The following is a 56,464-nucleotide window of genomic DNA, read 5'->3' as shown; positions in this document are numbered from 1 at the left end:
GCGCTGGAGCACAACGTCACGCGGCTCCAGGACGATCACGATAACGCCGCCTGGCTGGCTGCGCAGCTAAAGGCCGCTGGCGTGCAGGTTTCCAGTCAGAACACCAATATGGTGTTTGTGCGTCTGCCGGCACATCAGGCTGAGCCGCTTAAAGCCTGGATGCGTGGCAAAGGCATCGTTTTGCATACCGGTGCCGTGACGCGTTTGGTCACGCATCTGGATGTCGATCGTCCGGCGCTGGAAAAAGTGGTCGCGGAATGGAAAGCGTTTCTGGCCAGCCAGCCGGACTAATCGCCATACTTTTCTAACAGCGCCTCGGCGATAGCCTCGCTTTCCGCGTCCGCCACGCCTGAATAGTCAGCGGGCCGGAAATGCATCTGAAAAGCGGCAATCACCCGCTGTTGCTGCGTGGCCGACATATCAGGCGTCGCTTCATAGCCGTAGCGCGCCAGCAGCGACAGTAGATGCCCGCTGTCCGTCAGCTGGCCAGGCGCTCTTCCCGCCAGGTAATAGCTTACGCGAGCCTCGTCCGGCCAAGCGCCAATGCCCTGTTGATAAAGCCAGCGCCACGGGAACAGCGGGCCGGGATCCTGCTTGCGCTGCGGCGCGATATCGCTGTGTCCGACGACATCCTGCGGGCGAATACCGTAGCGCCGGGTGATATCCCGCGCCAGCGGCATCAGCGCGGCCATCTGCTCGCGGGAAAAAGGATACCAGGCTCGCCCTTGCGGCGTGCGGCGATAGCCCGGATTTTCCAGTTCGATACCGAGCGAGGTATCATTGAGCCGCGTCGCGCCGCGCCAGAAACTGATGCCCGCGTGCCACGCCAGCTCGGATTCCGGCACAAGCCGCAGCACCACCGGTTGCTTTCCATGCTGGAAGGGTTTGGCCGGAATAAGATAGTGCACGCTGACTTCCCGGTCGGTCAGCGTAGCCAGCGAGCGGGGAAAATCCTCAGCGGTATAGTGAATAACCAGCACCTTAATACGCGGACGAGCCCCGTAAGCGGCGTGGCGCGTATCCACTACGTAGCCATTCTGTTTTTCCAGACCGGATGTACAGGCGCTCAGTACGATGGCCGCCGCCAGCGCCGTCAGCAGGCGCATCAACGACGTGTTTTAACCGCGGTGCCGCTGACGCTGACCATCAGCATACTGCTGTCTTTGCCAACGGTTTCGTAATCGATATCAATCCCGACCACGGCGTCCGCGCCCATGGCCTTCGCCTGCTCTTCCAGTTCGGCAAAGGCTATCTGGCGCGCTTTGCGTGACTCTTTCTCATATGCGCCGGAACGGCCGCCGACGATATCGCGAATGCCGGCAAAGAAATCGCGGAAGATATTGGCGCCCAGTATCGCTTCGCCGGTCACGACGCCGCAGTATTCCGTTATGGGCTGGCCTTCCAGCGTTGGGGTAGTGGAAAATTGCATGATTTTCTCCTTAACTTCAATCCAGGGTTTTAGCTCTTATGGCCAGGCAGACCAGCTATACTTTATGCTAAAAAACGCCATCCAGAAACCATAAGGAAATCAAGATGAAGTTACAGCTTGCCGCTCTGGCTCCGCTGGCGCTGCTGCTCAGCGCCTGTACCACGGTACAACCCGTCTTTAAGGATAATGGCAGCCGCACCTCTCCCTGCGTCGAAGGCGGCCCGGATTCTGTTGCCCAGGCGTTTTACGATCTGCGCCTTGAGCAGCCTGCTCAGGGCCTGCCGAACGCCACCCAGCTGGCTAAATATCGTCCTTACCTCAGCGACAGGCTCTATCAGACGCTGCTGAAGGCCGATAGCGATCCGCAAAAAGAAGCGACCCTGCGCGGGGATATCTTCTCAAGCCAGGCGGCGGGCGCCACCTCGGCGAGCGTAGCGGATTCATCGTCAATCCCTAACCACGACGCGCGCAATATTCCGCTGCGGGTTAAGCTCAGCCGCGACGGTGACAAGCCGCAAAGCTGGCAGGATGAAGTGCTGATGATCCATGAGGGCACCTGCTGGGCGGTGGACGACGTGCGCTATCTTGGCCCCGCGCCGCATATTGAAGGCGGCTCCCTCAGCCAGCGCCTGCTGCGATAGTGTTTTCCGCGCACCGCCGACGAGCGGTGCGCCTCTTTCCCCTGCTGCATTTTCATCCAGCCTCCCTCATTTTGTGCTAGCCTTGTAGTTAACTTGCCTGCATAAGCGAATTTTTCGCCGCGCTGATTGCATAACTATGCCGTCAACGTTAAGATTCGCAGAACTAATCGCTATTCACTTTTTGCGCATGAGTATTCAACTAAACGCTGTAAACTGCTTTTATGGCGCCCATCAGGCGCTTTTTGATATTCAGCTGACCTGCCCCGAAGGCGAGACGCTGGTGCTGCTCGGCCCAAGCGGCGCCGGCAAGAGCTCGCTGCTGCGCGTGCTGAACCTGCTGGAGATGCCGCGCTCCGGCACGCTGGGGATCGCCGGTCACCATTTCGACTTCAGCAAAGCGCCGGGCGACGCGGCTATCCGCGAGCTGCGTCAAAACGTCGGCATGGTGTTCCAGCAGTACAATCTCTGGCCGCACCTGACGGTGATGCAGAACCTGATCGAAGCGCCCTGCCGCGTGCTGGGATTAAGCAAGGATCGGGCGCTGGCTCGTGCCGAAAAACTGCTGGAACGCCTGCGCCTGACCAAATTCGCCGACCGTTTTCCTCTGCACCTGTCCGGTGGACAGCAGCAGCGTGTTGCTATCGCCCGCGCATTAATGATGGAACCGGCCGTGCTGCTGTTTGATGAACCAACGGCGGCGCTGGATCCGGAAATCACGGCGCAGATCGTGGCGATTATTCAGGAACTCTCTGAAACCAATATCACTCAGGTGATCGTTACCCATGAGGTCGAAGTGGCGCGCAAAACGGCCAGCCGCGTCGTCTATATGGAGAATGGTTATATCGTGGAACAGGGTGACGCCAGCCGCTTTACACAGCCGCAAACCGAAGCGTTTGCCAATTATCTTTCGCACTGATGCAGGACATAATGATGAAAAAAATCGTACTTGCCGCGCTGTTAGCCGGTGTAAGCCTGAGCGCCAGCGCCGCGCAGACCATCCGTTTTGCTACTGAAGCCTCTTATCCTCCTTTTGAATTTGTCGATTCCGACAACAAAATTCAGGGTTTTGATGTCGATTTAGCGAACGCGCTGTGTAAAGAGATGGACGCGACCTGCACCTTTACCAATCAGGCTTTCGACAGCCTGATCCCAAGCCTGAAGTTCCGTCGCTTCGACGCCGTGATGGCCGGAATGGATATTACGCCCGAGCGTGAAAAACAGGTGCTGTTTACCAAAACCTATTACGATAATTCCGCTTTATTTATCGCGCAGAAAGGCAAAGTTGCTGACGTAGCCGCGCTGAAAGGCAAACGCGTCGGCGTGCAGAACGGCACTACGCACCAGAAATACCTGACCGAGAAACTGACGGAGGTAAAAACCGTGCCTTACGACAGCTATCAGAACGCCATTCTGGATCTGAAAAACGGCCGTATTGATGCCGTATTCGGCGACACGGCGGTGGTTAACGAGTGGCTGAAGCAGAACACCTCGCTGGCCGCGGTTGGTGAGAAGGTCACCGATAAAGACTACTTCGGCACCGGACTGGGTATCGCCCTGCGCCAGGGCAACACCCAGCTTCAGGGCAAATTCAACGCCGCGCTGGATAAAGTGAAAGCCGACGGCACCTATAAAACCATCTACAGCAAATGGTTCCAGCAATAACGGAATGAACGAATTTTATCCTCTTGCAAGCGCCGCCGGGATGACCGTCGGCCTTGCCGTTTCTGCGCTGGCCGCAGGCCTGATTCTGGCGATGATTTTCGCCGTCTGGGAATCCGCCCGCTGGCGGCCGGTCGCCTGGATCGGCACCGCGCTGGTGACGCTGTTTCGCGGGCTGCCGGAAATTCTGGTGGTGCTGTTCGTCTATTTTGGCGCCTCGCAGCTGTTACTGACGCTTTCCGACGGCTTTACGCTGCATCTGGGCTTCGCTTCATTGCCGGTGCAGATGACGATTGAGAATTTCGACGTCAGCCCGTTTCTCTGCGGCGTTATCGCGCTGTCGATCCTTTATTCCTCTTACGCTTCGCAGACGCTGCGCGGCGCGCTGAAGGCGGTGCCTCAGGGACAGTGGGAGTCGGGCCAGGCGCTGGGCATGAAAACGCCGGCGATATTCTTCCGTCTGATCCTGCCGCAGATGTGGCGTCACGCGCTGCCGGGCCTGGGCAACCAGTGGCTGGTGCTGCTGAAGGATACGGCGCTGGTATCGCTGATCAGCGTCAACGATATTATGCTGCAAACCAAAAGCATCGCCTCACGCACGCAGGAGCCTTTTACCTGGTACATGGTGGCGGCGGCGATTTATTTAATTATCACGCTGCTCAGCCAGCAGGTTTTAAAGCGTATCGAAGCGCGTACCACCCGTTTTGAGCAGGGGAATAACGGATGCTGAGCTATTTACCCGAGCTGCTGAAAGGGCTGCATACCAGCCTGACGCTGACGGTGGCCTCACTGCTGCTGGCGCTGCTGCTGGCGTTGCTGTTCACGGTGATCCTGTCGCTGAAGATCCCGGTACTGAGCCAGGTCGTGCGCGGCTATATTACGCTGTTCACCGGCACACCGCTGCTGGTGCAAATCTTTTTGATTTACTATGGGCCGGGACAGTTTCCTTCCATTCAGGCGATCCCGTGGCTATGGAACGGGCTGTCGCAGCCCTGGCTTTGCGCCCTGCTCGCGCTTTCGCTTAACAGCGCGGCCTATACCACCCAGCTGTTTTACGGCGCGGTCAGAGCTATTCCTGCCGGTCAGTGGCAATCCTGTGCCGCGCTGGGGATGAACCGTAAAGATACGCTGCGCATTCTGCTGCCCTACGCGTTTAAACGCGCGCTTTCCTCTTATTCCAACGAGGTGGTGCTGGTATTTAAGAGCACCTCGCTGGCTTATACCATTACGCTAATGGAAGTGATGGGCCAGGGACAGCAGCTTTACGGGCGAACCTACGACGTGACGGTTTTTGCCGCAGCAGGCGTCATTTACCTGTGCGTTAACGGCCTGCTGACGCTGATGATGCGCCTGATAGAACGACGAGCGCTGGCTTTCGAGCGCCGTAGCTGAGCCACCATGCCGGCGGCATCGGTCGTCGGCATTCGTCAAATAACAGCGCTTAACCGTCAGTTAATCCGCGCATAACGCCGCGGCGGCAGCCGTCATACTATCCCGATAATATTCACGCAAGGGCCGGAGACATGCTTAAGGTTTGCGTTTTTCTACTTGTCGGATTTGCTGCCAACGCGCTGGCCAGCGGCCCGCTTCGCTTTGCCACTTCGGCGACCTATCCGCCTTTTGTCTACCTGAATGCCGGGCATCAGCTGGTGGGGTTTGATATCGAGCTGGCAAAAGCCCTGTGCGAAAAAATAGCGCGGCAGTGCCTCTTTACCAATAATGATTTTGACCGCCTGCTGCCTTCGCTAAAATTCAACCGCTATGACGCGGTGATTTCCGGCCTGGATATTACCGAAGAGCGCCGGGAAGAGGCGGATTTCACCCAGCCTTATCTGGAAAGTTCCGGCATGGTGATTGCGGTTAAAGGCCGCTACGCCTCTTTAGCGGAGCTACGCGGCAAGCGCGTTGGCGTCGCCGATGCCACAACCTTACAGGCCTGGCTGCAAAGTTCGTGGCCGGATATCATTCCTGTCGCGTACGACAACTATCAGAATGCGCTTCTGGATATCCGCAGCGCCAGGCTCGACGCCATTTTTGGCGAGACGCCTTCCATGCAGACCATCCTGAGAAGCAATCCCGGCCTGGACGCCGTAGGCAAGCCGATTACGGATAATCGCTATTTTAGTGCAGGCTTGGGTATCGCAGTACGTAAAGGCGATAAGGCGCTGCTGGAGCAGCTGAATGGCGCGCTACAAAGCCTGAGCGATGACGGTACGCTGCACATGCTGAAGCAGCGCTGGCTTGGCCCGACAGCCGATCTGCCCGCCGAGTCAGAGATGCCGTAGCAGCGTCAGCACTTCGCCGTGCGCGGTATGCGGGAACATATCGAACAGCTGGACTTTAACAAGGGTGTATTCGCTCAGGCGGGCGATATCGGTAGCCATGGTCTGCGCGTTGCAGCTGGAATAAAGAATGAACGGCGGCGCCATGCGGCTCAGATACTCGCAGAGCGCGGCGCCAATACCGCGACGCGGCGGATTGACCAGCACCAGATCGGGCGTGCTGCCTTCGCCGGTAGCAAACGCCGTAGAGTCCAGCGCGGCGAAGCTGACTTTCTCCAGCCCCATCTTTTCCGCTGACCGTTTAGCGCAGGCGATGGCCTCCGCGCTGATTTCAATACCGGTCAGCGACATCTCTGGCGTGGCGCAATGCAGGCCGAAGCCGCCTACGCCGCAGAACAGATCCCACATGCTTTTGACGCCCAGCTCGCTTACCCATGCTCTTGCCGTAGCATACAGCGAGGCGGCTACCGCCGGGTTGGTCTGAAAAAAACTCTGCGGCCGGATCCACAGCGGCACGTCGTTCAGCTGGTCGGCCAGCGCCTGATTTTCCGTTAGCGGGATCTCTTCTTCGCCTTCCAGAATCGCCATATGCACCGGCTGAATATTGGCTGAAATCACGCTCAGCTGCGGCAGCTGCGCCTGCAGGGCGGGCAGCGCGTTAGTGAGCTGGGTCAGCTTCTCTTTGGATCGCAGCACAAAGCGCAGCATCAGCTCGCCGCTGCGGCTGCTTTCCGTCAGCAGGATAAACTTCAGCTCGCCGCGCCTGCGCGCCACGTTATACGGCGTCAGACCCGCGCGGGCGATAAAGGGTTTCAGCTGCGCAAATACCGCGGCGAAGCTGTCGGGATAAAGCGGACAGCCACAAAGATCGACTGGCGTCCCGTCGCGATGCACAATGCCGAGCAGCGGGCGCTCCACGCTGCCGCTGACCACCATTTTCGCCTTGTTGCGAAAGCCCTGCTGCGCCGAAGTGACCGGCGGCAGCCATTCGCTGACCGCCTGCGCGGACAGAAGCTGTTGCAGCTCAGACTGCTTCTGGTTCAGCTGTTGCGAATAGGGGCGATCCAGCCACTGGCAGGAGCGGCAGCGATCGGCATCATAAAGGGCGCAGTGCATGTCAAATCTCGTCAAACAAAAGCGGGCGGGGATTGTACCACTGTGGGATCAGCGCTGCTGAAAAAATTCCCGGCTGCTGGCAGGGAAAAAGAGCAGCACCAGCACCAGCAGGTCAGGCAGCTTTTGCGAGAGCAGCAGATGCCCCTGCTCGCCGTGTAAAGAAAATATTTCCGGGCCGATCCAGCCCGCCGACGCCATCAGCATATAACCGATCACGATCAGCTGCGAACAGCCGTAGCCCAGACGTCCCCAGCGGCGGCCATGCAATAGCGCAAGCGCACAGCGTAGCTCAATAAAAAAGAGCAGCTGGCTGGCGATAAATATCAGGGTGGCGCTCCAGCTTTGCGCGGCAAGATGGATAACATTCAGCAGCGTATTCAGCCCCATTTCATGCACTTCCAGCGCGACGCTCAGGCAGCGTGTCATAATGATAGCGATTGCCGCCACCACCACCGGGACGGGGATCTCGCAGGCTGGCTCCTGTTTCAGCACCTCTGACATCATTTTCTCCCGTCCATGCTCCGTTTTAGTGCAGGTATGCCCGTGCAGCGTTCCCCTGCCCCCGTTTGCCGTGCTTTCGGCCACGGCTGTCGCTTCGTTAGCGCCAGAGAAAAAGAAAGCGCGAGGCTTTCTTTGCTCGAGCCTCTTTCCTGGCACGATAACTGCTTCTCACCTGTTGAATTGGCAGCAATTTATGTTTAGTCCAGTTTACGCACAATTGCCACTGGATAAGATTTTTCGGATCGCTACTCGGGAGACAGAAATGGAGACTGGATCGGCAAAAGCTCGTGAACACTGGACGCCAGGCATTGGCGCTTATCTGGCCCTGATCGTGGCTATTCTCTTTTTTTCCGGCCTGTTTTTAAACGTGGAAGGGGCAAAATGGCTGGGCGCGTTTGACTTCACCACCCTCGGCGGCAAGTTCGGCACCATTAAGGATGCCGCGCGCGCCACCTTTCTCGGTGAGGGCGGCACGGGCGCTAAAGCCGGTTTTCTGTTTGCGCTTTCGCTGGTGCCGACGGTGATGCTGGCGCTGGGCCTGCTGGAAATCTTCACCCACTATGGCGCCATCCGCGCCGCTCATAAGCTGCTGACGCCGCTGTTAAAACCCCTGCTCGGCATTCCGGGCCGCTGCGGGCTGGCGCTGATCACCGATTTGCAAAGCACCGATGCGGGCGCGGCGCTGACCAAAGAGCTGCACGATGAGAAACAGATAGGTAAAAAGGACGTGGTGATTATGGCCGCCTGGCAATACTCCGGCGCGGGGCTGATTAACAACTATTTTGCCATTGGCTCGGCGCTGTTCGTCTCGCTTTCCGTCCCGGTGCTGGTGCCGCTGGTGCTGATGTTTGTATTAAAGTTTGTTGGCGCTGCCGTGGTGCGCCTGGTGTTAGCTACTGTTTATAAGCAGGATTTCCAGCATGAAAAATAATCCGCCCGTTGCCGTTTCCCATAATCCTTTTGATGTGTTCGTGGTTGGCGCGCGCAAAGGGTTTCATATCGCTATTCATAATTTAATGCCTAACGTCATTATGGCGTACGTGATTGCCGAGATGCTTAACCTGCTGGGCGTGATGGCCTTTATCGGCAAGGTCTTTGCGCCCGTAATGGGCCTGTTTGGGCTACCGGGCGAAGCCGTGACGGTGCTGCTTACCGCCTGGCTTTCGTCGTCGGCCGGAACCGGCGTGGCGGTAAGCCTGCTGGCGAAAGGCGTGCTGACCGGCGCCGATATTACCATCCTGGCGCCGGCCATCTTTCTGATGGGATCGCAGCTGCAATATATGGGTCGCCTGCTGGGCGTGGCCGACGTGCCGAAAAAGCACTGGCCGCTACTGATGCTGACCAGCGTTCTGAATGCCGTTATCGCCATGCTGGTGATGCGTTTTATCGCTTAATGGAGGCTTTATCGTGTTAAAAGTTTTGGAACATTACGCCTTTCTGCATGAAATCCCGGAGCTGGGATTTGAGGAGTTTAAGACTTCCGCTTACCTGGGTCAGCAGCTGAAAGCCGCCGGGTTTCAGGTGACGGAAAACGTCAACGGCACAACCGGTATCGTCGCCCTGCTCGACAGCGGCGTACCCGGCCCAACGCTGGCGCTGCGCGCCGATATGGACGCGCTGGGGCATATCATCGACGGCGAGGCCTGCGCGCGCCATACCTGCGGGCACGACGCGCACTCTTCCGTGGTGCTGACCGCCGCGCAGGAGCTAAAAGCAGAGAACGCAGTTAAACGAGGCCGCCTGAAGCTCATTTTCCAGCCAGCGGAAGAGTTGGGCACCGGCGCGCTGGCAATGGTAGCAGGCGGCGCGGTCGAGGATGTGGATATGCTGCTGGGCTTTCATCTTCGTCCGGCGGAGGAGTGCGCCGTCGGCACCGCGATCCCCGCCATGTACTATTCCGCCTGCGTCACTCTTGAAGCCACCATAGGTGGGCAAACCGCTCACGCCGCGCGGCCGCATTTGGGCATCAACGCGCTGGATGCCGCGGTCAGCGCCGTACAGGCTGTTAACGCCGTGCATATGGCGCCGGGTAAAAGCTGGAGCGCCAAGGCCACCCGGTTTTTATGCGATGCGGGCGTCACTAACTCCGTTCCCGACACGGCCCGCGTAGTGTTTGACCTGCGCGCGGCGGAAAACGAGGATATGACGCAGCTGCAAAGTCGGGTGGAGCGAGCGATAACGCAAAGCGCGGCGGCCTACGGCGCTACCGCTAAAATTGCAGTGCTGAAAGCGATGCCCGCCGCTGAGATCGATGCGGAGATGACGGCGCTGGTGGCGGAAGCGATCAAAGAGGTATTGGGTGAAGCGGCGTTAATGCCGGTACGCTCAACGCCGGGCAGTGAAGATTTCTTCCACTATCCCGTGCAGCGTCCGGCAATCAAAGCAGGGTTTTGGGGGCTGGGCACCGGCCTGACGCCGGGTTTGCACCATCCGGATATGCGTTTTGACCTGGATGCGCTGCCGGTCGGGGTGAAAATCTTTAAGGCCTGCGTGATAAAGATTTTAGGCTAGTCGCGCCGCCATTCAGGCTGGCGGCGCCGCCAGGCCGATCGTCCCTGATCGGCCTGCCGTTAGTGACCTTTTTGCGCGCGCTGCGCATCCCGAATGCGCTGTTTCTCTTCGTGCGCCATAAACCGCCAGGCAATAAAGCCAACAATGCCCACCACAAACAGGATCAGCGACGCCAGCGCGTTAATCTCCGGATTAACGCCGCGCCGCACGGTGGCGAAAATCTGCATTGGCAGCGTGGTCGCGCCCGGCCCGGTAACGAAGCTGGCAATCACCAGATCGTCCAGCGACAGCGTAAAGGCCAGCAGCCAGCCGGTGACGATCGCGGGCGCGATCATCGGTACGGTGATCACGAAGAAGACCTTCAGCGGCGTGGCACCTAAATCCATTGCCGCTTCCTCAATAGAGCGGTCCAGCTCGCGCAGACGGGCGTTGATCACTACCGCTACATAGGCCGTACAGAAAGTAACGTGCGCCAGCCAGATAGTGAGCATGCCGCGATCGCCAGGCCAGCCAAAGGTATTGCCCATTGCCACAAACAGCAGCAGCAGCGACAGCCCGGTGATCACGTCCGGCATCACCAGCGGTGCGGTAAGCATAAAGGCGAAGCCGGTTGATCCCTTAAAGCGGCCGAAGCGGACGATCGCTACCGCCGCCATCGTGCCCAAAATCACCGCGGCCGTTGCCGACAGCGCGGCGATGGTCAGACTCAGCGTGACCGCGCTTATCATCGCGCCATCGTGGAACAGCACGTTGTACCAGTGCAGCGAGAAGCTTTCCCAGGCGGCCAGCTGCGATGAGTTAAAGGAATAGACCACCAGCAGCACCATCGGCGCGTACAGGAAGAAAAAGCAGACTATCAGGATTGCAATACGCCACGGGGAGCGCACGGTCGGCAAAGCACTCATGCTTTTTCTCCCAGCTCTTTGTTCTGATGCTTATGAAACCAGATGATAGGCAGGATCAGGATCAGCAGAATAATTACCGCCAGCGCCGAGGCGACCGGCCAGTCGCGGTTGTTAAAGAACTCCTGCCACAGCACGCGGCCGATCATGATGCTGTCCGGGCCGCCGAGCAGTTCCGGGATAACGTATTCGCCGACTGCCGGAATAAACACCAGCATGGAGCCGGCGATAATGCCGCCTTTGGTCAGCGGCACTATTACGCTAAAGAACGTTTTCAGCGGACGGGCACCTAAATCCAGCGAGGCTTCCACCAGCGAATAGTCGATACGGGTAAGCGCGGTGTAAATAGGCAGCACCATAAAAGGCAGATAGCAGTAGACGATGCCGATATAGACCGCGAGATTGGTATAAAGGATTGCCACCGGATGATCGATAATGCCGCTCCACATCAGAAAACGGTTCAGCACGCCGTTATCGTTCAGAATGCCCATCCAGGCATAAACGCGCACCAAAAAGGAGGTCCAGGAAGGCAGGATCACCAGCAGCAGTAGGATATTGCGGGTAGAAGGCGAACTGTACGCCACGGCCCACGCCAGCGGATAGCCGATAATCAGGCAGGCTACGGTAGAAATTGCCGCCACCTGGAGCGAGTGCAGGTAGGCATCGATATAGAGCGGATCGTCCGTCAGCGTCAGATAGTTGCCAAAATTGATCACCGCGGTCAGCTGACCATCCGCCCAGCTGAACAGGTCAGTATAGGGTGGGATCGCTCGCGCAATATCGGCGAAGCTTATCTTGAGCACGATCAGAAACGGCAGCAGAAACAGCAGGACCAGCCAGAGATAAGGCAGCGCGATCGCCAGCTTGCGGCTTGAGCGCAGCCTGTTCAGCAATGCCGGACGTCTGGACGCAGTAACTTGAGTCATAAACGCCTCCCCTTATTGCGTCAGCACGACGCAGCTATCCGTATCCCAGCAGAGGCGGACTTCGTCTCCCCAGGTCGGTGCCCCTTTACGGAAGCGATAGCCATTCTGCAACTGCGCGCTGATCATCTGGCCGCTGTGCAGGCGCACATGGTAGATGGAGAGATCGCCCAGATAGGCAATATACACCACTTCGCCCACGGCAAAGTTACAGCCATCGGCGGGCACTTCATCGCTCAGCATGACTTTTTCCGGGCGCAGCGCCACGTGTACAGGCACGCCGTCCACAATGGATGCGTCGGAATCAACCTTCAGCGGATGGATCAGGCCTGGACTGTCGATAATCAGGCCGTCTGGCTGGCGCTCGCGCAGCATTCCCTGAAAAATATTTGCTGAACCGATAAACTCGGCGCTGTAACGCGTAGTGGGATGCTCGTAAATCTCTTCCGGCTCGCCGATCTGCACGAACTTGCCGCGATTCATAATGGCGATACGTCCGGCCATCGTCATCGCTTCTTCCTGATCGTGAGTAACCATCACGCAGGTCGCGCCAACGCGCTCCAGAATGTCCACCACCTCCAGCTGCATCCGGTCACGCAGTTTTTTATCCAGCGCGCCCATCGGCTCGTCCAGCAGCAGCAGCTTAGGGCGTTTAGCCAGACTGCGGGCCAGCGCCACGCGCTGCCGTTGTCCGCCGGAAAGCTGGTGCGGTTTGCGCTTTGCATACTCCTGCATATGCACCAGCGCCAGCATCTCACTGACGCGCTCGGCGATCTCAGCCTTGGGCAGCCGATCCTGTTTCAGGCCGAAGGCGATATTTTGCTCCACCGTCATATGCGGAAAAAGCGCATAGGACTGAAACATCATATTGACCGGGCGTTGATAGGGCGGCACGTGGGAGAGATCCTGGCCATCCAGCATAATCTGCCCGGAGGTAGGCGCTTCAAACCCGGCCAGCATCCGCAGCAGTGTGGATTTGCCGCAGCCGGAAGCGCCCAGCAGCGCGAAGATCTCACCTTTGTAAATTGTCAGATTGACGTCGTCAACCGCGTGCTGTCCGTCAAAGGACTTGGTCAGATTGCGAATTTCCAGCAGCGGCGTAACCGCCCTGCTGACTTTTTTTTGCGGACGAGGGATCGCGTCGTTCACTTCCATTACACTCCGGCGCTTTTAAACGGTCATGCCGTATAAAAAGAAAACAGAGGCGGGGTCGCCTCTGTGATAACTCAGTGAGGCTTCAGCTACTTGCCACTTTTAACTTTAGTCCATGCCCGCGTGCGCACACGATCGAGTTTCGGATCCTGGACTTTCAGCACAAACAATTTAGCCATCGTCTCCGCGTTGGGATAGATGCCCGGATTGTCGCGTACGCTGGCCTCCACTAACGGCACCGACGCTTTATTGCCGCTGGCGTAAAAAATCTTGTTGGAGATATTCGCCATCACGGCTGGCTCCATCAGATAGTTCAGGAACTGATAAGCCTCATCCATGTTCTTCGCATCTTTAGGAATGGCCAGCATATCGAAGAACGCCAGCGCGCCCTCTTTTGGAATGCTATAGGCGATGTTCACGCCGTTTTTCGCGGCGGCAGCGCGATTCTTCGCCTGCAGCACGTCGCCCGCCCAGCCGATAGCCACGCAGGTATTGCCGTTCGCCAGATCGTTAATGTACTGCGAAGAGTGGAAGTAGCGGATGCTCGGACGCAGCTTCAGCAGCAGATCGGTCGCCGCGCCGGAATAATCTTTGGCATCACTGCTGTTAGGATCTTTGCCCAGGTAGTTCAGAACGGTAGCAAAAATCTCTTCCGGAGCGTCCAGGAAAGAGACGCCGCAGCTTTTGAGTTTTTCCAGATTCTCCGGCTTCAGCACCAGATCCCAGCTGTTAACCGGCGCATCTTTGCCCAGTGCGGCTTTCACCTTATCGACGTTATAACCAATGCCGGTGGTGGCCCAAAGGTAGGGAATGGCGTATTTGTTGCCCGGATCGTGCTGCTCAACCTTTTTCAGCAAATCAGGATCGAGGTTTTTATAATTTGGCAGCTTGCTCTTATCCAGCGGCTGAAAGACGCCGGACTGTAGCTGGCGCGCCAGAAAACTGGAGGATGGCACCACGATATCGTAGCCGGTGCTGCCGGCCATCAGCTTGCCTTCCAGCACCTCGTTGGAGTCGAACACGTCGTAGACGACTTTAATGCCGCTCTGCTTCTCAAAATCAGGCACGGTATTGGGCGCAATATAGTCGGACCAGTTATAGACGTGCAGCGTCTTATCCGCCGCCGTGGCGCCAGCTGAAACCGCCATCACCATGCCAGCAACCAAGCCTGACAACCATTTTTTACGCTGGTTGAACATGTTTTCCATCCTCCTGAACAGAGATAATTACGGCTAAAAGCGGGCCAACGGCGTTTCGCTTACTGTAAGGATTAGCCGCCGCGCTGTTAAATAGAAAAAACCTATACCTGCTGCGACCTTGCACACAAAATGCAGTTTCGCAAGGATAGTCCCACAATGCAGGCCAGACCAGAGCCGGGCGCAAAAAACGCCTTTTATCGATATTCGCCTGGTTTTACTCTATGCAAGCGAGCCGGGAGCGGGAAAACGGCGCAGAAAATAGGGGAAAAACGGCCCTGAGCCAGCATAAAAGCGGGAAAAGCGCGGGGGAAAAATGAAGGAAACGGCCGGATGCGGCCTTAAACAGGGAGATATGCGTCCGTCAGGGCCGCCAGGCCCTGAAATAGTGACTGAAAATCAGTGCAGCATAGAGTGTGAAGCGATGATTTCGCCGCGATCTTCCTCTTCGCTCATCATCAGCAGATGATTGGCAAAGGCTTCCATCACTACCATTGAGATCTGCTCTTCACTCTGCTTCATAAAATGCACGAACTGCCCATAGGTCAGGCCAGCCGTGATGGTAAGCGACTGGCAGACAATCAGCTTGGGCAGATTATCATCCTGGATATCAACGAAAGCTTTCACCGTCAGTGAACTGGCGTTGATCTGTGACAGATCGCCCACCAGCGGGATCAGTGCGGTGGGTTTGACTTCCGCCAGCGCGGAAAACAGAATAACGTTGTCCACCAGATCCAGCTTGGCATCAAACACCCCGTCGAAATTCTGCATATGCGGCAGGTGAAGCGCCTGACAGGAATCGCACTCAAACCAGGTGATGCTCTGCTGATCCAGCCAACGTCGTAAAAGCTCGATATCGGGAACGACGAGTGAATCCATGTAATTGGTCTCTTACTGCCTTAAAATTGCGCCCTAGCTTACGTAAAAAAGCCCCTGAACACCACGACTGTGTAGTAAATATCAGGTCAACCGCCGGTTTTCAGACAGAAACCAGGCTTCGCCTGCTGCTCAATCCAGGCGATCATCTGCGTGGCGATATCCCTCCCCGTGGTCTTTTCGATGCCTTCCAGACCCGGTGAGGCATTAACCTCCATCACCAGCGGCCCGCGCTCGGCGCGTAAAATATCCACGCCCGCCACGTCCAGACCCAGCGTCGCCGCCGCGTGCACGGCAATCTCCCGCTCGCTGTCGGTGATCTCCACCCTGCGCGCTTTGCCGCCGCGATGCAGGTTCGAGCGGAACTCGCCTTCTTTGGCCTGCCGCTCAATAGCCGCCACTACCCTGCCGCCGATCACCAGGCAGCGGATATCCTTGCCTCTGGCTTCCTTGATAAATTCCTGCACCAGAATATGCGCGTTAAGGCCGCGGAAAGCGTCAATCACGCTTTCGGCCGCCTGACGCGTCTCCGCCAGCACCACGCCGATGCCCTGCGTGCCCTCCACCAGCTTGACGACCAGCGGCGCGCCACCCACCATCTCGATCAGATCGCTGGTATCGTCCGGCGAATGCGCAAAGCCCGTAATCGGCATGGGAATGCCTTCCCTGGCAAGCAGCTGCAAAGAACGCAGCTTGTCGCGCGCGCGGGTGATAGCGACCGATTCGTTAAGCGGATAGCTGCCGCAAACCTCAAACTGCCGCAAAACGGCCGTGCCGTAAAAGGTGATAGCCGGTCCAATACGCGGGATAACCGCATCATAATGGCTCAGCTGCCTGCCCTGGTAATGAATGGCCGACGATCCGGGATTGATATTCATATAGCAGGACAGCGGATCGATAACTTCAACGCTGTGACCGCGTAGCTGGGCGGCTGCCAGCAGCCGCTTGCAGGAATAGAGCGAGCCGTCCCGGGAAAGAATCGCTATTTTCACCCGATTTCTCCGAAAGGGTTTTAACGGGTTGCCCATCCCTGCTTATGCAGGTAATCAAGCATAAACGGACGACTTTCTTTGATAATGGTTTTCTGGATATGTTCGCTCCAGCTTTCACGCCGCGCGTTGCTTTCACGCGTCAGATAATACGCCTCGTGCTGGGCGTCATAAGCGGCCAGCGTGTCCGGGTCGATCGGCTGATAGCGATTCTCGTGAACCAGCATAGCGGCCGGCATGCGGGGTTTTAACTGCGGGATCTGCTCAGGCCAGCCCAGGCACAGCCCAAACAGCGGCAGCACGAACTTCGGCAGACCCAGCAGCTCGGTGACTTCGGCGATGCTGTTACGGATGCCGCCGATATAAACGCCGCCCAGCCCCAGCGATTCTGCGGCCACCAGCGCGTTTTGCCCCATCAGCGCGGTATCCACGCAGCCCAGCAGCAGCTGCTCCGCCAGGCCCAGCTGCGCTTCCGGACAGATCTGCTGATGACGGTTAAAATCGGCGCAAAAAACCCAAAACTCGGCGGCCTGGCCAACATATTTTTGTCCGCCGGTCAGCTCGACCAGCTTCTCACGCACCGCTTTGTCGGTGATGCGGATAATGGAAGAGCACTGCAAAAAGCTGGAGCTGGAAGCCGCCTGCGCGGCCGCGATAATCGCCGCTCGTTCAGCCTCGCCGATAGGCTGGTCAGTAAAAGATCGGATAGAACGGTGGGAGCAAAGTAGCTCAATGGTCGGCGTCATGCTTCTCTCCTGGTGAGGATTTTTCAGACAAGTTAAACAGCTCCGGCGCCATTGCTTTCGCCGTACGCCACATCATCACGATGGCGGCGGGCAGCATCATCATAAGGCCAACGATAAGCAGGATCGTGGCAGCAAAGGCTCCGGAAAAAGATGCAGGCAAGGGTAGCACCTGATGCAGCGCTAAGTAAGAGAGCAGCAGGATAATTCCGCCCAGCGCCTCGGCAATCAGCACTGGTTTAGGCATGTTACTGAAGGTTAAACCGCCCATACCGCCTCCGTCTCTGGGTGTTAAGCGTTCATACAGCGTAACCGGTTTATCTCTATATAGATGAAACGAATCGAAACGACAGGTAATTCCTTCTTTCTTTCACCTGCGGAAGTGGGCATGATAAGCGCCATTACATGATAAGTTGTGATGTACATCACACTAAATCTGACCTTTGAGGAGAACCCTATGTTTGCCGTAATTTTTGGACGTCCTGGCTGTCCTTATTGTGTCCGCGCTAAAGAACTGGCTGAAAAACTGACCGAAGAGCGTGAAGATTTTAACTTCCGCTACGTGGATATCCACGCTGAAGGCATCACCAAAGCCGATCTGGAAAAAACCGTGGGCAAACCGGTGGAAACCGTACCGCAGATTTTCCTCGACCAGACTCACATTGGCGGCTGCACCGATTTTGAAGCCTACGCCAAAGAAAACCTGGGCCTGTTCCAGTAAGACTTTCTGTTCCTGACTTTTGTTGGGATGATAAAAAAGAGGGCCGCCATGCGGCCCTCTTTTTTTTGCCTGCCGCGCTTAGCTGTGCGAATGCCAGAACAGCGTGCGGCAGAGCATAACGGCCAGCGCGCCGGAACCGCACCAGAATATCGCGCTGGTATCAAAAGCCAGCTCCTGCAACGGTGCGTGATAGTGCAGCGAATAGTAGTGCAGAAAAATCAGGCAAAGCGGCGTAGCCAGTAAAGCGCCCAATAACGCTATCGTCAGCGGGTGCTCTTTTGAGGTCAGCGCCGCGATAGCGCCCGGCAGAGTAAACATCAACAGGCCCGGCCTCGCCTGTGCCCAGGCCGTCCCCTCTATGACCATACCGTAACGTACCGCCAGAAAAACGATGCTGTAGAGAACAAAACTAAACGCTACGCTTGTCCAGGACATACCCTTAAACATAATAGGATCTTCTCTCGGTAATTGATGTTATCACCTGGCCGGAATGACGCCGGACTGATTTTCCCTGTTCTAAATAAACAAAAGCCATGGCTTTTACTGGCTGAAAAAGCGTGAAGCGATTAAAATGACGACCGTTTTATTTGGCTCTGGGCTGTAATTCGCGGAAATTCCTGAATGTTGCCGCTGCTCTGATGGCAGTGCAATAAATTTAGCGTAAAACACCCTTTAATTCAACATGTTACTAGTAAACAAGAAGTTAAACCGTGAATATAAACGTCGCAGATTTGTTAAGTGGAAATGACATTCTGTTATTATTCGTCGTACTGGCGCTCGGGCTCTGTCTGGGTAAATTACGCCTGGGTTCAGTCCAACTGGGTAATTCTATTGGCGTTTTAGTTGTTTCTCTTCTGCTTGGCCAGCAGCATTTTACGATGAATCCCAACGCCCTTAATCTCGGTTTTATGTTATTTATTTTTTGTGTGGGTGTGGAAGCCGGGCCGAATTTTTTCTCTATTTTCTTCCGCGACGGCAAAAATTATCTGATGCTGGCGCTGGTCATGGTTTCCAGCGCGGTGCTGATTGCGCTGGGGCTGGGCAAACTCTTTGGCTGGGATATCGGTCTGACCGCCGGTATGCTGGCAGGCTCCATGACGTCCACGCCGGTATTAGTGGGGGCTGGCGACACGCTGCGCCATACCTATCCCAGCGGTGCGATGCTGAGCCAGGCGCAGAACAACCTCAGCCTGGGCTATGCGCTGACCTACCTGGTCGGGCTGGTCAGCCTGATTTTCGGCGCACGCTATCTTCCCCGGCTTCAGCACCAGGATCTGCCGACCAGCGCGCAGCAGATTGCCCGTGAGCGTGGCCTGGATGCCGAACAGCGCAAGGTTTACCTGCCGGTGATCCGCGCCTATCGCGTAGGGCCGGAGCTGGTCGCCTGGATTGACGGTAAGAACCTGCGCGAGCTGGGCATCTATCGGCAAACCGGCTGCTATATAGAGCGTATCCGCCGCAACGGCATTCTTGCCAATCCTGACGGCGATGCCGTCCTGCAGCAGGGAGACGAGATTTCATTAGTGGGTTACCCGGATGCGCATTCCCGTCTTGACCCCAGCTTCCGCAACGGCAAAGAGGTGTTCGATCGCGATCTGTTGGATATGCGCATCATCACCGAAGAGATCGTGGTCAAAAACAATAACGCCGTGAACAGAAGGCTCAGCCAGCTCAAGCTGACGGATCACGGCTGCTTTCTGAACCGTGTGATCCGTAGCCAGATTGAAATGCCTATTGATGACAGCATTATTTTAAACAAAGGCGACGTGCTGCAAATCAGCGGTGAAGCGCGGCGGGTGAAGTCGGTGGCTGACAAAATCGGCTTTATTTCTATTCACAGCCAGGTTACCGATCTGCTGGCCTTTTGCGCCTTCTTTATTATCGGGCTGATGGTGGGCATGGTCACCTTTCAGTTCAGCCGCTTCAGCTTTAGCGTGGGCAACGCGGCTGGCCTGCTGTTCGCCGGGATCATGCTGGGCTTTCTGCGGGCGAACCATCCGACCTTTGGTTATATCCCGCAGGGCGCCTTAACGATGGTGAAAGAGTTTGGCCTGATGGTATTTATGGCGGGCGTAGGATTAAGCGCGGGCAGCGGTCTTTCGCACGGCATGGGCGATACCGGTCTGCTGATGCTGGCGGCCGGCCTGACGGTCAGCCTGCTGCCGGTGGTGATCAGCTTTGTTTTTGGCGCCTGGGTACTGAAAATGAACCGCGCCTTGCTGTTTGGCGCCATTATGGGCGCTCGCACCTGCGCGCCAGCCATGGAAATTATCAGCGACACGGCCCGCAGCAATATTCCGGCCCTCGGCTATGCGGGAACTTACGCTATCGCTAACGTCCTGCTCACGCTGGCCGGAACGTTAATCGTGCTGATCTGGCCAATGATGGGTGGCTAAAATAATTTCCGATTGTTTGCGAACTTTTGCTGGTGCCCGCAGTCATAATTAATGCCACTGCTTTTCTTTGAAATCCCCAGATTGTGGAGCCCGTTAATCTTATGATTGACGGGTTTTTTTCTTTTTGTTTTCCGCTGTTTCCTGCCCGTTCCCCTTTTTCTGTCCTCAATCCTTAACGAAACCACAACCGCTAACGGAATTAAGAGCGAGCCTATTTAACTTTTATTGGGCCGCTTCTACCTTATGCGGCTGCCTTCAGGGATGCCGTGACGGCCTGGCCGCCGCGCAAACCTCTGAGCAGATTGCGACACTTTAAGGCCTCACCGGCCCGTTTTTACTTTCAGGTACGTCAGGTACCGCTGAACGAGATGAGGAAATAACCATGCTGGAAGCGCTAAACCGGTCGCTGTTTCTCTGGATTAACGCCACGCCCGACACGCCCGCCTGGTTGATATCGCTGGCTACCCTGGTGGCTCGCGATCTGATCACCATTGTGCCCGTACTTATTGTCGCGCTGTGGCTGTGGGGGCCGAGAAGTCAGGTTGGCTCGCAGCGCCGGCTGGTCCTGAAAACCGCTATCGCTTTGGCCTGCGCCTTAACCGTATCCTGGCTGATTGGCAGCCTGTATCCTCATCCACGCCCCTTTGTTATCGGACTGGGCCATCAGTTTCTTGCGCACGACGCGACGGAATCCTATCCCAGCAATCACGGCACCATTATTTTCACTTTTGCCATCGCCTTTTTCTGCTGGCATCGCGCCTGGTCAGGCGTAGTGCTGCTGGCGGCCGGCCTGGCAATTGCCTGGTCACGCATCTTCCTGGGCGTTCACTGGCCAATGGATATGCTGGGCGGCCTGCTGTTGGGGATGCTTTCCTGCCTGGTGGCGCAGGTTACGTGGCATTTTTGCGGCCGGCGCTTATTGCATAATATTTCTTCGCTTTACCGCCTCTTATTTGCTTTCCCTATTCGCAAAGGCTGGGTGCGTGAATAATACTTTGCCAGGTTAAGTGTAATAATCAGGCCGAAGCAACGGCTTACATTATCGACACAATATTGCGCAACAGGCCGAAATAATAAACGCTTTTTATTCGTCCGTTGCGCAAATGAATAAAATTAGCCCTACGCATTGAATCTTAATTTTAAGTTATTGATTTATTTATATAAAAATCATAAATACTGTAAATGCTCGTGAGAGAGCATTATTTAACCAATCGCGCAGCGGCCAGATTTGGTTTTAATGACTATAGTAACCGCTTCCACTCAGCACTTCTTATGGTGCTAACCTTTCTATTCAGACGATCGCGCTGTAAATACGCAAAGTAATCCCTTTATCTGAGATCTCTGCCTTCTAATTTTCCCTTTCTTCTTCTTTTTCTGGTGGTAGAGTGTTGCTCGCCTCAGCCAGAGTAGTTAATTACGCTGACGAGCGCCGTTTTCCTGCTTTACGTTCAGGTTATTTAGCTCACTATTTTCAACCGGGAGATTGTCAATGGAATCCACTAAAACGGCTACGCTGCCGTCAACGGACGCGTCGACAGAGTGGCGCAAAAGCGACACCACGTGGATGCTCGGCCTGTACGGCACGGCTATCGGCGCTGGCGTGCTGTTTTTACCGATCAATGCCGGTATCGGCGGGCTGATTCCTCTGCTTATTATGGCGGCTCTCGCTTTTCCTATGACTTTTTTCGCTCATCGCGGTCTCTGTCGCTTTGTACTCTCCGGACGCGGCGATCGGGATATTACCGGCGTGGTGGAAGAACATTTCGGCGCGGGCGCGGGCACGCTGCTTACCCTGCTCTATTTCTTTGCTATCTATCCTATCCTGCTGGTTTATAGCGTGGCTATCACCAACACCGTCGAGAGCTTTATCACCCATCAGCTTCATTTGTCGCCGCCGCCCAGAGTGCTGCTGTCGCTGATTTTGATTGCGGGTTTGATGGCAATCGTGCGCTTCGGCAAAGAGACCATCGTTAAAACCATGAGCGTGCTGGTTTATCCTTTTGTCCTGGTGCTGATGGCGCTGGCGCTATTTTTGATCCCACACTGGAACAGCACAATTTTTCATCATGCGGAAGGCAGCAGCAAGGGCCTGTGGATGACGCTCTGGCTGGCTATCCCGGTCATGGTGTTTTCTTTTAATCATTCACCGATTATTTCGGCTTTTGCGGTAGCAAAGCGTCAGGAATATGGCGATAACGCGGCAAAAAAGTGCGCGCGCATTCTGGCCCGCAGTCATCTGATGATGGTAGTGACGGTGATGTTTTTCGTCTTCAGCTGTGTGCTTAGCCTGTCGCCGGAAAACCTGGCGGAAGCGAAAGAGCAGAACATCTCTATTCTTTCTTATCTGGCTAACCATTTTAATACCCCGCTGATGGGCTGGCTTGCGCCGCTGATCGCGATGGTCGCTATCACCAAATCGTTTCTGGGCCACTATCTGGGCGCGCGCGAAGGCTTTAACGGCCTGATCGCCAGGACTTTCCGCCAGCCGCCGGCGGAAAACAAACTGAACCGGATAACGGCAGTCTTTATGTTTCTGACCACCTGGCTGGTAGCAACCAAAAACCCCAGCATTCTGGGGATGATTGAAACGCTGGGCGGGCCTGTAATTGCCGTGCTGCTTTTCCTGATGCCGATGTACGCGATTAACAAGGTGCCGTCGATGCGCCAGTACAGCGGGAAAATCAGCAACGTATTTGTGGTGCTGACAGGCCTGATCGCCATTTCGGCTATCGCTTACGACCTGTTCTGACCAGGGATGCGCCACGGATGGCGCCGTAGCATGTCGATATTAAGCGCTTAGCCTAACCATTTGCCGAACCAGCCTTGCAGCTTCATCAGCACAAAGTCCCACATCCGGCTAAACACGCCCCCCTCTTTCACCTCATCCATCGCCACCAGCGGACGCTGCTCAATAGTTTTACCGTTCAGCTGAAAATCAATGGTGCCGACGATCTGATTTTTCTTTAACGGCGCCGTCAGCTGCGGCTCGTTGAGCGTAAAGCTCGCTTTCAGCTCCTTTGCCCGATCTTTTGGCAAGGTTATCGCTGCATCTTCCGCCACGCCCAAACGCACCTCTTTCCGATCCCCGAACCAGACCCGCTGCGAAGCAAAGGGTTTGTCGGCTTTTATCGGCGTGATAGTTTCGTAAAAACGGAAACCCCACGTCAGCAGTTTTTCGCTTTCGCGAAAGCGTATGGCGTCGGTTGCTGCGCCCAGCACCACGGAGATCAGCCGCTGTTCTCCTTGCGTCGCTGAAGCGACCAGGTTGTTTCCCGCTCCGGCGGTATGGCCGGTTTTGATGCCGTCTACCTGCAGATTCGTGCTCCACAGCAGACGGTTACGATTGTGCTGTTTAATATTATTGAACGTGAATTCTTTCTCTTTATGCAGCGCGTATTCCGCCGGCACGTCGCGGATCAAAGCCTGGCCAAGCAGCGCCATATCACGGGCGGTGCTGTACTGGCCGTCTGCATCCAGCCCGTGCACGGTTTTAAAATGCGTGTTTTTTAGCCCCAGCGCCTGGACGTAATTGTTCATCAGCCCCACAAAGGCGTCCTGGCTTCCCGCCACGTAATCCGCCAGCGCAATGCTGGCATCGTTGCCGGACTGGATCACCACGCCTTTGTTCAGTTCGGCGACGGGAATGCGATCGCCCGGCTTTAAAAACATCAGCGAAGAGCCTTTCAGTATAGGGTTACCGGTAGCCCAGGCATCCTGGCCGATGGTGACCAGATCGTCATCGTGAATTTTTCCCGCTTTCATCGCCTGTCCAATAACATAGCTGGCCATGATTTTGGTCAGGCTGGCCGGATCGTGGCGCTCGTCCGCATTGGATGCGGTTAGTACCTTACCGCTGTGGTAGTCCATCAGGATCCAGGCTTTGGCCTCAACCTGTGGCGGCACAGGGGCTTCCGCTGCGCGGCTGCTAAAAGAGGCCACGAGCAACAAAACAGGGAGCGTGGCAGCGTGAATTCCGGCGGAGAGGCGCATCATGGTCATGGCGGTTTCTGGCTATCCTTATGAAAAATAAAAGCTTGTCGCATTTACGGGCGAAGGGTCTTTTACGCTAGCGTTTATGGCCGCTAAAAAGAACCTTGATTCAGTAAAGTTTTTTAAAATTTATTAGAGAAACTCACCGCGCCACAGGGGCGTTAGTCTGATTTTGCAGCAGGCTGTTAAGTCCGTCACAAAACTCCGCTAATCTGAATTCAGTCTCTTGGTGGAGTCAACATGATGGATTTAGCCCTGTTCGATCTTGATGAAACGCTTATTTGCGAAGACAGCGCCAGCCTGTGGTGCCGCTGGCTGGTTTCGCAAGGGTATGCGCCGGCCGTGCTGGTAGAGCAGGAAAGAACGCTAATGGCTCGTTATCGTGAGGGCCTGCTGTCGGCAGAGGAGTATATGCAGGCGACGCTAACGCCGCTGGCAGGCATGGGTACGCTTACCGTTGCCGGCTGGGTCAGGCGCTTTATTCAGCGCGATATCCTGCCTCGCCTCTATCCTGCCGCGCGCGAAAAGCTGGCATGGCACCAGCAGCGTGGCGATAAAGTGATGGTGATATCGCCAGGCGGCGACCATTTGGCGACGCCTATCGCGCAGCAGCTTGGCGCAGATGGCGCGCTGGCTGTCGGCGTGGAGATCGTCAACGATCGCTACAGCGGCCGCCCCTGCAACGTAGGCAATAACGGCAGGGATGCGACGGCCAGACTGACGGACTGGCTGGCGCTAGAGGATGACGCGCGGTTTACGCAAATCTGGGCCTATAGCGATTCCATTAACGATCTGCCGCTGCTGGAACGTGCCGATCGCGCCCACGTTATTAATCCAGCGGAGCCGCTCTATCAGCTGGCGCTACAGCGCGGCTGGGAAGTGTGCCGCTGGATCAAATAGCGGGCTGCCCTCGCTTTCCCTGGTAAACCGGCCCCTCGGCCGGTTTTATTTCGGCGCAATGCGCAGCAGTTTGCCGTCTGTTTCATCCGTTAATACGTACAAATAGCCGTCAGGGCCGGTGCGCACGTCCCGAATGCGCTCGCCGCGATCCTTAAGCAGGCGGGCCTGCTCCGTCACCTTTTCGCCGTCCACGGTCAGATGGATAAGACTTTTGTCTTTCAGCGCGCCGATAAAGAGCGAGTTTTTCCATGCCGGAAAGCGATCGCCCTGATAAAACGCCATTCCGCTGAGCGCAGGCGAAACCTTCCAGTAAAGCTGCGGCTGAACCGTATTCGGTGCTTCGCCGCCCTGAGAACCGGGCACTTTGTCGCCGCCATAATCTATGCCCCAGGTCGCCAGCGGCCAGCCGTAGTTTTCTCCCTTACGCAGAAGATTAATCTCATCGCCGCCGCGCGGGCCGTGCTCATTTTCCCACATTTCCCGCGTCGTCGGATTCAGCGCCAGCCCCTGCGGATTGCGCATGCCGTATGTCCAGATTTCAGGCCGTGCGTCCTTTTGCTGCACAAATGGATTATCTTCAGGCACGCTGCCATCCGCTTTCAGCCGCACAATTTTGCCGGTAAGCGTTTTAAGATCCTGCGCCGTCGCGGCCTGGAAATTATCGCCAAAGCTGATGTAGAGATAGCCTTTGTCATCAAAAGCCAGCCGTGAACCTAAGTTGGCGCCACCTGAGAGTTTCGGTTCCTGACGCAGTACAACGCGAAAACTCTCAAGCCCGGTATGGGCTGTATTCAGCCTGCCATAACCTACAACCGCGCCGGCACGTCCCTCTTTATCTGCTTCCGTATAGCTGAGCCAGACCCGACGGCTTTGCGCAAAATCAGGCGCCAGCGCGATATCCAGCAGGCCGCCCTGTCGTTCGGCCCAGACCTTGGGGACGCCTGTCAGCGGCGCCGACAGCCCCTTTCCCTGCTGCCACAGGCGCAGCTGCCCGCCGCGTTCGGTGATCAGTAATCCCTGCTCCTCCGGCAGGAAGGCGATGCCCCAGGGATGATCTAATCCTTTTTGGAGTTCGGTCACGGTAACTTCTTCGGCCACAGCCGTTCCCATGGTCAAAAGCGAGGCGCTCAGCAGGCAAGTTTGCAGCAGTCGGGACATACTTTTTCTCCAGATAAAAGGGGCTGAAATAACTCTAGTGGAGATGCTTTTCAGGCGGGCTACCTTTACAAAAATTCAAAATTGATAGCAGATTCAATTAACTCGATCGCTTAAAAAAAGTACTGGATATTTAAACAGGCAACTGTATAATATTTCTACTGCCCGCTCGGGTGTCTTTTGAAAAGCTTGGGGGTAAAACCTATGATGATTTCGACAGAAAACCTCAGCTCGCTGAATCAATCGGTCACGATGAGCAGCCGGGAAATCGCTCAGTTAGCTGGTATTCCGCACGGCGAAGTAAAACGGCTGATCAAAACGCTGGAAACCACCCAGCGTCTTTCTCAACCGCTGACGATTGGTGTTTACGAGCGTGACGGCGAAACGCGTCAGGAGTATTGCCTGAACAAGCGCGATTCGTTACTGGCTGTGGCGCGTCTTGCGCCCGCGTTTATCACCCAGGCGCTGGACAGCTGGCAGGAACGCGAGAGAAGTACTCGCCTGCCGGATTTCACCAATCCCGCAGCGGCGGCGCGTGCCTGGGCCGAACAGTTTGAACAGCGCCAGGCAGCCGAGCAGCAGCTTGCCCTTTTCGCCCCAAAGGCGGAGTTTTTTGACCGCTTTGTGCAGGTGGAAGATTCGCTGGGTTTTCGCCAGCTCTGCAAAATGCTGAAGGTGAAAGAACCTGAATTCCGTCAGTTCCTGTTTGAACGCAATATTATGTACCGCGCCAACGGCACGCTGATGCCGCAGCAGCACCATGTGCAGGCGGGCTACTTTACGGTGCGCACCAGCGTAGGCGAGAACCTGCACGCCTTTTCACAGGCTCGCTTTACTGCTAAAGGCGTGAAATGGGTAACTAACCTGTGGGCAGCGCATCTTGCTGCACAGCCAAAAGGCGCAGCGGCATAACAGCAGTAATCGGCCATGGACTGGCTGGGTTATAGCGTGTTGTCACTCTGATCGGGTGGCTGATGTTCCGGCTAAAATAATCCGCAGCACGCCCGCTTTCAGAACCGTTGTTTATGCGGAGGCTATCCCTTCCGCTTGTCGGTTATTCCGCCTGGAGCACGGTACAGTTGGTCGGCTTCAAGAGCCGTCTTTTATGCTGAGGCTAACCCTCCTGATTGCCGGTTATTCTGTCTGATATCCTGTCTTAAACCCGGTACAGTTAATCGGCTTTCAGAACCATCGTTTATGCTATGACTCTTCCTTCCGCCTGACAGTTTCCTGCCTGAAACCGGGCTGCAGTTAGTTATATGGGTAAAACTCGTTGCCGGTTGTAGCTGACCGCGGTTAATCATCCCGCCTGAAGAGTTGTGACGCGCTGCAGGCTTCAGAAAAGTCTGTTTTTGCGGGGAGGCTTATCTGGAATATTCCGTTCGGTTTTAAGCGCTTTTCAGCGCCACGCCTGCTTTCCGCCGCGTTTTGACGCGCGCTGTATCTGCTTGTTTTCTGGGCATCCGGTGTGGGTAAATGAGAATCTATCGTGTTTGCCTTCCCATTTTTACCAATTTCTACCAGGCTTATTGCGTTGCTTAACTAACGTAATCTACCAGGAGGAAAACATGTTTCATCATTCATCGAAACTGCAATATCCGGTAAAAGTCGACAAGCCCGATCCAGAATTTGCCATGCTGTTGCAGCAGGCCATCGGCGGTGTCGAAGGGGAAATACGCGTTGCTATGCAATATTTTTTCCAGGCGATGGGGACTCGCGGCGATCCACGCATTAAAGATTTGCTGATCTCCACCGCTACCGAAGAGCTGGCTCATATCGAAATGCTTGGTCACGCCGTCGCGCTTAACCTTGAAGGCGCACCACTCTCCTATCAGGAAGAGTCGGCAAAGGATCCGGTAGTTAACGCTATCCTGGGCGGCATGAATCCGCGTCATATTCTGTCGTCAGGCCTGGCGGCCATGCCCGTCAACGCCAACGGGATGTCTTTTGATATGAGTCACATTTACGCTTCCGGCAACGTCGCTGCGGATATGCTGGCTAACGTTACCGCAGAGGCTACCGGCCGCGTACTGGCAACCCGCCTGTATAACCTGACGGAAGACAAAGGCATGAAGGATTTCCTCTCTTTCCTGATTGCCCGCGATACCATGCACCAGCAGCAGTGGCTGGCGGTAATTGAGGATATGGGCGGTATCGGTGCGTCTATGCCTGTTCCGAACAGCTTCCCGCAGTCGGAGGAGGCGCAGGAGCACTCTTATTACTGTCTGAACACCTCGCTGGATAAACCACTGCCGAAAGGCCGCTGGAGTGAAGGCCCGGCCTACGACGGCGTAGGGCAGTTTACCGCGAAAGAGAAACCGGACATCTTGGGACAGGAACCTATCCTTGGCCCGGCCAGACCGGGTTCCGGCGCGCAGAAAGAACAGATCCAGCCGGGCGCTCCGCTGGAAAAATAATGCTGTATTCAGGCCGCTTAACTGCGGCCTTTTAACGTTTAACCGCGTTAGCCATATTTCGTCTGATGGGCTTTTTTACGTTTCAGGTAATCTTCGTCCTCACGGATCTTATCCCACCAGACTTTAAAAATAGCCGCCGCTTCCGCTTTCTCTTCATTCACGTGATAAGGCAGTACCTGCCGATCTTCGTCATATTTGCGGCCGCCTTTATGATTGGCGTAGCGCCTGGCTCGCGTATAGCCCATCTGAATAAATTTTCGCGCCATGTCCATACCGACAAAATCATCTTTTGCACGGTACTCTTCGAACAGCGCCATAATTTTTTTAGCCGAGGCTTCCGCAATGGCGGGCGTTCTGAAACGCCAGTGCGGTAATATTTCGCCTTTATAAGGCTCGACCATCAGGACGCCCTGTTCACCGCGCCCAACCTGATAAAGCTCAGGATGCTGACGAAAATCGATGGTTTTAAAATCCTGCTCGTAATCAAATTCCTTCACGGCCCACCTCTGGGTAAAGAGGTAAGCCTGGCACAGGAAAAGAAAAAGACGCCAGCATGGCTCAGTTTTTCAGTTTAGGATCCAGCGCGTCGCGCAGCCCGTCGCCCAGCAGATTAAATGCCAGCACGGTCAAAAAGATGGCGAGACTGGGGAAAATCGCCACGTGCGGCGCCATCACCATATCCGCGCGCGCTTCGTTCAGCATCGCGCCCCATTCCGGCGTGGGCGGCTGCGCGCCCAGCCCCAAAAAAGAGAGGCTGGCGGCGGTAATAATCGAGGTGCCGATACGCATGGTAAAATAGACCACCACAGAGGAGAGCGTACCCGGCAGAATATGGCGCAGGATAATAGTGACATCTGAAGCGCCAATGCTTCTGGCGGATTCAATGTATGTCATCTGTTTCAACACCAGCGTGTTACCGCGCACCAGACGCGCAAAGGCAGGAATACTGAAAATAGCCACGGCGATAACCACGTTCGCCATGCCGCTGCCCATAATAGCGACCACGGCAATCGCCAGTAAAATTCCGGGGAAAGCGAACAGCACGTCGCTGATGCGCATAATAATGCGATCCCACCAGCCTTCATAATAGCCCGCCAGCAACCCCAGCACCGTACCGATGGCCGCGCCGATCGCTACCGAAAAAAAGCCGGAAATCAGCGATAAGCGTGTTCCCAGCAGCACGCGGCTAAAAATATCGCGGCCCAGCGAATCGACGCCGAACCAGTGCATCGCCGATGGCCCTTCCGTCAGGCGATCGTAATCAAAGTAGTTTTCCGCGTCGAAGGGCGCCAGCCAGGGCGCCACAAAGGCAACCGCAATCAGCAGGATAATAAAGAGGCCGGCCGTCATCGCCACCGGCTGGCGACGAAAACGCCGCCAAAATTCCCGCCACGGCGTGCGTACGCGATGCTGTTTTATCGTTGGCATCGCGGCCAGGGCCGCGCTACGTCGCCAGTTTTTCATCGCCCGTCCTTATTTGTAGCGAATAGTCGGGTTAATCGCCGCGTACAGCATATCGACAACCAGGTTAATAAGAATAAATTCCAGTGAAAACAGCAATACTTCGGCCTGTACCACCGGGTAGTCGCGCATTTCTACCGAATCCACCAGCAGGCGCCCCAGTCCCGGCCAGTTGAACACCACCTCCACCACAATCGAGCCGCCCAGCAAAAAGCCGAACTGTAGGCCCATCATGGTAACGACCGGGATCATCGCGTTGCGCAGGCCATGCTTGATCACCACCCACGTTTCGCGCACGCCTTTCGCCCGCGCGGTACGCATGTAATCTTCCTGCATCACCTCCACAAAAGAGGCGCGGGTAAAACGGGCCATCACTGCGGCAACGGCCGCACCCAAAGTGATGGAAGGCAGAATATAGTTGCGCCAGCCATCCGCGCCGACGGTAGGCAGCCAGCCCAGCTCCACGGAGAAGATTTGCATCAGCAGCATGCCCAGCGCGAAGGCGGGAAAAGAGATGCCGGAAACGGCCAGCGTCATGCCGATACGATCCGGCCAGCGATTGCGCCAGACGGCCGAGACGATGCCGATAGTCATGCCGAAAATCACTGACCAGACCATGCTGCTTAGCGTCAGCCACAGCGTGGGCAGAAAACGCTGGGCGATTTCCGCCGAAACAGGCCGACGGGAAACCATCGACTGACCAAAATCGCCCCGTATCGCCTGGCTGATAAAATGCCAGAACTGCTGAATCAGCGGCTGATCCAGGCCCAGCTGCTGGCGTACCAGCGCCACGACGGTGGCGTCCGCTTCCGGCCCGGCCACCAGCCTGGCCGGATCGCCCGGCAGCATATGCACAAACAGAAAGACCAGCACCGCCACGATAAGCAAAGTGGGGATCAGGCCCAGCAGTCGTTTAATAAAATAGTTAAGCATAGGTTTCCTGACACGTTCACGGCGGCGCCCGCCACACCAGGCGCCGCCGGAGCGGTTACTTCAGATCGGCCTCTTCAAAGCTGAACGAAGTATCCGGCATGACATAAAAGCCCGTCAGGTTTTTGGTATTGGCTGAAACCAGCTTTTCCACCACCAGCGGTGCCCACGGGCGATCGTTCCAGATGCGATCCTGCGCGTCTTTATAGAGCGAGGCTTTCTTCTGAGCGTCGGTGGTGTTTAGCGCATCGGCCAAATCTTTATCCACCTGCGGATTGCTGTAGAAAGCGGTATTGAAAATCGTCGGTGGCCAGGACTGCGTGGCGAACAGCGGCGTCAGCGCCCAGTTGGCTTCGCCCGTCGAGGCGCTCCAGCCGGTATAGAACATTTTCACGCCGCTCTCTTTCTGCCCTTTATCCTCAACCTGTGCCGCGCGCTGGCCGGCATCCATGGCGGTGACCGTAACTTTAATGCCTACCTGCGCCAGCTGCTGCTGGGTGAACTGCAACACTTTCTGCGCCGTGCTGTGGTTATGCGAAGACCACAGCGTGGTGCTGAAGCCGTTCGGATAGCCCGCTTCTTTCAGCAGCTCGCGCGCTTTCGCCGGGTTGTACGCCAGCGGCGGATAGCTTTGCGCATACTGAATCGATGGCGGCACGATGCCCGTGGCCGGCGTGGCGTAACCGGCAAAGGCGACCTTCACCAGCGCCTGGCGATTGATGGCGTAGTTGATGGCCTCGCGCACTTTGGGATTATCAAACGGCTTCTGCGTGACGTTAAAACTGATATAGCGCTGCATGATGGAAGGCGTGGCCACCAAATCTAATTTGCTGTTTTTTTCCAGTAGTTTGGCCTGCTCGTAAGGCACCGGGAAAGCCAGATTCGCCTCGCCGGTTTGCAGCATTGCCGCACGGGTATTGTTATCCACTACCGGCCGCCAGGTAATGCTGTCCAGCTTCGGATAGCCAGCCTGCCAGTAGCCCGCAAATTTTTTCACCTTTACAAAATCGGTCTGGTTCCAGGTTTCCAGCTCGTACGGGCCGGTGCCCACCGGGTGGAAGCCGATCTCTTTGCCATATTTTTTCAGCGCAGTTGGTGAAATCATCGCCGCTGCCGGGCTGGCAAGCGTGTTGATAAAAGCGGAGAACGGCTGTTTCAGGGTAATTTTCACGGTAGTGGGATCGATCACTTCCGTGGTCGCCACCGACTTAAACAGGTTGTAGCGCTTGAGGTGATTATCAGGGTTGCTGGCGCGATCCAGATTCACCTTCACCGCTTCAGCGTTGAAATCGGTACCGTCCTGGAACTTGATGCCGCTGCGCAGTTTAATGGTGTAGGTCAGGCCGTCCTTGCTGGCGTCAAAACTCTCCGCCAGCACGTTAATCCGCTTCATCTCTTTATCAAAGCCGAACAGGCCCTGATAGAAAGATTTGGCGACCGCCTGCGACAGCGTGTCGTTGGCGTCATAAGGATCGAGCGTGGTGAAATTAGAGCCAACGGCGATCACCGCATCTTTTGCCGCCCAGGCCGGGATCGCCGTCAGGCTGCTCAGGATCCCGGCAGCCAACAGCAGCTTGCGTTCAATAATCATGCTTTTTCTCCAGTGATTTTGTTATGCAGCATATTCAGACGCCGCCGACGGCATGACGGGCAACATAGTGCCCCGCGCCGACTTCTACCAGCGGCGCGACTTCAGGCTCTTCGCCGATAGCCCGAATCGGGCTGGGTATCTCATCCGCCAGCAGCGCCCGTTCGCGACGGCGATGCTGCGGATCGGCTACCGGCACGGCAGACATTAATTTACGCGTATAGGGATGCTGGGGATTTTCGAATACCGCCTGGCGCGAACCTATCTCAACGATCTGCCCGAGGTACATCACCGCCACGCGGTGGCTGATCCGTTCCACTACCGCCATATCGTGAGAGATAAACAGAAAGGCGATGCCAAACTCCCGTTGCAGATCCATCATCAGATTGACGATTTGCGCCTGTACCGAAACGTCCAGCGCCGAGACGGATTCATCAGCAATCACCACTTTAGGATTGAGCGCCAGCGCTCGCGCAATGCAGATACGCTGGCGCTGGCCGCCGGAAAACTCGTGCGGATAGCGCCGGGCATGTTCCGGCAGCAGGCCGACGCGCTCCAGCAGCCAGGCCACGCGCGCCTCGGCCTCTGTTGCCTTTCGCCACGCCGTGCACCAGCAGCGGCTCCATAATAGAAAAGCCAACCGTCAGACGTGGATCGAGCGAAGCGTAGGGATCCTGAAAGATAAACTGAATATCGCGCCGCAGATGAGAAAGCGCCGCGCCGGTAAGGTTGTCGATGCGCTGGCCGTTAAAGGTGATGGTGCCGCCCTGACTGGCGACCAGCCGCAGCAGCGAACGACCGGTGGTGGATTTCCCACAGCCCGATTCGCCAACCAGCGCCAGCGTTTCACCCGCGCGCAGATCGAAACTGACCTTTTCCACGGCATGAACGCGCCGCGTGACGCGATTCAGAATGCCGCTGCGTATATCGAACCGCGTCACCAAATCCCGCACCTGAAGCACCGGAGGCGCGTCGTTCACCACGGTATCCTGTTTTTCCTGCGCCGTTTCGCTGTCGGCCATTAACAATGGAAAACGAGCCGGGAAAGGCCTGCCCCGCATCGCGCCCAGCTTAGGCACCGCGGCCAGTAGCGCTTTGGTATAATTCTGCTGCGGATGCTGAAAAATGGCCTCAACCGGCCCGGTTTCTACCACGTCGCCGCGATACATCACCTGCACGCGATCGGCCATTTCCGCCACCACGCCCATATCATGGGTGATGAAAATAACGCCCATCTGCATCTCTTTTTGCAGTACGCGGATCAGCTGTAAGATTTGTGCCTGAATGGTGACGTCCAGCGCCGTGGTGGGTTCGTCGGCAATCAGCAGCGCCGGACGGCAGGAGAGCGCCATCGCAATCATCACCCGCTGACGCATGCCGCCGGAAAGCTGATGCGGAAAGCGGCCCAGCACGTTTTTGGCCTCCGGGATGCGCACCAGATCCAGCATCCGTTCGGCTTCCTTCAGCGCCTCGCGGTGGCTTTTACCCTGATGCAGAACAATCGATTCCGCAATCTGATCGCCGACGGGAAAGACCGGGTTAAGCGAGGTCATCGGTTCCTGAAAAATCATCGCCATATCCGCGCCGCGTACTCTGCGCAGCCCCGACTGCGGCGTGCGCAGCAGATCGATCGCTTCGCCGTTGCGGCGCCGGAGCCAGATTTCGCCGCTGTCGATGCGCCCCCCGCCCTGCTCCACCAGCCGCATCAGCGCCAGCGAGGTGACGGATTTTCCCGAGCCGGATTCGCCTACTATCGCCAACGTTTCGCCACGCTGCACCTCAAGCGAAAGGTTTTTCACCGCCTGCACGGTGTCGCCTTCCTGCGCAAAGCTGACGCTCAAGTTTTTGACCGACAAAACCTGTCCGGCGGACAGATCGGATCCACTGGCCATCCTGACTCCCTATTCTTCGCGATAGATTCCCACGTTTGGCGCATCGCCCACGTAGCCAAAACCCCGATACATGCCTTCGCTGTTAAACGGCAGCGCAATGTTGCCTTCGCGATCTATCGCTATCACGCCGCCGCTGCCGCCCAGCACGCTGATTTTTTCCATCACCACGCGCTCGCTGGCCTGCTTAAGCGACAGGCCGCCGTACTCCATCAGGGCAGCGATGTCGTAGGCCGCCAGCGTACGCATAAAAACTTCACCGCTGCCGGTGCAGGAAACCGCTACGTTGGCGTTATTGGCGTAGCAGCCCGCGCCGACAATTGGCGAGTCGCCGACGCGTCCGGCCTGCTTGTTGGTCATGCCGCCTGTTGAGGTAGCCGCCGCCAGATTGCCGTGCCGATCCAGCGCCACCGCGCCTACGGTGCCGAATTTACGATCGGGGTCAAGCGGATCGTCGGACGCCTGCGCCGCGCCGTCATGATCCAGCATGGTTTGCTGCATCTTTAAGGCTCGCTGTAACTGCTCGTAGCGTTCCGGCGTAGAAAAGAAGTCGGGCGGCACCGGCGCGAAGCCTTGCTCAACGGCAAACCGCTCCGCGCCCTCGCCAATAAACAGCACGTGCGGGCTTTTCTCCAGCACGGCACGCGCGACCAGCACCGGATTGCGTACCTGCCTGACCCCGGCGACCGCGCCCGCTTCCAGCGATCTGCCGTCCATCACGCAGGCGTCGAGCTCATGGGTGCCCTGATGGGTAAAGACCGCGCCTTTTCCCGCATTGAACAGCGGGCACTCCTCCAGCAGACGCACGGCTTCCGTTACCGCATCCAGCGCGCTGCCGTCCTGCGCCAGGATAGCCTGTCCGCTGGCGACGATGTCGGAAAGCGCCTCGATATAAAGCCGTTCTTTTTCCGCGCTCAGGCTGGCGCGGGCAATAGCGCCAGCGCCGCCATGGATGACGATTGCTGCTCTGCTCATAATCCTTTTACCCTGCGTGCCAAATCGGCAAGAAAAACACTGTGTTAGAATGGTTTTGTCAAATTGTGACCGTTTTTGACTATAGGCAGGCTGTAAAGTGATGTAAAGCGGAAAGTGGGTACGGCGGTAATAACGAAAGCTTATGGTTTATAACCTGTTGGTAGCTTTACGTGACCGCGTCAATAATTCACGCCATACTATTTGCCATCTGATTGTATACGCCTGCCCGGCTGTCGGGCATGCCGAGGACGTTATGGAAGCTTTTACTGCGGGACTTATCTCCCTTGACGACGCGCTGTCTACCATGTTGGATCGCGTCACGCCGGTTGCAGAAACCGAAACGGTGCCGCTGACCGCGGCCACGGGCAGAATTACCGCCGCCGCCGTTATCTCTCCTGTTGATGTTCCCCCCTTTGCCAACTCCGCTATGGATGGCTACGCCGTACGCCTGGCCGACCTGGCGACGGGAAATCCGCTGCCCGTCGCCGGGAAAGCCTTTGCCGGAACGCCCTTTAGCGGCGAGTGGCCGGTCGGCAGCTGCATTCGCATTATGACCGGCGCGCCTGTACCGGCAGGTGCGGAGGCCGTGGTGATGCAGGAAGAAACCGAACAGGCTGGCGAAGCGGTGAAGTTCCTGGCCACGGTCAACGCCGGGCAGAATATTCGCCTGGCCGGTGAGGATATTGCTCAGGGCGCCAGCGTGCTGAGCGCCGGTATTCGTCTGGGCACGGCGGAGCTGCCGCTGCTGGCCTCGCTGGGCGTGCCGGAAGTGGCCGTTAAACGTCGGCTGCGCGTGGCGGTATTCTCTACCGGTGATGAGCTTCAGCCGGTCGGCGAACCGCTGGCCGCCGGCCAGATCTACGACACTAACCGTTTTGCCGTGCGCCTGATGCTGGAAAAGCTGGGCTGCGAGGTGATAGATCTTGGCATTATTCGCGATAATCAGGCCGCGCTGCGCGCCGCCTTTATTGAAGCGGACAGCCGGGCCGACGTGGTGATCAGCAGCGGCGGCGTTTCGGTGGGCGAAGCAGACTACACCAAAGCGATGCTGGAAGAGTTGGGCAAAATCGGCTTCTGGAAGCTGGCGATCAAGCCGGGCAAACCTTTTGCTTTCGGCCGGCTACAAAACAGCTGGTTCTGCGGCCTGCCGGGCAATCCCGTTTCCGCGGTGCTGACCTTTTATCAGCTGGTGCAGCCGCTGCTGGCGAAGCTTAGCGGCCTGACCGCTGCCGCGCTGCCACCGCGCCAGCGAGTGAAAAGCGCCAGTAGCCTGAAAAAAACGCCCGGCAGGCTCGATTTTCAGCGCGGCAAACTGTCGCGCAATGCGCTGGGCGAGCTGGAAGTCAGCAGCACCGGCCCGCAGGGATCGCACGTCTTCAGCTCTTTCAGCCAGGCGAACTGCTTTATCGTGCTCGAGCGCGATCGCGGCAACGTACAGGCCGGGGAATGGGTGGAAGTCGAGCCGTTCAACAGCCTGCTGGAGGGGTAATGAAACCGGAACTGAGCGACGAAGAGATGCTGCGCTACAACCGGCAAATTGTGCTGCGCGGCTTCGATTTCGACGGCCAGGAAGCGCTGAAGGCGGCAAAAGCATTAATCGTTGGGCTGGGCGGTTTAGGCTGCGCCGCCAGCCCCTATCTGGCTTCCGCTGGCGTGGGCCATCTGACGCTGCTCGATTTTGACCACGTCTCCGTTTCTAATTTGCAGCGGCAGATCCTGCATCGCGATGCGCAGGTTGGCCTGCCGAAGGTTGACTCCGCACGCCGTCAGCTAGGTGAAATCAATCCGCATATCGTGCTGGAAAGCATCGATCGCCAGCTTGAAGAGGCAGAACTGGCCGATCTGATCGCCCGGCATGACGTGGTGCTGGACTGTACGGATAACGTGGCGACCCGCGAGCAGCTAAACCGGCTCTGCTTCGCCAGCAAAACGCCGCTGGTTTCCGGCGCGGCTATCCGCATGGAAGGCCAGATTAGCGTCTTTACCTGGCAGGAAGCGGAGCCTTGCTATCGCTGCCTGAGCCGCCTCTTTGGCGATGCCGCGCTCAGCTGTGTGGAAGCGGGCGTGATGGCGCCGCTGGTCGGCGTCATCGGCTCGCTCCAGGCGATGGAAACCATCCGCCTGCTGAGCAAATATGGCGACAGCGTGGCGGGAAAACTGCTGATGTATGATGCGATGACATTACAGTTCCGCACGCTTAAGCTTGCCAAAGACCCCTGCTGCGAGGTTTGCGGCGGCTGACCTTCTTAGCGCGCCTTTTTTTGCAACGGCGCGCTCATTACTTGCCCGCTTAGTCTGTAAAAACAAGCCATTCTTCCGGCTGCCGCTATAGTTAGATCACTGCGAATGTCGCGCCAGGGAGTATTGCATGAGTGAGGAGCATCACCCGCAACCGGATGTCAGCATGCAGAGTCTGCGTCGCCTGCTGGTTGTATTTTTGCTGGTGATAGGCTGTGCCGTTGTGCTGGTGAACGGATGGGTGGTTTACAGTATTTGGCAGCGCGTTGTGAATGAAACTCAGAATAACGCCCGGAATTTATCACAATCGCTGTCACGACAAGCCGAAGATACGCTGCTGCCGGTCGAGCTGACGCTGCAGGATCTACGCGATCGTATTACGCTGGTCGGTCTGGACGCCGAGCGGCAAAACTACCTGCGCACGCTGTTAATGGAGCGAAAAGCTTCGCTGCCGCAGCTGCACGGCCTGTTTGTCTACGACCGCGCAGGCAACTGGGTGCTGACTTCTCAGGGAATGCTTAACCAGCGCAGCAATAATGCCGATCGCGCCTACTTTAAATATCATCAGCAGCATAGCGATTTGGATCTGCATATCGATGAGGTCATTCGCAGCCGCACCACCGACGAGCTGGTTATTCCCGTTTCAATGAGGCTGAACAACCGCGACGGCACTTTTCGCGGCGTGCTGCTGGCTACGCTTCGCATCGACTATTTTCGGCAGATTTTTGGCTATTACAGCCTGGGTGACAAAGGCCTGCTGGCGCTGATGACCCATACGGGCAATATTCTTTACGTTCGTCCTTTTGTCGATAATCTGCTTAACCGCAACATAGCCAACAGTCCGCTGTTTACGCATCTGTTAAAAACTTCCCCCAACGGAACGGCAAGCTACAAAGCCGCGCTTGACGGCGTCGAACGTATTTTTGGCTATGCGAGCCTGAAACGCTATCCCTTGGTGATTACCGTCGGCTATGACAAAAAGCAGCTGGTGCAGGCCTGGCTGGCCGAGCTGGTGGTTTATTTGTCGCTGTGCGCGCTGCTGCTGCTGGTGATTGCCGCGCTGGGCTGGCTGCTGCTGCGTAATATTGGCCATACTATCCGCGATCAGGAGGAGCTGGCCACGGCGCGCGACCGGCTGACGGCGATAAACCGTACGCTGCAAACGCTGGCGCTGGTGGACAGCCTTACCGGTCTGGCGAATCGCCGCCAGTTCGACCTCTATCTGGATCGCAGCCTGGAGCGCGCCAATAAGCTGCGTTCGCCGATGGCGCTGCTGATGATAGATGTGGATTCATTTAAGCGGTTCAACGACACCTACGGCCATCTGGCCGGCGACGAGTGTTTGAAATACGTCGGCAACGCCCTGTTGAACATTGGGCTTCGCTCCGATGACCTGATCGCACGCTACGGCGGCGAGGAGTTTGCGGTGATCCTTACCGATTGCGGCCAGGAGGCGGCGATGAAAGTGGCGGAAAGGATAAGAGAAGCCGTTGCCGCGCTGGAGATCCCACATCGTAACAGCGAAAGCGCGGCTAAAGTAGTGACTATCAGCATAGGTCTCCATGTGATGCAGAGCAATCAGCCGGAAGATCGCCAGACGCTGATAGGCCAGGCGGATAAAGCGCTTTATCAGGCAAAATTAGCCGGAAGGAATAGAGTGGAAATATTCCAGTAATTTCCAGAAAACATCAAATAGTTGCGCACCTTCACCTTTTTCTGCGCTGTTATCCTTTATTCTTTACGCGCCAATACCAGCCAGCCCTTTGCTTATCTCGCCCCGCTGGCGTAGTTTACAGGACACAAGGAACAGGGATATGGGTAGCTATTTATGCCCGTCTGACATGAGTGATGTCTGGCATAAGGACGAAGGAAACGGAGAAAATATGGATATTCTGGAACAGCGCGTTGAGCGACTTGAAGAAGATACGCGACAGATAAAACTCGATCTTGCCGTGCTTACGGCTCGTTCAGAAAATTTTGCCACCAAAACGGACGTGGCGGAACTCAGAGCTGAGTTGATAAAAGAGATAGCCGCCAGCGAAGCGCGCACTAATATCAGATTTGAAAAGATCGATGAAAAATTCGAGCGAATAGACGAAAAATTCGAGCGAATAGATGAAAAATTCGAGCGAATGTTTGAGAAGTTTAACGATATCAACAGCAGGATCACCTGGACGCTGATGATACCGGCGCTGGTGGCCGTTCTTCTGTGGTTTATTAAAACCGCGATCCTGAAAATCTGACCCGATAGCTTACCGGGCCAATAAGGCGGAGCAGATGCCCCGCCTTTTTATTTAATTCAGGCGATACCTTTGCTGCGCAGGTAATCTTCGTAATTACCGGTGAAGTCGTGGATTTTGCCCGGCGTCATTTCAATCACGCGGGTCGCCAGCGAGCTGACGAACTCACGGTCGTGCGAAACGAAAATCAGCGTGCCTTCGTACATCTCCAGCGCCATGTTCAGCGCCTCGATGGATTCCATATCCAGGTGGTTGGTCGGCTCATCCATAATCAGCACGTTCGGCTTTTCCATCATCAGCTTGCCAAACAGCATACGGCCCTTTTCGCCACCGGAGAGGACTTTCGCTGGCTTTTTGATATCGTCCTGGCTGAACAGCAGGCGACCCAGAATGCTGCGTACTGCCTGCTCGTCATCCCCTTCCTGCATCCATTGGCTCATCCAGTCGAACACCGTCAGGTCGTTGGCAAAATCATGCGCGTGATCCTGCGCATAATAGCCGATGCGGGCGTTTTCTGACCATTTAACCGTGCCGTTATCCGGCTGCTGTTCGCCCACCAGCGTTTTCAGCAGCGTGGATTTACCGATACCGTTCGGCCCGATAATCGCAAGCTTTTCGCCTACTTCCAGCAGCAGGTTAACGTTTTTAAACAGCGGGCCCTGATCGAAGCCTTTGGTCAGCCCTGCCAGCTCCAGCGCATTACGGAACAGCTTTTTATCCTGCTCGAAGCGAATAAACGGGTTCTGACGGCTGGAGGCTTTCACCTCATCCAGCTTGATTTTATCAATCTGCTTGGCGCGGGAAGTTGCCTGACGCGATTTAGAGGCGTTGGCGCTAAAGCGGCTGACGAAAGATTGCAGCTCGTTAATCTGCGCTTTCTTCTTGGCGTTATCGGCAAGCAGACGTTCGCGCGCCTGGGTTGCCGCCGTCATGTATTCGTCATAGTTGCCCGGATAAACGCGCAGCTCGCCGTAATCCAGATCGGCCATATGGGTGCAGACCATATTCAGGAAGTGACGGTCGTGCGAAATAATAATCATAGTGCTGTTACGTTCGTTCAGCACCTGCTCCAGCCAGCGAATGGTATCGATGTCCAGGTTGTTGGTTGGTTCGTCAAGCAGCAGGATCTCTGGATTAGAGAACAGCGCCTGCGCCAGCAGCACGCGCAGCTTCCAGCCCGGCGCAACTTCGCTCATGGGGCCGTAATGCTGCTCCAGCGGAATCCCCACGCCCAGCAGCAGTTCGCCAGCGCGCGATTCTGCGGTGTAACCGTCCATTTCGCCGTATTTTTCTTCCAGATCGGCCACTTTATAGCCGTCTTCTTCGCTCATTTCCGGCAGCGCGTAAATGCGGTCACGCTCTTCTTTCACTTCCCACAGCTCGCCGTGGCCCATGATGACCGTATCCAGCACCGAGTACTGCTCAAAGGCGAACTGATCCTGACGGAGTTTACCGATGCGCTCGTTAGGATCGAGCGACACGTTGCCCGCAGACGGCACCAGGTCGCCGCCGAGAATTTTCATAAAGGTGGACTTGCCGCTACCGTTGGCACCGATCAGGCCATAGCGGTTGCCGCCGCCAAATTTGACAGAGATGTTTTCGAACAGCGGCTTACTGCCAAACTGCATGGTGACGTTGCTGGAAACTAGCACAGGATTGCCTTTCATTTACGATGGGGGAATAAATCAGCGCATAGTATGCCAAAAAAAAGGGGCGGCGAATACACCGCCGCCCGCTGAAGCTTCCCGATTTCGCTAATGACTTTCCGCTTTACGTTCCGGCGATCGTACGGCTCGTGTCTCAACGTCGTTACTCAGCCAGTCATGCAGATAATGTTCGATCTGCTCCAGGCTGCGGTTGCGCGTTTCCGGCACGCATTTGATAACAAAGACCGCGCCAAACAGGCCAATAAAGGCGAAGATAAAGAACGCGCCGGAAAGCCCTACCGTGGCCAGCAGCATCGGGAAAACCAGCGAGATAATGAAGTTGGCAATCCACATAGCAAATACCGCGCCGCCCATAAAAATCCCGCGCAGGCGAGTCGGGAAGATTTCCGAAAGCAGCAGCCAGGTGACCGGCGACAGCGCGCCCTGCTGGAAGCTAAGGAACATCAGCATGCCCAGCAATACCAGATAGCTACGCATCATGTCCGGCTGGCCATTGACTGTTTCCGGCATAAAATAGCTGATGCAGCCAATAAACAGCAGGCAGGCGGTGCAGCCGAACTGACCGATCATGGTCAGGGTGCGGCGTCCCAAACGGCCCAGCAGCCAGATCCCCACAAAGGTCATCAGTACTGAAATCACGCCGTTGGCGATAGTGGCAAACAGCGCAGCGTCGGTGCTCATACCCACCGCCTTCAGCATGGTAGGCGCGTAATACATAATGGTGTTTACGCCGGAAAGCTGTTGGATCACCGCTACGCCGATCCCGATAAGAAACAGTTTGAACAGCCAGGGCTTGCGCAGCTCTTTCAGGCTGGGCTTGTTTTTGTTTTCCTCTTCGCTGAGCGTTTCCTCAATTTCCGTCATCTCCCACTCGACGTCACTTTTGGCACGGGTTCTCTCCAGCACCTTGCGCGCCTCCGCCAGACGTCCTTTCATCGCGTACCAGCGCGGCGTATCGGGCATAAACATCATGCCGAACCAGAGCGCTACGGCGGGTACGGTAGCGACCGCCAGCATCCAGCGCCAGGTCTGCTCGCCGCCCCAGGCCGCGTTAAAACCGGCATTGGAAATATAGGCCAGCATCTGACCGGACACGATCATTAGCTCCTGGAGCGTAACCAGCTGTCCGCGCTTGTTGGCAGGCGCGATTTCGGCAATGTAGACCGGCACGGTTGCCGCCGCGCCGCCTACCGCCACGCCTAATACCAGGCGGAAGAAAATCATCCAGTGCACATCAGGTGCCAGTGAGGTTCCCAGTGCGCCGATGGCGAAAATGACGGCGAGAACGATAATGATTTTCTTCCGCCCGGCTGCCGCGGCGAAATGACCGGAAATCAGCGCGCCGAACGCAGCGCCGAACAGCAGCGAACTGGTCACCAGGCCGGTAGTGAATGGCGTAAGATGCAGCTCCGTGCCCATAAACAGCAGCGCACCGGAAATAACCCCGGTGTCGTAACCAAACAGCAGGCCGCCCAGCGTGGCGATAACGGCGATCACTTTGACGAAGGGTTCCGTTCGCGACGTGCTGTTAGGCCCCGAGGCCCGATTGGGCGTGAGATATTGTTCTTTAGGCATTATGTTGACCTCTTCGTTATTCGCAGGTCAGGCCGCCAGAAATAAAGTGGCGCCTGGTGTGTTCTCCAGGCTCTTAACTTAGTGCATTTCTTTCATTTAAAATAACAATGAAAATTAAATTTTGCGGCACAGCTCTCACCGCATCGCTGCTTTTGTGACGCAAGTATCATAAGTGGGGCGCAACCTGTCGCCACACCCTACCCTGTCTGGGTTAAAACAGAAAAGCGCACCCTTATCCAACTAAAACTTTTATTTCATTTTAATGAAAAAGCATCGGATAATTTTGCCGTGGGCGGTTTATGACCGTTAAGCATTTCGATCATGGAGGGAAACACGGCTGTAACAGGCGAGGCAGATGTTTTCATAAAAGGCCGCACTGGCAGGAACGGGCAAAGCCAGGTAAGGCGACCGGCGGCGACGTTGCGTTACCGCCGGTCGGGCAAGGGCCTCAGCCCGCCGGCGTATCGCCGCTTTCTGCGGGGCCGAAAACGGAGTAGTCCGGCAGCTGCACGTTTTGATAAAGCTCCCAGCCGCCGCCCAGCGCTTTATAGAGCGCGACCAGATCCAGGCTGCTCTGCACCCTGGCAGATGCGGCCTGCTGCTTCGCCTGAGCCAGCTGGCGCTGCGCGGTTAGCGCGTCGATAAACGAAGAAAGCCCCTTGCCATAGCTGTCGTTAGCCAAATCGAAGGCGTTTTGCAGCGCGTCAACCGTTTGATCCAGCCCTTCCACCTGCTGCTGATCGGTGCGATAGCTGACTAACGCGTTTTCCACATCCTGCAAGGCGGTCAGAACCGTCTGCCGATAGCCAAGCGCGGCGCTGGCCTGCTCCGCTCTGGCGAGTTTTACGCCAGAAACCAGCCTGCCGCCCTGGAAAATCGGCAGCGAGACCGAGGCGCCGTAGCTGTAGAAATGGCTGCTCCAGTTATCCAGATAGCTGGCGTCGGTATTACGCATTCCGAACTGCCCGGTCAGCGAGAAATCCGGGAACAGCTGTGCGACGGAAACGCCAATACTGGCTGTCGCCTCATGCAGTCTCGCTTCCGCCTGACGCACGTCCGGACGCCGGCGCGCCAGCGTGGACGGCAGACCCACCGATACCGCTTTTGGCAAGGCCGGCATCGCTTTCGGCGCGGCCAGTTCGGCATCCAGCGCCCCCGGCGGCTTGCCGATCAGCACCGCCAGCCCGTTCATCGCCTGATGCATTTGCGATTCATACTGCGGCAGCTGCGCGCGCAGAGAATGCAGCTGGGCGCGAGCGTTTTCCACGTCCATCTGAGGCGCGAGGCCGTTGCGCTGCTGGCTTTGCGTCAGCTCCAGCGTTTGCTGCGCCACTTCAATCTGCGTTTGCAGCGTCTGGCTAATCAGCTGCGCGCCGCGCAGCTGTAAATAGGTGCGGGCCACCTCAGCCTCAAGCGAAACCAGCGCGTCGTTACGGCTTTCCAGTGACTCCTGCTGCTGCGCGCCTGCTGCCTCAACCTGCCGACGGACTTTGCCCCACAGATCCAGCTCCCACGAGGCGTCAAAACTGCCCTGATACAGCCCGACCGGTTTGGTCAGCCCGTTCAGCGCCGAGCGGACGTCGGTATCGCCGCTGACCTCATCCAGCTGGCTGTAGACGCCTTTCGATTCCAGCTCGCCTTTCAGGCCCAGCTGCTGGCGCTGTGCCGAGGCGGCGCCGTTGATCGAGGGGAACCATGCGCCACGAGCCTGATTAAGCTGCTGACGAGAACCGGCGATGCGCAAAACAGCCTGCTGCAGGCTCAGATTGCCGACGATGGCGCGATCGATCAGGCTGTTTAGCTGCGGATCGTTAAACGATTTCCACCAGCCCGGATTGGTGACGGTGGCCTGGGGACGAGACGCGCGATCCGATGCCAGCGAGTTGAAAGCAGCGGGCGTGGACGGTTTCGGCGCCCGGTAGTCCGGCCCGACGCTACAGGCCGACAGCGTAATAGCCGCAACCAGCAGCACGCCGAGCCGCGAACGCGTAAATAAAGGAGAAACGTTCATGTCAGTGTGCTCCTGCACTGCCCTCGCTCTTAATCGGCGCCAGCAGTAAACAAAATGGAATAAGAACCAGAGCGACAATGCTCAGGCCCATAAAAACGTCGATATAGGCCAGAATACGCGCCTGGACGATCATCTCTTTATAGACCTGCCCTGTCGCTATCGTAATCGGATCGCCCACCGCTGAGGTAAAGTCTCTGACCCCCTGCGCCCAGCGTTCTACCGTCAGATTGAACGGCTCGTTAAGCGGCGTCATGTTATGCACCATGTGCGCGCTACGCGCCTGTTCCCGCTCGGTAATCATCGCCGTAGAAAGCGAAATGCCTATCGAACCCGCCACGTTACGACACATGGTGAACAGCGCTGACGCATCCGCATTTAGCTTTTGTGGAATAGTCACGAACGCAATGGTCGTTAACGGCACAAACAGGAAACCCAGCCCGATGGTCTGCGCGCTGCGCATCATCACCAGCGTGGTGAAATCGATATTGGGCGTCAGCTTCGCGGAATAGAGAAAAGAGACAAACAGGCAGGTAAAACCGAAGGCGATAATCCAGCGCGTCTGGACGATCGGCATTAGCTTCAGCACCAGCGGAATGGTCAGCACAATCAGCACCGCACCGGGCGAAAGCACCAGCCCTGACCAGGTGGCGGTATAGCCCAGATCCTGCTGCGCCAGCTGGGGGATCACCACCGAGCTGCCATAGAGAATAGCCGCCATGCCGGACATCAGAATACTGGCGACGGCAAAGTTGCGGTCTTTCAGCACGTGCAGATCCACCACCGGCTTTTTGGCATAGAGCAGCCAGTAAACCGCGCCGACCAGCCCGATAGCGCTCAGTATGGTGAAGGTCATAATGAAATTAGAGCTGAACCAGTCGTCATCTTCGCCGCGATCGAGAAAGACCTGCAAACAGCCCAGCCCCAGGGTAATTAAACCGATACCGATATAGTCGATATTCAGTTTCCCTTTGGCCCATTTACGCTCCCAGGGCGGATCTTCCAGCAGCTGATAGATAGCCAGCACGCTCAGAATGCCGACCGGGATATTAATAAAGAATACCCAGCGCCAGCTGTAGTTATCGGTGATCCAGCCGCCCAGCGTCGGGCCAAGCACCGGCGCGACGATAATGGCGATAGAGGAAAGACCAAACGCCTTGCCGCGATCTTCCGGCTTAAAGTAGTCCAACAGTACCGATTGCTGTACCGGCTGCAGGCCGCCGCCGAAAAAGCCCTGCAGGATCCTGAACAGAATGATCTGCCACAGCTCGGTAGCGATGCCGCACAGGAAAGAGCAGACGGTAAACATCACAATACAGATCAGAAAGAACTGCTTGCGGCCAAATACGCGGCTGAGGAAGGCGGAGATCGGCAGCACGATGCCGTTCGCCACCAGATAGGAGGTCAGCACCCAGGTTGACTCGTCATAGCTGGATGAGAGCGAACCGGCGACGTGCGGCAGCGCCACGTTGACAATGGTGGTGTCCAGGATCTCCATAAACACCGCCAGCGTCACCGTCATCGCGACCAGCCAGGGGTTACTGGCCGGCTGCCAGCTCTGGCTTTGACTCATTCCACTGTCACCTCAGGCTCCACCGACAGCCCCAGCGGCAGCGGCTTGTTCGGATCCAGTCCCTTATCGATAACGATCTTGACCGGCACGCGCTGGACAATTTTCACATAGTTGCCGGTCGCGTTTTCCGACGGGAAGGTAGAGAAACGGGAGCCTGAACCCATCTGAATGCTTTCCACGTGCCCTTCCAGCTTCATATCCGGCCAGGCATCCACGGAAATATGCACTTTATCGCCAGGGTTCATTCTTTCCAGCTGCGACTCTTTAAAGTTGGCGGTGATCCAGACATCTGGCGAAACCAGCGAAAACAGCGAGGTGCCAGCCTGAACCAGCGTGCCGACCTGCACGTTACGTTTAGTGACGAAGCCATCGTAAGGCGCGCGCACTTCTGTATAGGAAAGATTAAGGTTAGCCGTGTTCAGCTGCGCTTTGGCCTGTTCGACCTGCTGCTGACGAGCTTCCACGTTGGTTTCCTGCTGGCGAATTTGCAGCTGGATTTGCGAAGCGACTTCTACCTGCGCTTTCGCGCTTTCCAGCTCGGCCTTCGCGCTTCTTAACTGCGCGCTGGCCGCATCAATATTACGCTGCGAGGTTGCACGCGGATCGACGCCGCGCTGGCGTTTGTAATCTTCCTGAGCATTAAGGAAGTTAGCTTCCGCCTTGGCCTGCTGCGCCAGCGCCTGATCTTTCTGCGCCGGATACTGCACTTTAGACAGCGCCAGAGAAGCCTGCGCCTGATGCAGCTGCGCCACGGCCAGGCCAAGCTGGGCCTGAGCCTGATCGCGCTGCGCCTGGGTATCCTGCGGATCGATAACTACCAGCAGATCGCCCTTTTTCACCCGCTGGTTATCGGTAACCAGCAGCTTAGTGACATAGCCGGAGGCTTTAGGCGCAATAGTCACGGCGTCCGATTCCGTAAAGGCGTCGTCCGTCGTTTCTATATTGCGGCCGGTAAACCAGAAGTAAAAGCCGACAATAATCATGACGATCACCACAATCGCCAGAATAATCAGCGGCTTTTTGCCGGGGCGTTTACGTTCCGCCTGGCCCTCGTCCTGCTGCTGGTCGTCCTGCTGCGGTTTGTCGTTTTGGTCGTCAGACTGCGAATTATTCTGCGGATGACGCTGGTCATCATCTGAGGAAGAATTTGATTGATTAGCCATAGTTCTCATCAGGTTACGGCGGGCTCAAGCCGAGCCCGCAAGATTCACGCTGTTATAAACATAGGGCCTAAATTGACAAATGCCAGTGTTTCTTTACAAAGTCAGAAAAGATTCAGGCTACAGCGCATCAATGCCTAAAAGCAGCACCCAGCCCAGCGCCATCGCCCACAGCAGCATGGGCAGCGAGTAGAAGTGGAAACGCAGCCAGACAGAGCGATCTTTCGCCATCCGCAGCGCGATAAGGTTTGCCAGCGAACCGGGCAGCAGCCCGAAACCGCCGATATTCACCGCCCAGGCCAGCAGCGTGCTGGCTGGCAGATTCGCCAGCAGTAAAATAGTAGCCGGCACGTTGCTGATAATCTGCGACAGGCCGATCGCCAGCAGATATTTCCCGCCCTCCGGCAGCTGCGGAATTTGCTGGAGCAGATGCTGTAAAGCGGGAAGTCGGGTTAACAGAAAAACATCCACGAACATGGCGATAAATACCGCCAGCAGGCTCCAGTCGATCGCCAGCAGCGTGCGGCGTGCCATCAGCAGGAAAACGCCAAATACCAGCAGAACGCCCCAGCCCGCATAGCCCATCTCCAGCGCGATAATAAACAGCAAATAGAGCACGACGCTGGCAATCAGCAACGAGCGCTGCCATTGCGTTTCCGGCGAATGTGACGAGCGCTCGATCCGTTTCGCCGAAAAACTGACGGCGGTAAGCAGCAGCAGGCTGGCCAGCAGCGCCCCGCCCAGCGGCAGCATCTGGCCGATAAAACCGGCGAAGCCGACGTGGCCGTGTTGCCACAGCAGGATATTTTGCGGATTGCCTATGGGCGTGAGCAGCGATCCGGCGTTAACCGCCAGCGCCTCAAAGATGACCAGCCGGGCGATCGGCAGCGAGGAGTAGCGACGCAGCGTCAGCGTCAGCGGCACCAGGATAAAGAGTGCGACATCGTTGGTCAGGAAAGTGGACAGCAGCGCGGCGGCAGCGGTCAGAAACAGCGCCAGCGAACGCTCTGACTGAAAGCGCTGCACCAGGCGACGTCCCAACACGTCGAAATAACCGCTGGCTTCGATGCCTTTGGTCAGCATCAACAGCCCGCCCAGCGTCAGTATGGTCGACCAGTCCACCGCCGCAGTCAGCTGCCGCAGCGAGAAAGGCGCAAAGCAGGCCAGCAGCAGGCCCAGTAAAATTAACAGATGCAGAAAGCGATCGTGCAAAAAAGGCCTGAGCAGCGTTGCCATACGGACTCACCTGAGAGGAAATTACTGACGGCTTTCGTAGAATTGCTGAAAAATAGCCAGGGTTTCGTCACTAACGTGATGTTCCAGCCCTTCCGCATCGCGGCGGGCGGTATCAGGGCTGATGCCCAGCGCCAGCAAAAACGTTTCCACAATATGGTGGCGTTTGCGACTTTCTTCCGCCAGCGCCTCTCCTTCAGCAGTCAGGAACACGCCGCGATAGGGAACCTGCTCGACCAGTCCAACCGTAGCCAGGCGTTTCAACATTTTGGCAACGGTAGGCTGGGAAACGCCGAGCCGCGCCGCCATATCAACCTGGCGGGCTTCGCCAAATTCACGGATCAGATCGGAAATCAGCTCAACATAGTCATCAATTAATTCACGCCGATGGGCTTCACGGACCTGACGGAAGCCTTCGACATGCTCTTCTATCTCTTTCAGTGGCGCAGGCACTGCGGTTTTAGCGCGACGACTCATTCAGCTTCCTCATTATTATTTCTGGCGCGTGCGGGCGCTCGCATCAGCCTGATGGTGCCACATTGTAAACGAAGCGCACGGAAGCACAAAATCTCGCGCAATAGCGCTGGCTACGAATTATAGCCTGTGCTATACCTGTACATAAAGCGAACGGAGGAGACCATGAAAAAACCACTTTTACTACAGCTGCTCTGTCGTTCGCCTTTTACGCTACGGCTGATGCTGCTGGAGATGCTGACAGCAGAAAAAAATCCCGGCGGCTGATTCAGCCATAAAAAAAATCCGCCACGTGGGCGGATTTTTTATCAACCAACCGAAGCTGGTTTCAGGCAATCTTAGAAGCTGTAGCCAACACCAGCAATCCAGGTGCCAACGTCTACGCTGCGGATGCGGCTCTGCTCGTAACCAACGTCCAGAGCAACGTTTTCGATGCCTGGGTTGAACTGCAGGCCCGCACCGTAGGAAACACCTACGTCGCTTGAGTCAGACTTGTCACGCGCTGGTGCGTTCTGCTGGAATTTACCGTAACCGATACCAACCACGCCATAGATGCTGGCCCAGTCGTTCAGACGGTAAGCAGGACCACCGGTGATGCCGTAGTACTGGCCTTTGTTATAGACGCCAGCGTCGGTACGATCTTTCTCGGTGTAGGTGAAAGAACCGATCCAGCCCAGTGGATCGCTGCCGTTTTCGTAGCGGTATTTCAGGTTGAAACCGTTAGCTTTGTTAGCCACGCCCTGCATATCGCTTTGTGCGTAACCACCGGAAACTGTGCTCTGTGCCATCGCTGAACCAGCAGAAACTGCCAGTACACAAGCCAGTGCTGAAAGACATGCAATTTTTTTCATAACCACCTCAAATGTGAAAGTACTTATCTCCTGACAACGCTGAAAATATAACAAACCTCAGCCAGAAACTCTGCCCCGTTTTTGTTGTCCAAGACAATGTTTGGTGTAACAGGACGTTAATGATTCTTTCTATCTCATTCTTTTTACTTATGTTTCTCTCTTTGCCGCTTCGCCTGACCAGCAATGTAAAAATTTGTTCATTGAGATAAATCTTAATTAAACTGACACTTCTTTACCCGTCTGCGTGCGCTTGACGACGAATTTTTCGAATTTCTTTAACGTTTTCCCAGGCCATTTTTGCCTGGTTTGCACAATCTGTTGGTACACTTCGGGGAACTTTTCTCCCGTTCGATGGACAAATAAGGTTGGTCAAAAGGATGTCTCCCTCTTCACGCGGTTCTTCAATCTGGTTTCCTGTCTTACTGCTCTTGCTCGCCATGACCTCAATTCAGGGCGGGGCCGCGCTGGCAAAAGCCCTGTTTCCGGTAGTCGGCGCACCGGGGATCACCGCCCTGCGTCTTGGGCTGGGCACGCTTATTCTTTGCCTTATCTTCAAACCCTGGCGGCTGCGGTTCAGCCGCGATCGCGTAGTACCTCTGGTTTTGTATGGCCTGGCGCTGGGCGGCATGAACTATACGTTTTATCTGGCGCTGCGTACCGTCCCGCTGGGCATTGCCGTTGCGTTGGAATTTGTCGGTCCGCTGACGCTGGCGCTGGTGGGGTCGAGAAAGCCTCGCGATTTTCTCTGGGTGGCGCTGGCGTTGCTTGGGCTGTGGCTTTTGCTGCCTCTTGGCAAGAGCATGTCGGGCATCGATCCCAAAGGCGCATTTTTTGCGCTGCTGGCTGGTGCCTGCTGGGCCATCTATATTCTGAGCGGCCAACGCGCAGGAGCGGAGCACGGCCCTGCTACCGTCGCCATGGGATCGCTGATCGCTTCGCTGGTCTTTGTCCCTGTTGGCTTTACGTTTGCCGAAAGCGGCGTCTGGAACCTGGCAGTTTTACCGGTTGCGCTTATTGTCGCCATTCTTTCCAGCGCGTTCCCCTATACGCTGGAGATGGTCGCGCTGACCCGGCTGCCGGCCAGGACGTTTGGCACACTGATGAGCCTGGAGCCGGCCATGGGCGCGCTTTCCGGCATGATTTTCCTGGGCGAGCTGCTGACGCTGCCGCAATGGCTGGGCCTGCTGTCGATTATTATCGCCTCGGCAGGCGCTACGCTGAGTCTGCGTCCCGCTAAGCAAAAAGTCGTTCCGATTAGCGAGCTGCGTGAATAGCTATATTCAGAAAAGTTTATCCCGGCAGACAAATTTAAAGAGGCGTCTGTTAAAAAAGGAATATGTCATATATGGCTCGGATAATTCTGAGCAAATTTAATAAATCGTGGCTTTTTAACAGGGTTTTTTACGCAATTTGTAACGAAACGATAAATTAAAAATCTATTTTTTATCAGTCATTTATCTTTATCAATCTAAATGAGAATATTTATTAATCGCATTCGATAAATTATTCCTCTTTAATACCAGTCAGTTAAACCCTAAGGCCGCTACTATTTGTGCGATAGGCAGTATCGTGATGGCAATGATGAAAAGCGCTGCTATACTTATTCGGTACATTCAGGACAACTGACCATTAAGAGGATATTAATGATGAGTACCGCTAAACTGGTAAAAACGACTGCGACCGATCTGCATTACACCCGCAACAACGTGGCCGATGAGGAAAAGAAAGCCACCATTGAGGTGTTGAATCGTCTGGTAACGGAATTCATTGATTTGTCCCTGATTACCAAACAGGCGCACTGGAATATGCGCGGCGCTAACTTTATTGGCGTACACGAAATGCTGGACGGTTTCCGCACTACGATTACCGATCATCAGGACACCATTGCGGAGCGCGTAGTACAGCTGGGCGGCGTGGCGTTGGGCACCACTCAGGTAGTGAACGATCGCACTCCGCTTAAAAGCTATCCGCTGAACATTCATACCGTTCAGGATCACCTTAAAGCGCTGGCAGAACGCTATGCCGTTGTCGCTAACGATACTCGTAAAGCGATTAGTGAAGTTGAAGACGAAGACACCGCAGATATCTTTACCGCCGCTTCCCGCGACCTGGATAAATTCCTGTGGTTTATCGAATCTAACATCGAGTAAGTCGATGCGGGCTGCGCTCAGTAGCCCCACTTTTCATAGCGTGGTTTTGCGAGCAGATGAGGCCTTTCATCTGCTCTTCTTATATGGAGGAAAGCGATGGCCAGTGGTTGGGCACGTGATGATGCCGTACAGGAACAGATCGACTCAACGGTAGAAGATGCCGTTAATCGCGCCCGGCGCGCCATTCATCATGGCGCCAGCGCAAAATATTGCGAAGAGTGCGGGGATGCCATTCCTGAAGCTCGCCGTCTGGCCCTGCCCGGCGTGCAATATTGTATTCAATGCCAGGCACAGCGAGACAAACAGCAGCAGTCGACGCTTTTTAATCGCCGCGGCAGTAAAGACAGCCAGCTGCGTTAATCACGCGAGCGCTCTCGCACCCTTTCCTTTTTTACTTTGTTTTTTATCCTCCGCCAGGTTAAAACTGGATTGCACCATAATGAAACCAGCGCACTGTTTTGGTGCCTCATTATGGTGCATCGCGCTACTTAAGGCGTAATTATCCCTGTTAAATTGACTCAACGTGCTGTTTTCAATATATTTTGAAAACCTGGCATAGTTTTTTCATATGGCTGCTGGCATTCAATCGGACAAGGCGCTTGTCCGACTGCAATAAGGATAAAAAGATGAAGTCACTTGTTAAGTTTTCCCTGGCTGCGCTGACGCTGGCGTTTGCCGTCTCTTCTACCGCCGCAGAAAAAAAGCTGGTTGTCGCCACCGATACCGCCTTTGTTCCTTTTGAGTTCAAACAGGGTAACCAATATGTGGGCTTCGATGTGGAGCTGTGGGCGGCTATCGCGAAGGAACTGAAGCTGGACTATACCCTTAAACCAATGGATTTTAGCGGTATCATTCCGGGTCTGCAGACGCGTAATGTCGATCTGGCGCTGGCCGGTATCACTATCACTGACGCCCGCAAGCAGGCGATTGATTTCTCCGACAGCTACTATAAAAGCGGTCTGCTGGTGATGGTCAAAGCCAATAACGACAAAATTCAGGGTCTGAAAGATCTTGATGGCAAAGTCGTTGCGGTGAAAAGCGGCACCGGCTCCGTGGATTACGCTAAGCAGCACATCAAAACCAAAGATCTGCGCCAGTTCCCTAATATCGATAATGCCTATATGGAGCTGGGCACGGGCCGTGCGGACGCCGTGCTGCACGATACGCCAAACATCCTTTACTTCATTAACACCGCAGGCAAAGGCCAGTTCAAAGCCGTAGGCGAATCGATCGAAGCGCAGGATTACGGTATCGCCTTCCCGAAAGGCAGCGACGAGCTGCGTGAAAAAGTAAACGGCGCGCTGAAAACGCTGCGTGCAAACGGTACCTACAACACAATTTATAAAAAATGGTTCGGTTCCGAGCCTAAATAATCGCTTTTACTTTTCGCAGGCGCGCTGTGCGCCTGCGTTTTCCACACCAACGAAATATGGTTTTGATCCGGAGAAATAAGAATGCAGTTTGACTGGAGCGCCATCTGGCCATCTATTCCGGCCCTGCTCGAGGGCGCCCGCCTGACGCTGTGGATATCCGTCCTCGGCCTGATTGGCGGCCTGATTATCGGCCTTATAGCGGGTTTTGCCCGCGCTTACGGCGGCTGGCTGTCGCGTAATATCGCCCTGGTCTTTATTGAACTGATCCGCGGCACGCCGATTGTCGTGCAGGTGATGTTTATCTATTTTGCGCTGCCGATGGCCTTTAACGATTTGCGCATCGACCCTTTTAGCGCGGCAGTGGTCACCATCATGATTAACTCCGGCGCTTACATCGCTGAAATTACCCGTGGCGCCGTGCTGTCAATCAATAAGGGCTTTCGTGAAGCCGGTCTGGCGCTGGGTCTTTCCAGTCGCGAAACGCTGCGCTACGTTATCATGCCGCTGGCGCTGCGCCGTATGCTGCCGCCGCTGGGTAACCAGTGGATCGTCAGCATCAAGGATACCTCCCTGTTTATCGTTATCGGCGTGGCGGAGCTGACTCGCCAGGGCCAGGAAATCATTGCCGGTAACTTCCGCGCGCTGGAAATCTGGAGCGCCGTAGCCGTTATCTATCTGTTTATTACGCTGGTGCTGAGCTTTGTTCTGCGTCGCATTGAAAAAAGGATGAAGATCCTGTGATTGAATTTAAAAACGTCTCCAAACATTTTGGCGAAACGCAGGTTCTGCATAATATCGATCTGACTATTAAACAGGGCGAGGTCGTGGTGATTATCGGGCCGTCCGGCTCCGGCAAATCCACGCTGCTGCGCTGCATTAACAAGCTGGAAGAGATCACCACCGGCGAGCTGATTGTGGACGGGCTGAAGGTCAACGATCCTAAAGTAGACGATCGCCTGATCCGCCAGGAAGCGGGCATGGTGTTCCAGCAGTTCCATCTGTTCCCGCAGATGAGCGCGCTGGATAACGTCGCTTTTGGCCCAATCCGCGTACGCGGCGCCAGCAAAGCCGATGCGCAGCGTCTGGCAAAAGAGCTGCTGGGCAAGGTCGGCCTGGCCGAACGCGCGCACCATTTCCCGTCGGAGCTTTCCGGCGGCCAACAGCAGCGTGTGGCCATTGCCCGCGCGCTGGCGGTCAAGCCGAAGATGATGCTGTTCGATGAGCCAACCTCCGCGCTGGATCCGGAGCTGCGTCATGAAGTGCTGAAGGTAATGCAGGACCTGGCGGAAGAAGGCATGACCATGGTTATTGTGACGCACGAAGTGGGCTTTGCGAAGAAAGTCGCTTCACGCCTGATCTTTATCGATAAAGGCCGCATTGCGGAAGACGGCGATCCGGCAGAGCTGATTGATAACCCGCCGGGCGCACGCCTGCAGGAATTCTTACAGCACGTCTCCTAATCTTTTGGGGCGGTCAGGCCGCCCCGCTTTCCCGGCCCGCTCTTAAAAAACCCTCCCCCACCTCTCTCCTTTTCTTTGTCCGGCTATACTTGCTGCTCGACGCTTCTTTGCGCCGTTAAAGGAGAATATGATGTCGGGAACCCCGCCCTTCTGGCGCTGTATGTTCAGATGGCTACCGTTAGTCGCTGCTGTTTTTTGCTGTCAGGCTGAGGCCGTCAGCCTGCCTGTCGCCGCCGTTGCGGCGTCCCGGTCGCAACCCGCGGCCGATGCTTCCGGCGAACCGAGCCTGGAAGAGAAAAAAGCCGCCTACGCCGCGCTGGCCAACATTTTGCAAAATGATCAATCGCGAACCGAGCTGATTAACCAGCTGCGGAGCGCTTCCGAAAGCACTGCTAAAACTGAAGATCCCGTGCTGACGCCGCCGGATGAAGAAGAGGATAAAACGGTGCTGGAAAGCGTCACCGACGTCAGCCGTCAGTTTGGCAGCGAGGTGCTGGGTAAAGTAGAAAAACTCCACCGCAATATCGTTAACGCTCCTCATAAAACCTTTAACCCAATAACTTTTTATAACGCGCTGAGCCACTTTGCGATGCTGGCCATCGCCCTGTTCGCTTTCTACTGGCTGCTCTGCCGGGCGGCGACGCCGCTTTATCGCCGCATGGGGTCATGGGGCCGCCGTAAAAATAGCGAGCGCACCAGCTGGCTGCACCTTCCGGCGATGATCCTGGGCGCGTTTATCATTGATTTGCTGCTGCTGGGCATCGCGCTGTTTGTCGGCCAGATGCTCAGCGATACGCTCAATGCCGGTAGCAGGACGATTGCCCGCCAGCAGGGCCTGTTCTTAAGCGCTTTTGCACTGATTGAATTCTTCAAGGCGATCCTGCGGCTGATTTTCTGCCCGCGCTATCCGCAGCTGCGTTTTTTCCATCTTTCTGACGAGCGCGCTAACTACTGGAATACGCGGTTAAGCTGGCTGAGCAGCGTTATCGGCTACGGACTGCTGGTTATCGTGCCTATTGTTTCTAATCAGGTTAACGTGCAGGCGGCGGCGCTGGTTAACCTGGTTTTGATGTGTCTGATCACCGGGTGGGCGCTTTATCTGATTTTCCGCAACCGCCGC

The 56,464-nt window shown here is 56.1% G+C and carries 56 protein-coding genes and 1 pseudogene (2 of these 57 only partly in view); 28 read left to right on the top strand and 29 right to left on the bottom strand.

Annotation, left to right across the window (positions count from 1 at the left end; translation table 11 throughout):
• Positions 1-291, top strand: partial view of a low-specificity L-threonine aldolase gene (ltaE, locus tag ACVWZ0_RS08080; protein ID WP_253454736.1) — the 3' portion only. The gene continues 720 nt to the left of window position 1, outside the view; only the last 291 of its 1,011 coding nucleotides appear in the window; the start codon falls outside the window, past its left edge; its stop codon occupies positions 289-291.
• Here the strand turns inward: ltaE and ACVWZ0_RS08075 are convergent.
• Together ACVWZ0_RS08075 and ACVWZ0_RS08070 are read right to left on the bottom strand one after the other, a co-directional pair.
• Positions 288-1,106 carry an N-acetylmuramoyl-L-alanine amidase gene (locus ACVWZ0_RS08075; protein ID WP_253454737.1) on the bottom strand — a complete coding sequence of 273 codons (819 nt, stop codon included), beginning with the start codon at positions 1,104-1,106 and terminating at the stop codon, positions 288-290. The genes ltaE and ACVWZ0_RS08075 overlap by 4 nt on opposite strands.
• On the bottom strand, positions 1,106-1,429 hold the full coding sequence (locus ACVWZ0_RS08070; protein WP_253454738.1) for a heavy metal-binding domain-containing protein: 324 nt from the start codon (positions 1,427-1,429) through the stop codon (positions 1,106-1,108). Before ACVWZ0_RS08070 ends, ACVWZ0_RS08075 begins: the two co-directional genes overlap by 1 nt.
• A 104-nt stretch (positions 1,430-1,533) precedes the next feature.
• Here ACVWZ0_RS08070 and ACVWZ0_RS08065 point away from each other — a divergent pair, with 104 nt between their 5' ends.
• From ACVWZ0_RS08065 to ACVWZ0_RS08040, 6 genes are all read left to right on the top strand, one after another.
• On the top strand, positions 1,534-2,070 hold the full coding sequence (locus ACVWZ0_RS08065) for a lipoprotein (protein ID WP_253454739.1): 537 nt from the start codon (positions 1,534-1,536) through the stop codon (positions 2,068-2,070).
• Between the two features lie 187 nt (positions 2,071-2,257).
• Positions 2,258-2,986 carry an arginine ABC transporter ATP-binding protein ArtP gene (artP, locus tag ACVWZ0_RS08060; protein WP_253454740.1) on the top strand — a complete coding sequence of 243 codons (729 nt, stop codon included), beginning with the start codon at positions 2,258-2,260 and terminating at the stop codon, positions 2,984-2,986.
• A gap of 14 nt (positions 2,987-3,000) precedes the next feature.
• The gene (gene artJ, locus ACVWZ0_RS08055; RefSeq protein WP_253454741.1) at positions 3,001-3,732 is read left to right on the top strand and encodes an arginine ABC transporter substrate-binding protein; all 732 of its coding nucleotides are present in this window, start codon (positions 3,001-3,003) and stop codon (positions 3,730-3,732) included.
• 4 nt (positions 3,733-3,736) lie between these two features.
• Complete coding sequence (artQ, locus tag ACVWZ0_RS08050; RefSeq protein WP_253454742.1) at positions 3,737-4,459, top strand: arginine ABC transporter permease ArtQ; 723 nt, start codon at positions 3,737-3,739, stop codon at positions 4,457-4,459.
• Positions 4,453-5,121: an arginine ABC transporter permease ArtM gene (gene artM / locus ACVWZ0_RS08045; RefSeq protein WP_253454743.1), complete on the top strand. Its 669-nt coding sequence runs from the start codon at positions 4,453-4,455 to the stop codon at positions 5,119-5,121. Before artQ ends, artM begins: the two co-directional genes overlap by 7 nt.
• Before the next feature lie 131 nt (positions 5,122-5,252).
• On the top strand, positions 5,253-6,014 hold the full coding sequence (locus ACVWZ0_RS08040; RefSeq protein WP_253454744.1) for a transporter substrate-binding domain-containing protein: 762 nt from the start codon (positions 5,253-5,255) through the stop codon (positions 6,012-6,014).
• Here the strand turns inward: ACVWZ0_RS08040 and rlmC are convergent.
• Positions 6,000-7,127, bottom strand: coding sequence for a 23S rRNA (uracil(747)-C(5))-methyltransferase RlmC (rlmC, locus tag ACVWZ0_RS08035; protein WP_253454745.1), 1,128 nt, complete (start codon positions 7,125-7,127; stop codon positions 6,000-6,002). The genes ACVWZ0_RS08040 and rlmC overlap by 15 nt on opposite strands.
• Before the next feature lie 48 nt (positions 7,128-7,175).
• Complete coding sequence (locus ACVWZ0_RS08030; RefSeq protein ID WP_253454746.1) at positions 7,176-7,628, bottom strand: YbjO family protein; 453 nt, start codon at positions 7,626-7,628, stop codon at positions 7,176-7,178.
• Between the two features lie 262 nt (positions 7,629-7,890).
• Between ACVWZ0_RS08030 and ACVWZ0_RS08025 the strand changes: the two genes are divergently transcribed.
• The 3 genes from ACVWZ0_RS08025 to ACVWZ0_RS08015 are packed head-to-tail and all read left to right on the top strand — an operon-like array spanning position 7,891 to position 10,139.
• Complete coding sequence (locus tag ACVWZ0_RS08025; RefSeq protein ID WP_125288756.1) at positions 7,891-8,559, top strand: nucleoside recognition domain-containing protein; 669 nt, start codon at positions 7,891-7,893, stop codon at positions 8,557-8,559.
• Positions 8,549-9,022, top strand: coding sequence for a YjiG family protein (locus tag ACVWZ0_RS08020; RefSeq protein ID WP_253454747.1), 474 nt, complete (start codon positions 8,549-8,551; stop codon positions 9,020-9,022). Before ACVWZ0_RS08025 ends, ACVWZ0_RS08020 begins: the two co-directional genes overlap by 11 nt.
• A 13-nt stretch (positions 9,023-9,035) precedes the next feature.
• Positions 9,036-10,139 (top strand): M20 peptidase aminoacylase family protein, encoded by a 1,104-nt coding sequence (locus ACVWZ0_RS08015; protein WP_253454748.1) that lies wholly within the window; start codon positions 9,036-9,038, stop codon positions 10,137-10,139.
• Positions 10,140-10,198: 59 nt separating this feature from the next.
• Here the strand turns inward: ACVWZ0_RS08015 and potI are convergent, their stop codons facing one another.
• The 8 genes from potI to ACVWZ0_RS07975 form a co-directional block, all read right to left on the bottom strand.
• A complete protein-coding gene (potI, locus tag ACVWZ0_RS08010) occupies positions 10,199-11,044 on the bottom strand; it encodes a putrescine ABC transporter permease PotI (RefSeq protein WP_253454749.1) in 846 nt (281 codons plus the stop codon).
• Positions 11,041-11,967: a putrescine ABC transporter permease PotH gene (potH, locus tag ACVWZ0_RS08005; protein WP_367317859.1), complete on the bottom strand. Its 927-nt coding sequence runs from the start codon at positions 11,965-11,967 to the stop codon at positions 11,041-11,043. The genes potI and potH overlap by 4 nt, the downstream gene beginning before the upstream one ends.
• Before the next feature lie 12 nt (positions 11,968-11,979).
• Positions 11,980-13,113, bottom strand: coding sequence for a putrescine ABC transporter ATP-binding subunit PotG (gene potG, locus ACVWZ0_RS08000; protein WP_125288891.1), 1,134 nt, complete (start codon positions 13,111-13,113; stop codon positions 11,980-11,982).
• Between the two features lie 92 nt (positions 13,114-13,205).
• Positions 13,206-14,315 carry a spermidine/putrescine ABC transporter substrate-binding protein PotF gene (gene potF / locus ACVWZ0_RS07995; RefSeq protein WP_253454750.1) on the bottom strand — a complete coding sequence of 370 codons (1,110 nt, stop codon included), beginning with the start codon at positions 14,313-14,315 and terminating at the stop codon, positions 13,206-13,208.
• 396 nt (positions 14,316-14,711) lie between these two features.
• Complete coding sequence (locus ACVWZ0_RS07990) at positions 14,712-15,191, bottom strand: YbjN domain-containing protein (protein WP_253454751.1); 480 nt, start codon at positions 15,189-15,191, stop codon at positions 14,712-14,714.
• Positions 15,192-15,277: 86 nt separating this feature from the next.
• Positions 15,278-16,180, bottom strand: a complete 903-nt coding sequence (gene rimK / locus ACVWZ0_RS07985) for a 30S ribosomal protein S6--L-glutamate ligase (RefSeq protein ID WP_253454752.1) — start codon at positions 16,178-16,180, stop codon at positions 15,278-15,280.
• Positions 16,181-16,200: 20 nt separating this feature from the next.
• Positions 16,201-16,923: an oxygen-insensitive NADPH nitroreductase gene (gene nfsA / locus ACVWZ0_RS07980; RefSeq protein WP_253454753.1), complete on the bottom strand. Its 723-nt coding sequence runs from the start codon at positions 16,921-16,923 to the stop codon at positions 16,201-16,203.
• Positions 16,907-17,191 (bottom strand): DUF1418 family protein, encoded by a 285-nt coding sequence (locus ACVWZ0_RS07975; protein ID WP_253454754.1) that lies wholly within the window; start codon positions 17,189-17,191, stop codon positions 16,907-16,909. Before ACVWZ0_RS07975 ends, nfsA begins: the two co-directional genes overlap by 17 nt.
• A gap of 186 nt (positions 17,192-17,377) precedes the next feature.
• Here ACVWZ0_RS07975 and ACVWZ0_RS07970 point away from each other — a divergent pair, with 186 nt between their 5' ends.
• Complete coding sequence (locus ACVWZ0_RS07970; RefSeq protein ID WP_125288765.1) at positions 17,378-17,641, top strand: GrxA family glutaredoxin; 264 nt, start codon at positions 17,378-17,380, stop codon at positions 17,639-17,641.
• A 78-nt stretch (positions 17,642-17,719) separates the two neighbouring features.
• Here ACVWZ0_RS07970 and ybjM read toward each other — a convergent pair whose 3' ends face one another.
• On the bottom strand, positions 17,720-18,088 hold the full coding sequence (gene ybjM / locus ACVWZ0_RS07965) for an inner membrane protein YbjM (protein WP_253454755.1): 369 nt from the start codon (positions 18,086-18,088) through the stop codon (positions 17,720-17,722).
• A gap of 263 nt (positions 18,089-18,351) precedes the next feature.
• On the opposite strand from ybjM, the gene ACVWZ0_RS07960 reads away from it, so the two are divergent.
• The 3 genes from ACVWZ0_RS07960 to ACVWZ0_RS07950 all read left to right on the top strand — a co-directional run bounded on the left by ACVWZ0_RS07960 (position 18,352) and on the right by ACVWZ0_RS07950 (position 22,786).
• A complete protein-coding gene (locus ACVWZ0_RS07960; RefSeq protein ID WP_253454756.1) occupies positions 18,352-20,037 on the top strand; it encodes an aspartate:alanine antiporter in 1,686 nt (561 codons plus the stop codon).
• 385 nt (positions 20,038-20,422) lie between these two features.
• Complete coding sequence (ybjG, locus tag ACVWZ0_RS07955; protein ID WP_253461051.1) at positions 20,423-21,028, top strand: undecaprenyl-diphosphate phosphatase; 606 nt, start codon at positions 20,423-20,425, stop codon at positions 21,026-21,028.
• 498 nt (positions 21,029-21,526) lie between these two features.
• On the top strand, positions 21,527-22,786 hold the full coding sequence (locus ACVWZ0_RS07950; protein WP_253454757.1) for an HAAAP family serine/threonine permease: 1,260 nt from the start codon (positions 21,527-21,529) through the stop codon (positions 22,784-22,786).
• Between the two features lie 47 nt (positions 22,787-22,833).
• Here the strand turns inward: ACVWZ0_RS07950 and ACVWZ0_RS07945 are convergent, their stop codons facing one another.
• Positions 22,834-24,036, bottom strand: coding sequence for a serine hydrolase (locus ACVWZ0_RS07945; RefSeq protein ID WP_253454758.1), 1,203 nt, complete (start codon positions 24,034-24,036; stop codon positions 22,834-22,836).
• 234 nt (positions 24,037-24,270) lie between these two features.
• Here ACVWZ0_RS07945 and ACVWZ0_RS07940 point away from each other — a divergent pair, with 234 nt between their 5' ends.
• Positions 24,271-24,927, top strand: a complete 657-nt coding sequence (locus tag ACVWZ0_RS07940; protein WP_253461054.1) for an HAD family hydrolase — start codon at positions 24,271-24,273, stop codon at positions 24,925-24,927.
• Between the two features lie 45 nt (positions 24,928-24,972).
• On the opposite strand, the gene ACVWZ0_RS07935 is transcribed toward ACVWZ0_RS07940, so the two are convergent.
• Positions 24,973-26,085: a PQQ-dependent sugar dehydrogenase gene (locus ACVWZ0_RS07935; protein WP_301251245.1), complete on the bottom strand. Its 1,113-nt coding sequence runs from the start codon at positions 26,083-26,085 to the stop codon at positions 24,973-24,975.
• A 201-nt stretch (positions 26,086-26,286) separates the two neighbouring features.
• Between ACVWZ0_RS07935 and ACVWZ0_RS07930 the strand changes: the two genes are divergently transcribed.
• Positions 26,287-26,994, top strand: coding sequence for a phage antirepressor KilAC domain-containing protein (locus ACVWZ0_RS07930; RefSeq protein ID WP_253454759.1), 708 nt, complete (start codon positions 26,287-26,289; stop codon positions 26,992-26,994).
• A 656-nt stretch (positions 26,995-27,650) separates the two neighbouring features.
• Positions 27,651-28,499, top strand: a complete 849-nt coding sequence (locus ACVWZ0_RS07925) for a manganese catalase family protein (RefSeq protein WP_253454760.1) — start codon at positions 27,651-27,653, stop codon at positions 28,497-28,499.
• A 47-nt stretch (positions 28,500-28,546) separates the two neighbouring features.
• Here ACVWZ0_RS07925 and ACVWZ0_RS07920 read toward each other — a convergent pair whose 3' ends face one another.
• The 6 genes and pseudogenes from ACVWZ0_RS07920 to ACVWZ0_RS07895 form a co-directional block, all read right to left on the bottom strand.
• Positions 28,547-28,996, bottom strand: a complete 450-nt coding sequence (locus ACVWZ0_RS07920) for a DUF4385 domain-containing protein (RefSeq protein WP_253454761.1) — start codon at positions 28,994-28,996, stop codon at positions 28,547-28,549.
• A 61-nt stretch (positions 28,997-29,057) separates the two neighbouring features.
• Complete coding sequence (gene gsiD / locus ACVWZ0_RS07915; RefSeq protein ID WP_253454762.1) at positions 29,058-29,963, bottom strand: glutathione ABC transporter permease GsiD; 906 nt, start codon at positions 29,961-29,963, stop codon at positions 29,058-29,060.
• Between the two features lie 9 nt (positions 29,964-29,972).
• Entirely contained in the window at positions 29,973-30,893 is a 921-nt protein-coding gene (gsiC, locus tag ACVWZ0_RS07910; RefSeq protein ID WP_253454763.1) for a glutathione ABC transporter permease GsiC, read from the bottom strand.
• Between the two features lie 55 nt (positions 30,894-30,948).
• Positions 30,949-32,481, bottom strand: a complete 1,533-nt coding sequence (gsiB, locus tag ACVWZ0_RS07905; RefSeq protein ID WP_253454765.1) for a glutathione ABC transporter substrate-binding protein GsiB — start codon at positions 32,479-32,481, stop codon at positions 30,949-30,951.
• 34 nt (positions 32,482-32,515) lie between these two features.
• Positions 32,516-34,370, bottom strand: a pseudogene (gsiA, locus tag ACVWZ0_RS07900) (glutathione ABC transporter ATP-binding protein GsiA).
• A gap of 9 nt (positions 34,371-34,379) precedes the next feature.
• Positions 34,380-35,342 (bottom strand): isoaspartyl peptidase/L-asparaginase, encoded by a 963-nt coding sequence (locus ACVWZ0_RS07895; protein WP_253454767.1) that lies wholly within the window; start codon positions 35,340-35,342, stop codon positions 34,380-34,382.
• Positions 35,343-35,595: 253 nt separating this feature from the next.
• Between ACVWZ0_RS07895 and moeA the strand changes: the two genes are divergently transcribed.
• The 4 genes from moeA (at position 35,596) to ACVWZ0_RS07875 (ending at position 39,823) form a co-directional block, all read left to right on the top strand.
• Positions 35,596-36,831: a molybdopterin molybdotransferase MoeA gene (gene moeA / locus ACVWZ0_RS07890; protein WP_253454768.1), complete on the top strand. Its 1,236-nt coding sequence runs from the start codon at positions 35,596-35,598 to the stop codon at positions 36,829-36,831.
• Complete coding sequence (gene moeB / locus ACVWZ0_RS07885; protein WP_253454769.1) at positions 36,831-37,583, top strand: molybdopterin-synthase adenylyltransferase MoeB; 753 nt, start codon at positions 36,831-36,833, stop codon at positions 37,581-37,583. The genes moeA and moeB overlap by 1 nt, the downstream gene beginning before the upstream one ends.
• Before the next feature lie 127 nt (positions 37,584-37,710).
• Positions 37,711-39,255, top strand: coding sequence for a GGDEF domain-containing protein (locus ACVWZ0_RS07880; RefSeq protein ID WP_253454770.1), 1,545 nt, complete (start codon positions 37,711-37,713; stop codon positions 39,253-39,255).
• A 139-nt stretch (positions 39,256-39,394) separates the two neighbouring features.
• A complete protein-coding gene (locus tag ACVWZ0_RS07875) occupies positions 39,395-39,823 on the top strand; it encodes a coiled-coil domain-containing protein (RefSeq protein ID WP_253454771.1) in 429 nt (142 codons plus the stop codon).
• A 56-nt stretch (positions 39,824-39,879) separates the two neighbouring features.
• Here the strand turns inward: ACVWZ0_RS07875 and ACVWZ0_RS07870 are convergent, their stop codons facing one another.
• The 8 genes from ACVWZ0_RS07870 to ompX form a co-directional block, all read right to left on the bottom strand.
• Entirely contained in the window at positions 39,880-41,472 is a 1,593-nt protein-coding gene (locus ACVWZ0_RS07870) for an ABC-F family ATPase (protein WP_253454772.1), read from the bottom strand.
• Positions 41,473-41,574: 102 nt separating this feature from the next.
• Positions 41,575-43,062, bottom strand: a complete 1,488-nt coding sequence (locus tag ACVWZ0_RS07865; RefSeq protein ID WP_253454773.1) for a sugar porter family MFS transporter — start codon at positions 43,060-43,062, stop codon at positions 41,575-41,577.
• Between the two features lie 448 nt (positions 43,063-43,510).
• Positions 43,511-45,073, bottom strand: coding sequence for an efflux transporter outer membrane subunit (locus tag ACVWZ0_RS07860; RefSeq protein ID WP_253454774.1), 1,563 nt, complete (start codon positions 45,071-45,073; stop codon positions 43,511-43,513).
• 1 nt (position 45,074) lies between these two features.
• Positions 45,075-46,643, bottom strand: coding sequence for a DHA2 family efflux MFS transporter permease subunit (locus tag ACVWZ0_RS07855; RefSeq protein ID WP_253454775.1), 1,569 nt, complete (start codon positions 46,641-46,643; stop codon positions 45,075-45,077).
• Positions 46,640-47,815 carry an HlyD family secretion protein gene (locus ACVWZ0_RS07850; protein WP_253454776.1) on the bottom strand — a complete coding sequence of 392 codons (1,176 nt, stop codon included), beginning with the start codon at positions 47,813-47,815 and terminating at the stop codon, positions 46,640-46,642. The genes ACVWZ0_RS07855 and ACVWZ0_RS07850 overlap by 4 nt, the downstream gene beginning before the upstream one ends.
• Positions 47,816-47,923: 108 nt before the next feature.
• Complete coding sequence (locus ACVWZ0_RS07845) at positions 47,924-49,039, bottom strand: SLC13 family permease (protein ID WP_253454777.1); 1,116 nt, start codon at positions 49,037-49,039, stop codon at positions 47,924-47,926.
• 21 nt (positions 49,040-49,060) lie between these two features.
• Complete coding sequence (gene mntR / locus ACVWZ0_RS07840; protein ID WP_253454778.1) at positions 49,061-49,513, bottom strand: manganese-binding transcriptional regulator MntR; 453 nt, start codon at positions 49,511-49,513, stop codon at positions 49,061-49,063.
• 335 nt (positions 49,514-49,848) lie between these two features.
• A complete protein-coding gene (gene ompX, locus ACVWZ0_RS07835; RefSeq protein ID WP_253454779.1) occupies positions 49,849-50,361 on the bottom strand; it encodes an outer membrane protein OmpX in 513 nt (170 codons plus the stop codon).
• A 377-nt stretch (positions 50,362-50,738) separates the two neighbouring features.
• Between ompX and rhtA the strand changes: the two genes are divergently transcribed.
• The 7 genes from rhtA to ybiO form a co-directional block, all read left to right on the top strand.
• Entirely contained in the window at positions 50,739-51,635 is an 897-nt protein-coding gene (gene rhtA / locus ACVWZ0_RS07830) for a threonine/homoserine exporter RhtA (protein ID WP_253454780.1), read from the top strand.
• A 372-nt stretch (positions 51,636-52,007) separates the two neighbouring features.
• Entirely contained in the window at positions 52,008-52,511 is a 504-nt protein-coding gene (gene dps / locus ACVWZ0_RS07825) for a DNA starvation/stationary phase protection protein Dps (protein ID WP_125288897.1), read from the top strand.
• A gap of 96 nt (positions 52,512-52,607) precedes the next feature.
• Positions 52,608-52,871: a DksA/TraR family C4-type zinc finger protein gene (locus tag ACVWZ0_RS07820; RefSeq protein ID WP_253454781.1), complete on the top strand. Its 264-nt coding sequence runs from the start codon at positions 52,608-52,610 to the stop codon at positions 52,869-52,871.
• Positions 52,872-53,137: 266 nt separating this feature from the next.
• On the top strand, positions 53,138-53,884 hold the full coding sequence (glnH, locus tag ACVWZ0_RS07815; RefSeq protein WP_253454782.1) for a glutamine ABC transporter substrate-binding protein GlnH: 747 nt from the start codon (positions 53,138-53,140) through the stop codon (positions 53,882-53,884).
• An 81-nt stretch (positions 53,885-53,965) separates the two neighbouring features.
• Complete coding sequence (gene glnP, locus ACVWZ0_RS07810; protein ID WP_125288792.1) at positions 53,966-54,625, top strand: glutamine ABC transporter permease GlnP; 660 nt, start codon at positions 53,966-53,968, stop codon at positions 54,623-54,625.
• Positions 54,622-55,344 carry a glutamine ABC transporter ATP-binding protein GlnQ gene (gene glnQ, locus ACVWZ0_RS07805; RefSeq protein WP_125288793.1) on the top strand — a complete coding sequence of 241 codons (723 nt, stop codon included), beginning with the start codon at positions 54,622-54,624 and terminating at the stop codon, positions 55,342-55,344. Before glnP ends, glnQ begins: the two co-directional genes overlap by 4 nt.
• 160 nt (positions 55,345-55,504) lie before the next feature.
• Positions 55,505-56,464 carry the start of a mechanosensitive channel protein gene (gene ybiO, locus ACVWZ0_RS07800; RefSeq protein ID WP_253461060.1) on the top strand. The gene runs 1,272 nt beyond the window's last position, so only the first 960 of its 2,232 coding nucleotides appear in the window; the start codon lies at positions 55,505-55,507; its stop codon lies off the right edge, out of view.

Source organism: Erwinia sp. TECH1 (genome assembly GCF_054057575.1).
Note: the sequence above shows the minus strand (reverse complement) of the source record. Positions and strands in the feature narration are given on the sequence as shown.

Excerpts from the sequence above, each read along its gene's own strand:
- ACVWZ0_RS08075 (WP_253454737.1), bottom strand. The coding sequence starts at position 1,106 with ATGCGCCTGCTGACGGCGCTGGCGGCGGCCATCGTACTGAGCGCCTGT.
- ACVWZ0_RS08070 (WP_253454738.1), bottom strand. The coding sequence starts at position 1,429 with ATGCAATTTTCCACTACCCCAACGCTGGAAGGCCAGCCCATAACGGAA.
- ACVWZ0_RS08065 (WP_253454739.1), top strand. The coding sequence starts at position 1,534 with ATGAAGTTACAGCTTGCCGCTCTGGCTCCGCTGGCGCTGCTGCTCAGC.
- artP (WP_253454740.1), top strand. The coding sequence starts at position 2,258 with ATGAGTATTCAACTAAACGCTGTAAACTGCTTTTATGGCGCCCATCAG.
- artJ (WP_253454741.1), top strand. The coding sequence starts at position 3,001 with ATGAAAAAAATCGTACTTGCCGCGCTGTTAGCCGGTGTAAGCCTGAGC.
- artQ (WP_253454742.1), top strand. The coding sequence starts at position 3,737 with ATGAACGAATTTTATCCTCTTGCAAGCGCCGCCGGGATGACCGTCGGC.
- artM (WP_253454743.1), top strand. The coding sequence starts at position 4,453 with ATGCTGAGCTATTTACCCGAGCTGCTGAAAGGGCTGCATACCAGCCTG.
- ACVWZ0_RS08040 (WP_253454744.1), top strand. The coding sequence starts at position 5,253 with ATGCTTAAGGTTTGCGTTTTTCTACTTGTCGGATTTGCTGCCAACGCG.
- rlmC (WP_253454745.1), bottom strand. The coding sequence starts at position 7,127 with ATGCACTGCGCCCTTTATGATGCCGATCGCTGCCGCTCCTGCCAGTGG.
- ACVWZ0_RS08030 (WP_253454746.1), bottom strand. The coding sequence starts at position 7,628 with ATGTCAGAGGTGCTGAAACAGGAGCCAGCCTGCGAGATCCCCGTCCCG.
- ACVWZ0_RS08025 (WP_125288756.1), top strand. The coding sequence starts at position 7,891 with ATGGAGACTGGATCGGCAAAAGCTCGTGAACACTGGACGCCAGGCATT.
- ACVWZ0_RS08020 (WP_253454747.1), top strand. The coding sequence starts at position 8,549 with ATGAAAAATAATCCGCCCGTTGCCGTTTCCCATAATCCTTTTGATGTG.
- potI (WP_253454749.1), bottom strand. The coding sequence starts at position 11,044 with ATGAGTGCTTTGCCGACCGTGCGCTCCCCGTGGCGTATTGCAATCCTG.
- potH (WP_367317859.1), bottom strand. The coding sequence starts at position 11,967 with ATGACTCAAGTTACTGCGTCCAGACGTCCGGCATTGCTGAACAGGCTG.
- potF (WP_253454750.1), bottom strand. The coding sequence starts at position 14,315 with ATGTTCAACCAGCGTAAAAAATGGTTGTCAGGCTTGGTTGCTGGCATG.
- ACVWZ0_RS07990 (WP_253454751.1), bottom strand. The coding sequence starts at position 15,191 with ATGGATTCACTCGTCGTTCCCGATATCGAGCTTTTACGACGTTGGCTG.
- nfsA (WP_253454753.1), bottom strand. The coding sequence starts at position 16,923 with ATGACGCCGACCATTGAGCTACTTTGCTCCCACCGTTCTATCCGATCT.
- ACVWZ0_RS07975 (WP_253454754.1), bottom strand. The coding sequence starts at position 17,191 with ATGGGCGGTTTAACCTTCAGTAACATGCCTAAACCAGTGCTGATTGCC.
- ACVWZ0_RS07970 (WP_125288765.1), top strand. The coding sequence starts at position 17,378 with ATGTTTGCCGTAATTTTTGGACGTCCTGGCTGTCCTTATTGTGTCCGC.
- ybjM (WP_253454755.1), bottom strand. The coding sequence starts at position 18,088 with ATGTTTAAGGGTATGTCCTGGACAAGCGTAGCGTTTAGTTTTGTTCTC.
- ACVWZ0_RS07950 (WP_253454757.1), top strand. The coding sequence starts at position 21,527 with ATGGAATCCACTAAAACGGCTACGCTGCCGTCAACGGACGCGTCGACA.
- ACVWZ0_RS07945 (WP_253454758.1), bottom strand. The coding sequence starts at position 24,036 with ATGACCATGATGCGCCTCTCCGCCGGAATTCACGCTGCCACGCTCCCT.
- ACVWZ0_RS07940 (WP_253461054.1), top strand. The coding sequence starts at position 24,271 with ATGGATTTAGCCCTGTTCGATCTTGATGAAACGCTTATTTGCGAAGAC.
- ACVWZ0_RS07935 (WP_301251245.1), bottom strand. The coding sequence starts at position 26,085 with ATGTCCCGACTGCTGCAAACTTGCCTGCTGAGCGCCTCGCTTTTGACC.
- ACVWZ0_RS07930 (WP_253454759.1), top strand. The coding sequence starts at position 26,287 with ATGATGATTTCGACAGAAAACCTCAGCTCGCTGAATCAATCGGTCACG.
- ACVWZ0_RS07925 (WP_253454760.1), top strand. The coding sequence starts at position 27,651 with ATGTTTCATCATTCATCGAAACTGCAATATCCGGTAAAAGTCGACAAG.
- gsiD (WP_253454762.1), bottom strand. The coding sequence starts at position 29,963 with ATGAAAAACTGGCGACGTAGCGCGGCCCTGGCCGCGATGCCAACGATA.
- gsiC (WP_253454763.1), bottom strand. The coding sequence starts at position 30,893 with ATGCTTAACTATTTTATTAAACGACTGCTGGGCCTGATCCCCACTTTG.
- gsiB (WP_253454765.1), bottom strand. The coding sequence starts at position 32,481 with ATGATTATTGAACGCAAGCTGCTGTTGGCTGCCGGGATCCTGAGCAGC.
- ACVWZ0_RS07895 (WP_253454767.1), bottom strand. The coding sequence starts at position 35,342 with ATGAGCAGAGCAGCAATCGTCATCCATGGCGGCGCTGGCGCTATTGCC.
- moeA (WP_253454768.1), top strand. The coding sequence starts at position 35,596 with ATGGAAGCTTTTACTGCGGGACTTATCTCCCTTGACGACGCGCTGTCT.
- moeB (WP_253454769.1), top strand. The coding sequence starts at position 36,831 with ATGAAACCGGAACTGAGCGACGAAGAGATGCTGCGCTACAACCGGCAA.
- ACVWZ0_RS07880 (WP_253454770.1), top strand. The coding sequence starts at position 37,711 with ATGAGTGAGGAGCATCACCCGCAACCGGATGTCAGCATGCAGAGTCTG.
- ACVWZ0_RS07875 (WP_253454771.1), top strand. The coding sequence starts at position 39,395 with ATGGGTAGCTATTTATGCCCGTCTGACATGAGTGATGTCTGGCATAAG.
- ACVWZ0_RS07865 (WP_253454773.1), bottom strand. The coding sequence starts at position 43,062 with ATGCCTAAAGAACAATATCTCACGCCCAATCGGGCCTCGGGGCCTAAC.
- ACVWZ0_RS07860 (WP_253454774.1), bottom strand. The coding sequence starts at position 45,073 with ATGAACGTTTCTCCTTTATTTACGCGTTCGCGGCTCGGCGTGCTGCTG.
- ACVWZ0_RS07855 (WP_253454775.1), bottom strand. The coding sequence starts at position 46,643 with ATGAGTCAAAGCCAGAGCTGGCAGCCGGCCAGTAACCCCTGGCTGGTC.
- ACVWZ0_RS07850 (WP_253454776.1), bottom strand. The coding sequence starts at position 47,815 with ATGAGAACTATGGCTAATCAATCAAATTCTTCCTCAGATGATGACCAG.
- ACVWZ0_RS07845 (WP_253454777.1), bottom strand. The coding sequence starts at position 49,039 with ATGGCAACGCTGCTCAGGCCTTTTTTGCACGATCGCTTTCTGCATCTG.
- mntR (WP_253454778.1), bottom strand. The coding sequence starts at position 49,513 with ATGAGTCGTCGCGCTAAAACCGCAGTGCCTGCGCCACTGAAAGAGATA.
- ompX (WP_253454779.1), bottom strand. The coding sequence starts at position 50,361 with ATGAAAAAAATTGCATGTCTTTCAGCACTGGCTTGTGTACTGGCAGTT.
- rhtA (WP_253454780.1), top strand. The coding sequence starts at position 50,739 with ATGTCTCCCTCTTCACGCGGTTCTTCAATCTGGTTTCCTGTCTTACTG.
- dps (WP_125288897.1), top strand. The coding sequence starts at position 52,008 with ATGAGTACCGCTAAACTGGTAAAAACGACTGCGACCGATCTGCATTAC.
- ACVWZ0_RS07820 (WP_253454781.1), top strand. The coding sequence starts at position 52,608 with ATGGCCAGTGGTTGGGCACGTGATGATGCCGTACAGGAACAGATCGAC.
- glnH (WP_253454782.1), top strand. The coding sequence starts at position 53,138 with ATGAAGTCACTTGTTAAGTTTTCCCTGGCTGCGCTGACGCTGGCGTTT.
- glnP (WP_125288792.1), top strand. The coding sequence starts at position 53,966 with ATGCAGTTTGACTGGAGCGCCATCTGGCCATCTATTCCGGCCCTGCTC.